Below are 55,326 nucleotides of genomic sequence, written 5' to 3' on the forward strand. Positions count from 1 at the left end.
TCGTCGAGCTGCTGCGCGAGTGCGTCGACGTCGACGACGCGCCGACGGTGCTGCGGCTGCCCAAGGGCTCCCCGCCGGTCGCCGACCTCGAGGCCGTCGACCGTGTCGGCACGATCGACGTGCTGGTGCGCGACGGTGCCCGCGACGTGCTGATCGTGGCGGTCGGGTCGATGGCCGCGGTCGGGGTCGACGTCGCGGCCCGGCTCGCCGACCAGGGCATCGGCGTCACCGTGGTCGACCCGCGCTGGGTCAAGCCCTGGGACCCCGCCGTGGTCGGGCTGGCGCGTGACCACCGGCTGGTGGTCTGCGTTGAGGACAACGGCATGGTCGGTGGCGTCGGTGCGTCGCTGCTCCAGCTGCTCAACACCGAGCGGGTGGCCACGCCGTTCCTGCACCGTGGCATCCCCCAGGAGTTCTACGACCATGCCGAGCGAGACGCGATCCTCGAGCGCATCGGGCTCACCGCCCAGTCGCTCGCGCGCGGCATCGTCGAGGAGGTCACGGCCCTCGACGGGCAGGTCGAGCGTGACCTCGAGGCCCCGGTCGACCGCCCGATGCACGACTGAGCGCCGTACGCCGCACCGGGCGGCCTCGGCGCTCGTCCTGCTGCTGGTGCTGCTGCTCGGCGCGGGGTGCCTCGACGGCGTCACGACCGCGCCGCGGGAGGCCGACGCCGGGGCTGCGCCCAGCGCCCCCGACCTGCGGGCGCAGGTGCAGCGGCTCCTCGACCGCCGGGCGCGGGCCGTGCGCGAGGGCGACGCGCGCGCCTTCGTGCGCCAGCTCGGCCGCGGCGACGGGCTGCGCGTGCGGCAGCTGCGCTGGTTCCGCAGCGTCACCCAGCTGCCGTGGCAGCGCTTCGACTACGAGGTGCTCGGCACCGACTGGGACACCCGTCCGGCCGCCCGCTGGGGGCGCACGGTGCTGGTCCCGACGGTCGTCCACCGCACCCGGCTGCGCGGCTTCGACCGCCTGGTCGTCGAGCGCGACGTCGGCTTCGCCGTCTCCTTCGACGGCGACCGGCCCCGCATCGTCTCCGACCAGGACGCCGACGGACGCGCGATGCTGCGCGGCACACCGGCGCCGTGGGACCTCGCCGCGGTGCAGGTGCGCCGCGCCCCCGGCGTCCTCGGCGTCTTCGACGACCGCACCGTGGCGGCCGCCCCGCGCCTGATGGCGGCGGTCTCCGACGGCATCGCCGTGCTGCGACGCTCGCTGCTCTTCCGGTGGCCGGGCCGCGTGGTGGTCTACCACGTGCGCGACCCCCGGGTGCTCGACACCGTCACCGACGTGCCGGGCGGCTCGATCGACCTGCTCGGCGCGCTGACGGTGCCGACCTACTCCCGGCCCGAGATCTCGCCCGTCGCGTCGGTGCGGATGCTCGTGATGCCGGTCTCGGTCGAGGCGGGCGAGCCCTTCCTCGGGCGCCTGGTGCGCCACGAGCTCGCCCACGTCGCGCTCGGCGCCCGCGACGACGGGGCGCCGACCTGGCTCTCCGAGGGCCTGGCGGAGTACCTCGGCGCCAGTGCGCTGCCGCGGGCGCAGCGCCAGATCCCCACGGTCGCCGTACGCCGCGCGCAGCAGCCGCAGCGGGGGATGCCCTCCTCGGCGTCCTTCAACGGGCCCGACCAGGACTGGCACTACGCCGTGAGCTGGATGGCGCTCGACCACGTGGCGGCCACGGCGGGGGAGCCCGCGATCTGGTCGCTGCTGGAGGCCTTCGAGGCGCGCCCGGCCGGTCCCGACGACGAAGGGGTCGACCGGGTGCTCCGCGCCGAGCTCGGCTACGACGCCGCCGGGCTCGCCCGTCGCGCCGCGGCACGGATCCGGGATCTGTACGGCGCCGGCGGCTGACTAGGCTGGTCCGAGAGACGGGGAGCGGAGGAGGTCAGGTGAGCCAGGCACGAGTCGTGCACGTGGTCGACGAGGTCGCGGAGGAGCTCGCGGCGCAGGACGGACCGCCCGGCGGTCCGGTGCTGGTGGTAGCCCTCGCCGGCTTCCTCGACGCGGGCAGCGCCGCCGGGCTGGTCGTCGACCACCTGCTGACCGAGGACCCCGGCCGGGTGGTGGCCAGCTTCGAGGTCGACGAGCTCTACGACTACCGCGCCCGGCGCCCACCGATGTCCTTCCGCGAGGACCATTACGCCGACTACGAGGCGCCCCGGCTGGTCGTGCGCCGGATGGGCGACGCCGACGGACGCCCGTTCCTGCTGCTGCACGGCCCCGAGCCGGACATCCGCTGGGAGGCCTTCGCCCGTGGGGTGCGCGAGGTGGTGGAGCGCCTCGGCGTCCGCCTGACGATCTCGCTCGGCTCGGTGCCGATGGCGGTGCCCCACACTCGCCCGGTGCAGCTGACCCACCACGCCACCGCGTCGCACCTGCTCGTGCAGGACAACGTCTGGAAGGGCGAGATCCGGGTGCCGTCGAGCGCGCAGTCGCTGCTCGAGCTGCGGCTGGGGGAGTGGGAGCACGACGCGATGGGCTTCGTGGCCCACATCCCGCACTACGTCGCGCAGGTCGACTACCCGCAGGCGTCGGTCGCGCTGCTCGAGGGGCTCGGCCAGGTCGCCGACCTGCGCTTCGACGCCACCCCGCTCAAGGAGGCCGGCGAGGCGCGGCAGGTCGAGATCGCCACGCAGATCTCCGACTCCGAGGAGGTGCGCGAGGTCGTCGAGGGGCTCGAGCGGCAGTACGACGCCTTCCACACGGCCTCCGCCAGCCTCCTGGCGCAGGACGAGCCGCTGCCCAGCGGCGAGGAGCTCGGCGAGCAGTTCGAGCAGTTCCTCGCCCGCCTCGAGGACCCGGAGGACTAGCCGTGCCCCAGTCAGCGCAGGAGGTCGTCGACCTGCTCGACCTCGAGACGATCGAGGACAACCTCTTCCGCGGGCAGCAGCCCGACACCGAGCTGCAGCGGGTCTTCGGCGGGCAGGTCGCCGCGCAGGCGCTGACCGCCGCGACCCGGACCGTCCCCGAGCAGTACGTCGTGCACTCGCTGCACTCCTACTTCCTGCGACCGGGCGACACGGCGGTGCCGATCGTCTACGACGTCGACACGCTCCGAGAGGGCCGCAGCTTCGCCACGCGCCGCGTGCTCGCGAGGCAGCACGGACGCCCCATCTTCGCCCTCACCGTCGACTACCAGATCCCCGAGCCGGGCCTGGAGCACCAGGACGCGATGCCGGACGTCCCGGCCCCCGAGGAGTGCCCCACGCTCCTCGAGGCCACGCCGGGCTCGCAGCGGATCGCCGAGCACTGGAACCGCGAGTGGTCGGCGCTCGACATCCGGCTCGCCGGCCTGACGCGGCCGGGAGACGCCGCCCCGGGCGAGGTGCTGACGCGCTCGCGGCTCTGGATCCGGGTCAACGGCGAGGTGCCGGACGACCCCCGGCTGCAGGTCGCGGCCTTCACCTACGCCAGCGACCTCACGCTGCTCGCCGCGAGCCTGGTGCCGCACGACCTCTACATCGCCTCCCCGGGCATGCAGGCGGCCTCGCTCGACCACACCATCTGGTTCCACCGGCCCTTCCGCGCCGACCGCTGGTGGCTCTACGACCAAACCTCGCCCTCGGCGTCCGGGGGCCGTGGTCTGGCGCTCGCGAAGGTCTTCACCCGGGAGGGCGTGCTGGTCGCGACGGTGGCGCAGGAGGGCCTGATCCGGCATCGACCGGGCTGACGAACGACACCTGTGTAGTTCGGTCGCACTACACCCCAATTCGGACAGAGCGCTGACGACACGCCGTCGAGTGGGTTAGTTTCTGATCACTTCTGTGACTCCAGAGACGGGTGTGGTGTGCAATGACCGGCGGGCGATTCCTCTCCCGACGCGGATGGTGGGCCCCCGCGCTCGCAGTGACGCTGGCCCTCGGCGTGGGGGTCTCGGTCTCGGCCCCCGGTGCGGCCGACCGCCGGGTGAGCCCCGGGGGCCACCCCGACGGCCACAGCTACGACCTGAAGCCGGCGGACGCCGCCGAGCTGGCGAAGGCGCTGCACCTCACGGCGCCGCGCGGCGCCCGGCTCAGCGGCACCCAGGCTCGCGCCGCCCTGGCGAGCGCCTCGCGGGTCAGCGCCTCGCGGACCACGGGCCCCGACTTCGAGCTGCCCTTCCTGTGCGGCAGCCAGTGGTCGGGCACCACCCGCAGCGGCCACAGCCCCAGCTACTACTCCGTCGACTTCAACGCCCCCTCCGACCAGGGCAAGCCCGTCGTCGCCTCGGCGCCCGGCACGGTGACCCTGGTCCGGTCGCTGACCTACAGCTACGGCCGCTACGTCGTGGTCGACCACGGCGACGGCTACACCACGCTCTACGCCCACCTCGACTCGCTGGCGGCCACGGTCGGGCAGCGCGTCGACCAGGGCGACCTGATCGGCTACCTGGGCACCTCGGGCAACTCCACCGGCCCCCACCTGCACTTCGAGCAGCGCCGCAACGGCGGCTACTTCCAGCCGTGGTTCAACCGCACGTCGTGGAAGTTCGGCTCCACCGGCACCTCGCGCAACTGCGGCGACCGACCGGTCGCCGGCGACTGGGACGACGACGGCGTCGACGAGGTCGGCGTCTTCCGCCCGCGGGCGGTGCGCACGCAGTACCTCCTGGACCACGGCGCCGGCCAGGCGCTGCGCTGGGGGTACGCCGGCGACACGCCCCTGGTCGCGGACTACGACGGCGACGGCGTCGACCAGGTCGGCACCAAGCGGCGCGGCGACGCCGTCTGGCGGCTGCGCAGCGCCAACGGCGCGGCGGCGACGGTGACGGGCGTCGGCGGCCGGCACGACGTGCCGCTGGCCGGCGACTGGGACGGCAACGGCCGCGCGGAGCTGGGCTGGTACCGCTGGTCCAACCGCAGCTTCTACCTGCGCTGGCCCGACATGAAGGTCCGCACCGTGCGCTGGGGCAGCGCCGGCCAGATCCCCGTCGTCGGCGACTGGAACGGCGACGGTGTCGACGAGGTCGGCACCTTCGACCCCACCAATGGTCGCTGGGCGCTCCGGGTCACCTCGGGCGGCACCGCCACCACGCGCACGGTCGGCTACGGCCGCGCCGGTGACCTGCCGGTGGTCGTCGACCACAACGGCGACGGGGTCGACGAGGTGGCCATCTGGCGCCCACGCACGGCGAAGTTCCACCTGCGCACCCTGGCGGGCGCCCGGGCCACCAGCCAGGTCAAGACCTACGGCGCTCCGCGCGGCTAGCGCCGGCGCGCCCGGCCCAGCAGGTGCGGCTTGCCGCTGCGCGGGTCGGTGAGGGAGAAGTCGAGACCCTCCTCGACGGTGCGCGACCCGAAGGCCACCGTGCCGGGGAGGAAGACGGGCTTCTTGAACTGCACCTCGACCGTCGCGGCCTCACCCAGCCGGTTGGCGAAGGTGGCCACGCTGCGCGCCTTGGTCCACATGCCGTGGGCGATCTGCCGCTTGAAGCCGAAGGCACGGGCCGTCAGCGGGTAGAGGTGGATCGGGTTGTGATCGCCCGAGACGCTCGCGTAGCGACGTCCGAGGTCGCCGGGCAGCCGCCAGGTGAGCCCGGTGCCGGCCACGGTCTCGAAGTCCGGCGGTGCTGCCGCGGGCGCGTCGCCGCGCCCCACGCGCAGGTAGGTCGAGGTCGACTCCCACACGGTCTCGTCACCCGCGCGCACCGTGGTCACCAGGTCGAAGGCGGTGCCCTTGGGGTGGGGTCGCAGGTCCCGGGCGGTCGCGCTGACGTCGAGCCGCTCGGTGACCGCGAGCGCGCGGTGCTGCGTGATGGCGTTGGCCAGGTGCACCGTGCCGATGGCGGGGTAGGGGAAGGACCGGTCGGTCATCAGCTCCATGTGGAGCCCGAAGGCCAGCATGTGGGGGTAGGTCAGCGGGAGCGCCTCGGTCGGCTCGAAGCCGCAGACCTCGGCGTACGCCGCCACGTGCGCCGGGTCGACGACGACGTCGGCACGGTGGAGGGTCAGGTCGGGCAGCCTGCCCTTCGCGGCGCCGTCCTTGGCCAGGCCCGGCACCAGCTGCACTCCCGGCAGCACGGGCAGTGCGGCGCGGAGCATGGTGCGGAGCCCGCCGGGCTCGCCCGTGACGGTGCGGTCGACCATCGGCTCAGGCGCCCAGCATCATCTGGCCGCAGACCCGCACCACGTTGCCGTTGACGGCGGTGGAGCCGGGGTCGAGGTACCAGGCGATCGCCTCGGCGACGTCGACCGGCAGCCCGCCCTGGGCCATGGCGTTCATCCGCTGACCCACCTCGCGGGTCGCGAAGGGCACGGCTGCCGTCATCTGGGTGACGATGAAGCCGGGCGCCACGGCGTTGACGGTGATGCCGCCGCCGAGCTCGGGGGCGAGGGCGTCGACGAGGCCGATCACGCCGGCCTTGGAGGCGGCGTAGTTGGTCTGGCCGAGGTTGCCCGCGATGCCGGCGATGGAGGAGACGCCGACGATGCGGCCGTTGGGCGCCACCAGCTCCTGGGCGAGCAGCTCGCGGGTGATCCGCTCCGGGGCGGTGAGGTTGACCGCGATCACCGAGCTCCAGCGGTCCTCGGCCATGTTGGCGAGCTTCTTGTCGCGCGTGATGCCGGCGTTGTGCACCACGCCGTGCACCTGGCCGTGCTTGTCCTTCACGTGCTGGGCGATGCGCTGCGGTGCGTCCTTGGTGGTGATGTCGAGGACGAGGTGGTCGCCGCCGATCTCGCGCATCACGCCCTGCAGCTCGCTGGCCGCCTGCGGCACGTCGACGCCGAGCACGGTCGCGCCGTCGCGGTGCAGCACCCGGGCGATCTGCTCGCCGATGCCGCGCGAGGCGCCGGTCACGACGACGACCTTGCCGTCGAGCGGTCGCGTGCGGTCGGCCACGGGCTCGGCCTCGGTGGCGCCCACGGCGCCGACCCGCACGACCTGGCCGGAGACGTACGCCGACTTGGGGGAGAGGTAGAAGGCGAGGGTGGAGTCGAGCGACTCCTCGGCACCGGGGGCGACGTACACCAGGTTGACGGTGCTGCCGCGGCCGATCTCCTTGCCCAGCGACCGGGTGAAGCCCTCGAGCGCGCGCTGCGCGACCCGCTCGCTGCCCTCGACCTGCTCGGGCGGGGTGCCGAGCACCAGCACCCGGGAGCACGGCTGCAGGCTGCGCATCAGCGGGGTGAAGAACTGCTGCAGCGCCACCAGGTCAGCGGCGGTGCCCAGACCGGTCGCGTCGAGCACGAGGCCCTTGTACTTCGCACCCGGCTCGGTGGCGCTCACCGCGGCGATGCCGAGGCCGTCGAGAGAGGCGGTCACGGCCTTGGCGAGCCGGCCGTCGCCACCGACGACGACGGTGCCGTCGACGAGCGGGGCGCCGTCGGTCCAGCGGTCGAGCCGCACCGGGTCGGGGAGCCCGAGGTTCTTGACCAGGAACTTGCCGACGGGGGTGGAGGTGAAGAACTGGTACCGGTCGCTCATGGCTTCCTCTACAGTGGCTACGGCTGGGCTACTCGAGAGTACGACGCCACGGTAACTGTGGGTGTAACTCGCCGTCCACTTTTCGTGACCTGGCCCTCACGTCGTTCAATTCCACTGTTGCCGCAGGCACCATGGCCCATGAGGGCAGCGCTACCACGGGCGTGCCCGACCCACGAGGAGCTGACACAGATCATGCCGCAGGAGACCCGTCGCGTTGCCGTCCTCGGTGGCAACCGCATCCCCTTCGCCCGCAGCAACACCGTCTACGCCACGGCGTCCAACCAGGAGATGCTCACCGCCGCGATCGACGGCCTGGCGACGCGCTACGGGCTGCAGGGCGAGCGGATCGGCGAGGTCGCCGCCGGCGCCGTGCTCAAGCACAGCCGCGACTTCAACCTCACCCGCGAGGCGGTGCTCGGGTCGCGTCTGGCGCCCGAGACCGCGGCCGTCGACCTGCAGCAGGCCTGCGGCACCGGGCTGCAGGCCGCGATCTACGTCGCCAACAAGATCGCCCTCGGGCAGATGGACTCCGGCATCGCCGGCGGCTCCGACACCACCTCAGACGCGCCGATCGCGGTGGGGGAGAAGCTGCGCAAGATCCTGCTCGAGGCCAACCGCGCCAAGACCCTGCAGGGCCGGCTGGCGGCGCTCGCCAAGGTCCGCCCCGCGCACCTGGTGCCCGCGATCCCGAGCAACGGGGAGCCGCGCACCCGGCTCTCGATGGGCGAGCACGCGGCGCTCACGGCGCTCGAGTGGCAGATCAGCCGCGAGGCGCAGGACGAGCTCGCCGTGGCCTCCCACCAGCGGCTGGCGGCGTCGTACGAGCGTGGCTTCCAGGACGACCTCATCACGCCCTTCCACGGCCTCGAGCGCGACCAGAACCTCCGCCCCGACTCCTCGGTGGAGAAGCTCGCCAAGCTCAAGCCCGTCTTCGGCAAGGGCGAGGCCGCCACGATGACGGCCGCCAACTCCACCCCGCTCACCGACGGCGCCTCCACGGTGCTGCTCGCGAGCGAGGAGTGGGCCGAGGAGCACGGGCTGACGCCCCGCGCCTACTTCGTCGACGCCGAGACCGCCGCCGTCGACTTCGTGCACGGCGGCGAGGGCCTGCTGATGGCCCCGGCGTACGCCGCGGCGCGGCTGCTGCACCGCAACGGCCTGACGCTGCAGGACTTCGACTTCTACGAGATCCACGAGGCCTTCGCCTCGCAGGTCCTCTCCACCCTGGCCGCCTGGGAGGACCCGGTCTTCTGCAAGGAGCGCCTCGGCCTCGACGAGCCGCTGGGCGCGATCGACCGCACCAACCTCAACGTCAACGGCTCCTCGCTCGCCGCAGGCCACCCCTTCGCCGCCACCGGTGCCCGCATCGTCGCCAACCTGGCCAAGCTGCTCGAGGAGCGCGGCTCCGGCCGCGGCCTGATCTCGGTCTGCGCCGCCGGCGGCCAGGGCGTCGTCGCCATCCTGGAGCGCTGAGGGCGGCCTAGACCTCCGCGTCTCCACCCAGGACGCCGGGGCCGCGGAGGCCCTAGCGTCCGGGGATGCGCAGCGACCTGGGCGAGTGGGCGAGCGACCACCGCGTGCTCGCGATCGTCCTCGGACTGGTGGCCCTGCTCGTGGTCCTCGTGGTGGCGCTGCTCGTCTCGACGCTGCTCTGGGCCGTGGTGGGCCTGGTCTTCTTCGGCACCTGGTGGCGCGCCCTGCTGACGGTGGGCGCGGTGGTGGCCCTCGTGGCCACGGGGGTGGCCTCGCCGGCGGGGACGCTCGACTGGCTCAACGCCCGCTGGGCGGAGAGCCCGCTGTGGGCTCTCGGCGGTCTCGTGGTCGTCGCCGCCCCGGCCCTCTGGCTGCTCTCCGGCGGCGGAGGTGGCGGCGGCCGTCTCTCCGGCCGGGAGCAGCAGCGCGCCGAGGGCCAGCGCTGGACCGACGAGCAGACCGCCCGCGACTGGGACCGCCGCCGCCGCAGCTAGGCGGACCGCGGCGGGGCGGACGAGGCTCCCCGCACCTGATGGGTCTCGCTGGCCCCCGGGTGGTCGAGGAAGGACGGAGTCCTGTCCCGAGACCCCCGCGCCTGACGGGTCGCGCTGGTCCCCGGGTGGTCGAGGAAGGACGGAGTCCTGTCTCGAGACCCCCGCACCTGACGGATCGGGCTGGCCCCCGGGTGGTCGAGGAAGGACGGAGTCCTGTCTCGAGGACCCCCGTACCTGACGGGTCGCGCTGGTCCCCGGGTGGTCGAGGAAGGACGGAGTCCTGTCTCGAGACCCCCGCACCTGACGGGTCACGCTGGTCCCCGGGTGGTCGACGAAGGACGAAGTCCTGTCTCGAGACCTCCAGAGTTCTCCCTCGACGATGACGACCTCGAGGCCGCCATGGCGGACTTCGCTCCAGGCCAGCACTCTGCTGCGTCCTGGAGCCTGACGAGGCCCGGCCTGCTCGCCGCCGCCAGGTCTTCGTCCACCCGCGCCTCGCTGACGCCGCGGCTGACCTGCCCGGCACTCAGGTCGCCGTGCGGCTCGTGCTCGACCCCGGCACCCAGGCACGCGCGTGAGGGCCGAGCTGCCGCTCAGCCGCCGACGGCGAGCGCCTGTGCGGTGCGCACGACGTAGCGCTTGACGTCGGCCGACGAGACCGGCGCGATCGCGGGGACGCCGGGCGACTGCTCGCGCACGAGCATGCCCACGCGAGCGAGCTGCAGCGCGCCGAGGCTGCTGGCGTACATGTGGTTGGCGAGCAGCACCGGGTCATCGACATGGAAGTCGCCCGCCTCGTTGCCGGCGACCAGCACGTCGCGCACATGGGCCAGGCAGACCGACATGCCGCGGCCGAGGCGGAACATCGCGCTCTCGCTGATCTCGTCGAGCAGCTCGGGGCCGGGCCGTCGCATGATCGTCAGCGCGCAGTCGACGAAGGCGGGGTGGTCGAGACCGAAGTCGACGAAGGCCTCGGTCACCGCGGCCAACTTGGTCAGCGGCGTACGCCGGGCGCGGGCGGCCGCCTCGAGCGCCTCACCGAGGTCGTCGAGGTAGCTGACCAGCGTGAGCGCGAAGAGCTCCTCCTTGCCGGAGAAGTGGCGGTAGATGATGGCCCGGTTGACGCCCACCGCCTTGGCGATGTCGTCGATCTGGGCGTCGCGCACCCCGGTGCGGTCGAAGAGCTCGCGCGTCGCGGCCAGGATCTCCGCCTCCCGCGCGCGGCGTCGAGCCGCCGCCGGCTTGCGGGGTGCCGGTCGCTCTTCGGCGTCGACGGCACGAAGTCGTGTGGCCATGCCCTCGATGATAGTGCAACTCGCAGTTGCACACGTGTGACGCGAGGCGCAGGAGCGTGAGCAGGGCGCGCCGCGTCCAGGTCGTCAGGAGTCGTCGCGTCCTTCCCGGCGCGTGGACTCGCCCTGTCGCATCACCGTCGCGATCCCCACCATGGGCACAGCCGACGAGAGGACACCGATGGAGACCGCTTCGATCACCGCTTGGACCTTCCTGCAGGAGATCCCCGTCCCGCCCGACGTCACCGAGCTGCTGGTGCAAGGCGAAACCGCGGTCGCGGCGTTCAAGACCTTCCGCGACAGCGCGGTCTTCACCACCAAGCGCCTCATCGTGCGCGACGCGCAGGGCATGACGGGCAAGAAGGTGGAGATCTACTCGCTGCCCTACGCCTCCATCAACATGTGGTCCTCCGAGAACGCCGGGCGGCTCCTCGACACCAACGCTGAGCTGGAGATGTGGACGCGCGCCGGTCACATCAAGATCAAGGTGGGCAAGGGTGCCGACATCCGGCGGTTGGACTCCCTCATCGCCTGGGCCGTGCTGAGGTGAGGGGCGAGGCGTACTCAGCAACGTCGAAGAATTGTTCGAATGCGCGTCCATTGCTTGAGATATCAGCAGGTCAGACGCCGCTCGCTGTCGGTGGTCCCTGCTTGACTTGAGTCATGACCGAGACCGTGGCCGCGACGCCCGAGCTGGTGCTGACGCACCCGCTGGCGGTGCTGGCGCAGCGGCTCTCGGAGCGGCTCGACGAGGTGGTCGCGGGTCCGCCGGTGTGGTCGATGCCCCCGGCGGAGCAGGTCGCCACCCTTGCCACGCTGGCCAAGGTGGAGGCGCAGCTCGCCGCCCTGCGGCTCAGCGTCCTGGTCGAGGCCGAGCGCTCCGGCGCCGCGCTCGCCGAGGGGGCGTCGTCCGCGGCCGACTGGGCCCACGCGTCGACGCGACAGCGCCGCAGCACCGCGCGTGCGGACCTCAGGCTCGCCGACCTGCTGTGCCGCTACCGCCACCTCGAGGCCGGGATGCTCGCCGGCGACGTGTCGCTCGACCAGGCCAAGGTCATCAAGCGCGCGATCGAGCGGTTCCCGCAGGACGGTCCCCACGGCGTGACCTGTGACCAGGCCGAGGCAGCCGAGCGCCACCTCGTCGAGCTCGCCGCCTCGTTCGCGCCGGAGCAGCTGGAGGTGCTCGGCGAGAAGATCTACGAGGTGATCGCTCCCGAGGTCGCCGAGGCTGCGGAGGGCGAGCGGCTCGCCCGCCAGGAGGCCCGCGCCGAGCGCCGGACCTCCCTGCGGATGTGGCGCGACGGCGAGGGGGTCACCCACGGCAGGTTCGCGATCCCCGACCTCCACGGCGCGATGCTCACCAAGGCGCTGCAGGCGATCGCGAGCCCCGCCAGGGCCGTCACCGGCGTCCCCGACGGCTCCGGCGCAGGGACCGGCACCGGGACCAGCACCGGGACCAGCACCGAGATGACGGCGCGCGAGCCGGTGGAGACCCGTCGTGGGCGAGCCCTCTGCGAGCTGCTCGAGCGCATGGGCGCCCGTGACCTCCCGGTCGCTGGAGGCGGTGACGCGACCGTCGTCGTCAGGATCGACGCCGAGCTGCTCACGGACACGCTGCACCAGGCCGGCGTGGCCACGCTCGACACCGGACTCGCGATCTCCGCAGGCGAGGCCCGTCGGCTGGCGTGCGGTCACAGGCTGCTGCCCGCCGTGCTGGGCACCGGCCACCAGGCCCTCGACCTGGGCGACACCGCCCGGCTCTTCTCCAAGGCCCAGCGCGTCGCGCTGACCCTGCGCGACGGCGGCTGCACCGCCGAGCACTGCGACGTGCCCGCCAGCATGTGCCACGCCCACCACGACCGACCCTGGTCCCACGGCGGCACCACCGACCTCGCCAACGGCCGGCTCCTCTGCGGTCCGCACCACCGTCGGATCCACGACCCCGGCTTCGACCACGTGCTCACCCCCGACAACCAGGTCCGGTTCCACCGGCGGGAGTGAGGAGGGCAGGAGCCCCCTTAGGCTGCCGCGGTGGACCTGATGAGGGAGGCCGAGGCGGAGCGCGCCGAGCTGCTGGAGCTGCTGACCGGTCTGGAGCCGGCCCAGTGGGAGCAGGAGTCGCTCTGCGACGGCTGGTCGGTGCGTGACGTGGTCGCGCACCTGCTGAGCTACGAGGGCGTCGGCATGCGCGAGGTGCTGCCGTCGATGCTCCGGGCGCGGATGTCGCTGGGGCGGGTGAATGCCGGCTTCCTGTCCCGACAGCAGGGGCTGACCCCCGACCAGCTCGTCGACCGGCTGCGCACCCACCTGCGGCCCAGCGGACTCACCGCGGCGCGCGGCGGTGCCGTGGGCCTGGTCGACGCGCTCGTGCACCAGCAGGACATCAGGCGACCTCTTGGGAGCCGCCGCTCGATCCCTGGCGACCGGGTGCGCTACGCGCTCGGCTTCGCCGTCACCGCCCCGCCCCTGCGCGGCTTCTGGCACGTGCGCGGCACCCGGGTCGTGGCCACCGACCTCGACTGGGCGCACGGCCGGGGCCCCGAGGCGCGGGGGAGCGGCGAGGCGGTGCTGATGGTCCTCGGGGGTCGCGCGGGCGTGGCCCGGGAGCTCGAGGGTCCCGGCGCCACCGCGCTGCAGCGCCGGCTGGGCTAGGAGGCGCCCAGCTCGCGCACCCGCGCGAGCGTGTCGGCCTCGTGTGCCATCTTGTCTTGGCGGTAGCGCAGCACGCGGGCGAAGCGGAGGGCGACGCCGCCGGGGTAGCGGGTTGAGCGTTGCACGCCGTCGAAGGCGATCTCCACCACCTGCTCGGGTCGTACGTGGACGACGTGGCCGTCGCGGTGGGTCTCCAGGGCGAGGAAGCGTTCGGTCTGCCAGGCGAGGATCTCGTCGGTCATGCCCTTGAAGGTCTTGCCGAGCATCACGAAGCCGGTCTCGCTGGTCTCGTCGCGCGCGCCGAGGTGGATGTTGGAGAGCCAGCCCTGGCGGCGCCCGCTGCCCCACTCCACGGCGAGCACGACGAGGTCGAGGGTGTGGCGCGGCTTGACCTTGACCCACGCCGACCCGCGGCGGCCGGCGTCGTACGGCGCGTCGAGGCGCTTGACGATGACGCCCTCCTGGCCCGCGGCCACGGCGTCGTCGAAGAAGCGCTGGGCCTCCTCGGCGGAGTCGGTGACGAGCCGGGAGACGCGGTGGGGCTCGGGCACGACGGAGTCGAGCCGGGCGAGCCGCTCGTGGGTGGGCGACTCGATGAGGGAGTCGCCCTCGTGGAGCAGCACGTCGAAGAAGTACGGCGTGATGCCGGCCGCCCCGGAGCGGGTCGCCGTGGTCGACGCGGTCTCCTGGAAGGGCCGTGGCCGCCCGTCAGGGCCGATCGCGAGGGCCTCGCCGTCGAGCACCAGGTCGTGCGCGGGCAGCGACCGCACCACGTCGAGGACCTCGGGCAGCCGCTCGCCGATCTCGTCGAGGGACCGGGTGAAGACCGCGATCTCGTCGCCGTGCTTGTGCACCTGGATCCGGATGCCGTCGAGCTTGGTGTCGACCGCGACCGCGGTGCCCGCGCCGACCTTGTCGACACCCTCCGCGACGTCGGGGGCGGCGCCGGCGAGCATCGGCCGGACGGGGCGACCGACCAGCATGGAGAAGTCAGCCAGTCCGGCGGACCCACGGGTGAGCGCGGCGGCGGCGAGAGGGCCGGTGGGGGCGCTGAACATGGCGGCGCGGCGTACGTCGGCGACGGGCACCTCGGCCGCCTGGGCGATGGCGTCGAGCATCACCGAGTCGAGCGCGCCCTGGCGGACGTTGCCGGTCATGACGGCGCGCAGCCACTCCTGCTCGGGGAGGGTCAGCCGTCCGAAGAGGTCGGCCACGGCGTCGCGCCGGGAGGTCGCCGAGCCGGCTCCCGCCAGCGCGGCGAGCCGCTCGAGGGCGGCGTCGACCTCGGCGAGCGTCACCGAGGGCTCCTGCGCCGGCGGCGGGAGCGAGCCGAGCGAGCGGTGGCCGACGCCGGTGCGCCGCTGGCGCAGCGTGCCGGAGAGGTAGGTCGCCACGAGGTCGAGGTCGTCCTCGCCACCCGGCGCGGCCTCGCGGAGCAGCCCGGCGATGAGGTCGCGCTTGGCCAGCCGCTTGGAGGTGGCCGCGACCTGGCCGGAGACGTCGACGAGGCGGGCGAGGAGCATGCCGGACATGCTGGCACCGTGCCCCGACAGGGGCGCGGCATACGCTCTCCGGGTGGGGGCCAGCGAGCGGGTGTGGCGGCCGGCGTGGCCGTGCCCGGTGCTCGCCGTCCTCGCGACGCACCGGCGCGGCCCGGGTGACCCGACCTTCCGCTTCGGCGACGACGGCGCGATCTGGCGCGGCATCGGGACGCCCCAGGGCCCGGCCTCGCTGCGTCTCGTGAGCCGGCCCGACGCCGGCGAGGTGCACGCCACGGCGTGGGGCAGCGGGGCCGAGTGGGCGCTCGACTCCCTGCCGCGGATGCTTGGCGCCGACGACGACCCGAGCGGCTTCGTGCCGCCCGAGCCGCTGGCCGACGCCTGGCGGCGCCACCGGCACTGGCGGCTGGGCGCGACGGGCCTGGTCATGGAGGCGCTGCTGCCGGCGATCCTGGAGCAGAAGGTGACGGGGCAGGAGGCCTTCGCCGGCTTCCGCCGCCTGGTGCACCGCTTCGGCGAGCGGGCGCCCGGCCCGCCGAGCGACGCCGAGCCGCCGGTGCGGCTGTGGGTGCAGCCACCTGCCGAGGCGCTGCGGCGGGTGCCGTCCTGGGAGTGGCTGCGCTGCCACGTCGACGGTGCCCGCTCCCGTCCGGTGCAGCACGCGGCGCGGGTCGCCGCCTCGCTCGAGCGCGCGGGTGCCGAGCCGCCGGAGGTCTTCGACCGGCGGCTGCGCAGCCTGCCGGGCATCGGCGTGTGGACCAGCGCCGAGGTGCGCTCGCGGGCGCTCGGCGACGCCGACTCGGTGAGCTTCGGCGACTACCACGTGGCCGCCAACGTCACCTACGTCCTCACCGGCGAGGTCGGCGACGACGCGCAGATGGCCGAGCTGCTCGCGCCGTACGCCGGTCACCGGCACCGCGTGCAGCGACTGGTTGAGCTCGCCGGGCTGCAGCGCCCGCGGCGCGGCCCGCGGATGGCGCCGCGTCGGCACCTGCCGGCCCGCTGAGCCGCAGGCGCCGTCAGCGCCCGACGGCGTACCCCTGCATGCCACGCGGGTTGGCGCCGGCGGAGAGCACGCCCGTGGCGGGCTCGCGGCCGACGGCGCACATCCGGCCCAGCGACCAGGGCCCCTCCTCGACGACCTGGTGGCCGCGGCGGCGCAGGCCCTCGAGCAGCTCGGGCGCGACCCGCGACTCGGTGACCAGCGACCCGGGCTCCATGCCGCGCGGGTGGAAGGACCCCGGGAAGCTCGTGGTGTGGAACATCGGCGCGTCGATCGCCTGCTGCAGGGTGCGGCCCTGCGCCACGTGGCGCAGCAGGAAGAGCGACTGCCACTGGTCCTGCTGGTCGCCGCCGGGGGAGCCGCACGCGAGCACGGGCACGCCGTCGCGCAGCACCAGGGTGGGCGTGAGCGTCGTGCGCGGGCGCGCTCCGGGCTCGAGCGACGCGGGGAGCCCCTCGTCGAGCCAGAACATCTGCGACCGGCTGCCCAGGCAGAAGCCCAGGTCGGGGATCACGGGCGAGCTCTGCAGCCAGCCGCCGCTGGGCGTCGCCGAGAGGACGTTGCCCCACCGGTCGACCACGTCGAGGTGGCAGGTGTCGCCGCGGGTCTCGCCGTCGCGCTGCACGGTCGGCTCGCCCGTGGTGCCGTCGCTCGACGGCGCCACGCATTCGCCGGCGAGGAGGCGCAGGACGTGCTCGGAGAGCCGCGGCTCGCGACCGCCCGGGGAGCCCGGGCGCACGTCGAGGTCGGCGGTGTCGCCCACGAGGGCCGCGCGCCGGGCGAGGTACGCCGGGTCGAGCAGCTCGTGGACGCCGACGGGGGAGCGGTCGCCGAACCACGCCTCGCGATCGGCCATCGCGAGCTTCCAGCACTCCACGACCGCGTGCATCCCGCTCTCCGTGTCGGGGTCGAGCTCGCCGAGCTCCTCGAGCATCGCCAGGACCTGGAGCAGCGCCGGCCCCTGACCCCAGAGGTCGGTCTTGGCGACCTCGACGCCCTGCCAGGAGCGCACCACGGCCGGCTCCCAGGTCGCGGCGTAGTCGGCGAGGTCCTGGCCGGAGACCAGGCCGGGCAGCACCTCGCCCCCCGAGTGCCGCCACTCCTGCTCGCGGAAGGCGTCGACGGCCTCGGCGACGAAGCCCTCGCGCCACAGCCGGCGCGCCGACTCGGCGTCGCCCGCGTCGGCGAGCCGCTCCAGCACGGCGGCGTACGCCGGGTTGGTCACGAGCTCACCGGGCCGTGGCGGCCGCCCGCCGGGCAGCCACAGCGCCGCCGAGGGCTGCCAGTGCTCGGTGAAGAGGTCCTGGACCCGCGCGATGGTGTCGACCACGCGGCCCAGCACCGGGTGGCCGTCGCGGGCGTACGCCGTCGCGGGCTCGAGCACCGTGGCCAGCGGCAGGGACCCGTGGTCGCGCAGCAGCAGCAGCCAGGCGTCGACCGCGCCGGGCACGGCGGCGGCGACGACGCCGGACCCCGGCACGTGGTCGAGGCCCATGGCCGCGAAGGCCTCGCGGGAGGCGGCCGCCGGGGCGGGGCCCTGCCCGCACAGCACGCGCGGCGTGGGGTCGTCGGCGGTCGCGACGATCGCCGGCAGGTCGCCTCCCGGACCGTTGAGGTGCGGCTCCACGACGTGCAGCACGAAGCCTCCGGCGACGGCGGCGTCGAAGGCGTTGCCGCCGAGCTCGAGCATCCGCATCGCGGCCTGCGAGGCCAGCCAGTGGGTGGAGGAGACCATGCCGAAGGTGCCGGTCAGGGTGGGGCGCGTGGTGAAGTCCGAGAGCACCCGCCGAGCCTAGACAGGCGGTGGGACGCCAGGCAGGCTCCCCCCATGCGCAGCACGATGCAGGACGCCCAGCTCACCATCCGCGAGATCACCCGCCACGGCACCACCGTGCACCGCGACTCCGAGGTGGTCACGGCCACCGAGGACGGCACCCGGTCGCTGTCCTACGGCGAGCTCGGCGTGCGGGTCGCGCAGCTGGCCGGGGCGCTGCGGGGCCTCGGCGTCGAGGGCGACCAGCGCGTCGCGACCTTCATGTGGAACAACGCCGAGCACCTCACGGCCTACCTCGCGGTGCCCTCGATGGGCGCGGTGCTGCACACGCTCAACATCCGGCTGCCCGCCGACCAGCTCGTCTACATCGCCAACCACGCCGAGGACAAGGTGGTGCTGGTCGACGCCTCGCTGGTCGGCCTGCTGGTGCCGCACCTGGCGGCGATGGAGACCGTGGAGCACGTGGTCGTCGCGGGGCCGGAGGCGGCCGGCGCCGACCTCGCGCCGCTGCAGGGCCAGGGCGCCGAGGTGCACCGCTACGACGAGCTGCTCGACGCGCAGCCCGAGACCTTCGACTGGCCCGAGATCGACGAGCGCGACGCCGCCGCGATGTGCTACACCAGCGGCACCACCGGCAACCCCAAGGGCGTGGTCTACAGCCACCGCTCGGCCTACCTGCACTCCATGGCGATCTGGAGCGGCACCGTCGCGGCGCTCGACGCCCACTCCCGGGTGCTGCCGATCGTGCCGCAGTTCCACGCCAACGCCTGGGGTCTGGTGTACGCCGCCCTGATGAGCGGCGCGTCGCTGTGCATGCCCGACCGCTGGCTGCAGGCCGAGCCGCTGTGCCGCTTCATGGCCGCCTCGCGAGCCACCGTCTCCGGCGCCGTGCCGACGGTGTGGAACGACGTGCTGGGCCACCTCGAGCGGCACCCCGAGCAGAAGCCGGAGTCCCTGGGACTGATCCTGTGCGGCGGGTCGGCGGTGCCGCTCGCCCTGCAGCAGGCGCTGTGGCGCAAGCACGGCATCGAGGTCCGCCAGGCGTGGGGGATGACCGAGACCTCGCCGGTGGCCTCGGCGGGCCGGCCGCCGCTGGGCGTGGAGGAGGGCACCGACGAGGCCTGGCGCTACCGGGGCACCCAGGGACGCCTGCTCTGCGGGGTCGAGGGACGCATCGTGGGCGACGACGGCAGCGTGCTGGCCGACGACGGCGACGCGGTGGGCGAGCTGGAGGTGCGCGGGCCGTGGGTCACCGCGGAGTACTACCGCAGCGACGACCCCCAGGCGGCCGAGAAGTTCCACGACGGCTGGCTGCGCACCGGCGACGTCGGCAAGCTCGACGCCCTCGGCTACATCACGCTGACCGACCGCAGCAAGGACGTCATCAAGTCGGGCGGGGAGTGGATCTCCTCGGTCGACCTGGAGAACGCGCTGATGGCGCACGACGACGTGGTCGAGGCCGCGGTCGTGGCCATCCCCGACGAGAAGTGGGACGAGCGACCCCTGGCCACCGTGGTGGTGCGGGAGGGGGCGGACGTGACGGTCGAGCAGCTGCGCGAGTTCCTGGCCGCCGACTTCGCCAAGTGGCAGCTCCCCGACGCGTGGGCCTTCGTCGACCAGGTGCCGCGCACGAGCGTCGGCAAGTTCGACAAGAAGGTCATCCGCAAGCAGTACGCCGCGGGTGAGGTCGAGCTGCAGTGAGGGGCCGGGGGCACGCCCTAGCGGGTGCCCCAGGTGTAGACCTGCTTCTCCAGCTCGAGGTAGAGGAAGGTGTGCAGCGAGGTCACGCCCGGCAGCGGCTTGATGCGGGCGACGATCTCGAGCAGGTGGGCGTCGCTGTTGCCGATCACCTCGGCGATCAGCTCGAAGCCACCCGCGGTGAGCACGACGTAGACCACCTCGTGGATCTCGGCGAGCGCCGCGGCCACGGCCTTGACCTCGTCGTGCTCGACGCGGAGACCGACCATCGCCTGCCGGGCGAAGCCGAGCTGCAGCGGGTCGGTGACGGCGGTGATCTGGATGACGCCGGCCTCGGTGAGGCGGCGTACCCGCTCGACGACGTCCTCCTCGGGGAGCCCGACGACCTCCGCGATCTCGGAGTAGGGCCGGCGACCGTCGCGCTGGAGCAGCCCGATGATCGACTTGGTGGCGGGGTCGAGGACGGCCTGGGGAGGGCGGGTCGAGTGGCGCGGCACGCTGCGCCCCTCCGAGACCCGCTCACCCTTGATCACGCGCGTATCCTTCCATGCCGGACACGGCGTCAGCAGCGAATTCGGAGTGCCGGGTCGCTCAGCGCACGCCCCAGCTGTAGGTCTGCTTCGCGAGCTTGAGGTACATGAAGGTCTCCGTGGTGCGCACACCGGGCACGGCACGGATCCGGCCGGCCACGAGGTCGAGCAGCTCCTCGTCGCTGGCGCTGACCACCTCGCAGAGCACGTCGTAGCCCCCCGCGGTCATCACCACGTAGATGACCTCCTGGAGCGCGGCGAGCGCGTCGGCGACGGGCTGCACGGCGCCGTCGACGTGGATGCCGACCATCGCCTGGCGGCCGAAGCCGAGCTGCAGCGGGTCGGTGACGGCGACGATCTGCATCACGCCGGCCTCGGTGAGCCGCTGCACCCGCTGCCGCACGGCGGCCTCCGAGAGGCCCACCACCTTGCCGATGGCGGCGTACGAGCGACGACCGTCCTGCTGCAGCTGCTCGATGATCGACTTGGAGATCTCGTCGATGAGCCCGGTCGCTCGCCCTGCGCCCCGATCGCTCATGCCTCACATCGTGGCGCTGCGCCAGCCACCTTGGCAAGCGGTCTACTCCGCAATCCGCACCTGAAGGCCGTACTTTGTGACGGTTCCGTAGCGATCATGTGTCGTTGCCACGGAATCCCTTGCCACCAGTGGCTCTGTCGTGTTTTTCTCGGGCTCCCGAGCGAAGGAGGATCGGCGTGGCTGGCGAGTCCCCAGGACCCACCGCAGGATCCGGTGCAGGGCGTACGACGAGCCGGGCGCCCGGCGCCTCGCGGCGTACCTTCCTCAAGGGTGCGGGGATCGGTGCCTTCGCGCTGGGCAGCGCCGCCGTGCTGCCGCTCTTCGGCTCCGCGAGCGCCGTCCAGGACCCCGCGACCTGCCGGGCGACCGACGTGTCGCAGCGCGACAAGCGGCTCGTGGTCTCCAACTGGCCGGCCTACATCGACGTGGCGGAGGCCGGCGACGACCAGTACGTGACGACGCTGCAGGAGTTCGAGGAGCGCACCGGCATCAGCGTCAGCTACACCGACGACGTCAACGACAACGCGGAGTTCTTCGCCCGGGTGCGCAACCAGCTCGGTGCCTGCGAGCCCATCGACCGCGACATGATGATGCTGACCGACTGGATGGCCGCGCGCATGATCGGGCTGGGCTGGGTGCAGCCCATCTCGGCCGAGCGCGTGCCCAACCTGCACGCCAACCTGATCGAGCCGCTGCGCGGCCGGCAGTGGGACCCCGACCGCGAGTTCTCCGCTCCCTGGCAGAGCGGCCTGACCGGCATCGCCTACAACGCGAGCCTGACCGACGAGGTCGGCAGCTTCGAGGCGCTGATGACGCGCGACGACCTGCGCGGCCGGATCACGCTGCTCTCCGAGATGCGCGACACGATGGCCTTCATGCTCAAGGTCACCGGCGGTGACCCCGACGACTTCACCGATGACGACTGGTACAACGCGATCGACTACCTGCGCGGGCGGGTGCGGGCGGGCCAGGTGCGGGCCTTCACCGGCAACGAGTACATCCAGGACCTCACGGCGGGCAACATCGTGGCCTGCGAGGCGTGGTCCGGCGACGTCATCCAGGCGCAGTTCGACAACCCCGACATCAAGTTCGTGGTGCCGGAGGAGGGGCTGAACCTCTGGAGCGACAACATGCTCGTCCCCAACAAGGCCACGCACCTCGAGAACGCCGAGGCCTGGATCGACTACTACTACGAGCCCGCCGTGGCCGCGAAGCTCGCCGCGTGGGTCAACTACATCTGTCCGGTCGAGGGTGCCCGCGAGGAGATGGAGAAGATCGACCCCGACCTGGTCGACAACTTCCTGATCTTCCCCAGCGAGGACGACCTGGCCGACACCTTCGACTTCATGGCCCTCGACGAAGCGCAGAACCGGCAGTACGAAGGAGATTGGTCGGATGTCACAAGTGGCTGAGTCTGCCGAGACCGACGGCTCGACCGGGGCCGGCAGCGCGGGATCGGGCCTCCACCTGCGCAACCTGCGCAAGGAGTTCGCGGCCTTCACCGCGGTGCACGACCTCGACCTCGACGTCCCGAGCGGGTCCTTCTTCGCGCTCCTCGGCCCGTCGGGCTGCGGCAAGACGACCACGCTGCGCATGGTCGCCGGGCTCGAGACGCCGACCTCGGGCAGCATCGCCCTCGGCGAGCGCGACATCACCTGGGAGAAGCCCTACCGGCGGCCGGTCAACACCGTCTTCCAGAACTACGCGCTCTTCCCGCACCTCGACATCTACGAGAACGTCGCCTTCGGGCTGCGGCGCCGCAAGCGCAAGGACGTCGAGCGCGAGGTCGACGCCATGCTCGAGCTGGTGGAGCTGACCTCCCAGGCCCGCAAGAAGCCGGCGCAGCTCTCCGGTGGCCAGCAGCAGCGCGTGGCCCTGGCCCGCGCGATCATCAACCGCCCCGAGGTGCTGCTCCTCGACGAGCCGCTGGGAGCGCTCGACCTGAAGCTGCGGCGCTCCATGCAGATCGAGATCAAGCGGATCCAGACCGAGGTCGGGCTCACCTTCGTGCACGTCACGCACGACCAGGAGGAGGCCATGACCATGGCCGACACGGTCGCGGTGATGAACGCCGGGCACATCGAGCAGATGGGTGCGCCGGCCGAGCTGTACGAGAACCCCCAGACCACCTTCGTGGCCAACTTCCTGGGCCAGTCCAACCTGATCGAGGGCACCGTGCGCGGTCGCGACGGCGAGGACGTCAAGGTCGACATGCAGGGCACCGTCGTGACGATCCCCGGGCAGCGAGCCCACGTGGCGGGCAACGCCGGCGACCTCGGCTGGGTCGGGATCCGGCCGGAGAAGGTGCTGATCGCCGAGGAGGGGCAGGTCATCGACGCCCCGGGCAACAGCATCCCCGGCGGCGTCGTCACCGACGTCTCCTTCGTGGGCGTGAGCACGCAGTACCTCGTGCGGATGCCGTGGGGCCAGGAGCTGACGGTCTTCGAGCAGAACACCGGCCGCCGCCGGCTCTTCGCGAAGGGTGAGCGGGTCGACGTGTCGTGGCGCCCCGAGTACGCCTTCCTGCTCGACCACACGCAGGACCGCGCCGCCGGCCGTGACGAGGACGCCGACTGATGACCGAGGTCGCGACGCAGCCGCCGGAGGCGCGCGAGAGGCGCAAGCTCACCGGCTACTGGCTGCTCCTCCCCGGCGCCCTCTGGCTGCTGCTCTTCTTCCTGGTCCCCTTCTACTCGCTGATCGCGACGAGCCTCTACGACCCCGAGGGCTCGATCCTCACCGGCTACGACATGACGTGGGCCTTCGGCAACTACGTCACGGCGCTGCAGGACTACTGGCCGCCGCTCTTCCGGGCGCTCTGGTACGGCGCGGTGGCGACGCTGCTGTGCCTGGTCCTCGGCTACGTGCTGGCCTACGCGATCGCCTTCAAGGCGGGCCGCTGGAAGAACCTGATGCTGGTCCTGGTGATCGCGCCCTTCTTCACCAGCTTCCTGGTGCGCACGCTGTCGTGGAAGCTGCTGCTCGGCGACGAGGGGCTCATCGTCGACACGCTGCAGTTCCTCAACATCCTCGGCGACGACGGTCGGCTGCTGGCCACGCCCTTCGCCGTGATCGCGGGCCTGACCTACAACTTCCTGCCCTTCATGGTGCTGCCGCTCTTCGCCAGCCTCGACAAGATCGACCCGCGGCTCGTCGAGGCCTCCCGCGACCTCTACGCCCGTCCGATCGTGGGCTTCTTCAAGGTCACCTGGCCGCTGTCGCTGCCCGGCGTGGTCTCGGGCACGCTGCTCTGCTTCATCCCCGCGGTCGGCGACTACATCAACGCCCAGCTGCTCGGCAACACCCAGACCCGCGTCATCGGCGCCGTGATCCAGTCGTTGTTCACCGACGCCAACGACTTCGCGATCGCCGGCGCCCTGTCCATGATCCTGATGATCATGATCCTGGCGATGGTGCTGCTCTACGTGCGTCGCGCCGGGACGGAGGACCTGCTGTGAGCCCTGGGATGTCGCCGCTGCAGCGGATGGGCCGGTGGATCGGTCAGCACCTCGTGCTCGCCGGCGGGATCCTGGTGCTGATCTACATGTTCGTGCCGATCTTCGTGGTCGTGCTGATGAGCTTCAACGACCCGAAGAGCCGGCTGGTCTACCGCTTCGACGGCTTCACGCTGCAGAACTGGCTCAACCCCTGCGCCGACGCGGCCATGTGCAGCGCGGTGAGCCGCAGCATCCAGATCGGCCTGCTGGCCACGCTGATCGCGACCGTGCTCGGCACGATGATGGCCTTCGCGCTGGTGCGGCACCGCTTCCACGGTCGCTCGGTCGCCAACCTCGCGATCTTCCTGCCGATGGCGAGCCCCGAGATCGTGCTGGGCTCCTCGCTGCTCGCGCTCTTCGTCGCCGCGGGCTTCGCCGGGCAGCTCGGCTTCTGGACGATCCTGATCGCCCACATCATGTTCTGCCTGTCCTTCGTCGTCATCACCGTGCGGGCGCGCCTGGCGGGCCTCGACAACAACCTCGAGCAGGCGGCGATGGACCTCTACGCCAACGAGCGGCAGACCTTCCTGCGGGTCACCTTCCCGCTGGTCTTCCCGGGCATCCTGGGTGCGGCGCTGCTCGCCTTCTCGCTGTCCTTCGATGACTTCATCATCACCAACCTCAATGCCGGCAACACCACGACGTTCCCCATGTACGTGTGGGGCGTCGCGCAGCGCGGCGTGCCGATGCAGGTCAACGTCGTCGGCACGGTCATGTTCGTGATCTCCGTGGCCATCGTGGTGGGCGTCGAGCTCAACCGCCGACGGCAGGAGAAGGCGCTCGCACGATGAGCCGGGCCGAGCGGGCGCTGGCCGGCGCGTCGCCGTCGGTCTACTGGCTCGACGACCCCGACCGTCCGGAGCCGCTGCCGCCGCTCGGGGGTCCCGCGGCCGCCGACCTCGTCGTCGTGGGCGGCGGCTACCTCGGGCTCTGGACGGCGCTGCGCGCGGTCGAGCGCGACCCGGGCCTCGACGTGCTCGTGCTCGAGGCCGAGACCTGCGGCCACGCCGCCAGCGGGCGCAACGGCGGCTTCTGCGAGGCCAGTCTGACCCACGGCTTCGGCAACGGCCTGGCGCGCTGGCCCGACGAGATGCCACAGCTGCTCGAGCTCGGCCGCTCCAACCTCGACGGCATCGCCGCCACCGTGGCGGCGTACGAGATCGACTGCGACTTCGTGCGCACGGGCTCGCTGGCCGTCGCGACGCAGCCGCACCAGGTGGCCGAGCTGCGGTCGGCGTACGACGACATGGCGCGGCTGGGGGAGCACGTGACCTGTCTCGAGGGCGACGCCCTGCGGGCCAGGGTCGACTCGCCGGCGGCACTGGCCGCCTTCCACGACCCCGACTCCGCGCTGCTCGAGCCGGCGCGCCTGGCCTGGGGGCTTCGGGCGGCCTGCCTCTCGCGCGGCGTCCGCATCAGCGAGGGCAGCCGCGTCACCGGCCTGGGTCGGAGCGGGGCCGGCGTCACGCTGGGCGTCGACCACGGGGGACCGGTGGCGGCGCGCCACGTCGTCCTCGCCACCAACGCCTACCCGCCGCTGCTGCGCCGGCTGCGGCTGATGACGGTGCCGGTCTACGACTACGCCCTCATGACGGAGCCGCTGACGACCGAGCAGCGCGACGCCGTCGGGTGGTGGTGTGGGCGAGAGGGCTGGAGCGACGCCGGCAACCAGTTCATCTACGCGCGCACCACCCGCGACGGCCGCATCCTGTGGGGCGGGTACGACGCGATCTACCACTACGGCAGCCGGATCGCGCCGGCGTACGAGCAGCGTCGCGAGACCTCGCTGCTGCTCGCGGAGAAGTTCCTCGACACCTTCCCCCAGCTCGAGGACGTGCGCTTCTCCCACAGCTGGGGCGGAGTCATCGACACGTGCACCCGCTTCACCGCCTTCTACGGCACCGCCCTGGGCGGACGGGTCGGCTACGCCGCCGGCTTCACCGGGCTCGGCGTCGCAGCCACCCGCTTCGCCGCCGACGTGGTGCTCGACCTGCTCGGTGGCGAGGAGACCGAGCGCACGGCGCTGGAGATGGTGCGCACCAAGCCGCTGCCCTTCCCGCCCGAGCCGGCTCGCTACCTCGGCATCGAGGCGATGCGCCGCTCGCTGGCGGCCGCCGACGCCAACGGCGGCCGGCAGAACGCCTTCCTCAAGGCGATGGACAGGCTCGGCTTCGGGTTCGACTCGTGACCGGCAGCGACGGGTGGCTCACCGCGGTACGCCGCTCCAGCGCCCACGGCCTCGCGCTGGCACGGCTCAACGCGCTGCTGCCCGACGACGTCCCGACCGAGCTCCGGGCCGTGACCTACCGTCACGCCGACGACGGCTGGCAGGTCTTCTGGGTCGTCGAGGGTGCCCCCGGCCCCGCCCTGCGGTCGGTGCTCGAGCGGGCCCGCCGTCAGTGCGAGCAGGAGTGCGCCAGCGTCTCGCTCAGCGTGGTGCGCGTCCCTCCCGGTGCCGGGCGGATCCCGGTGGTGGGCATTCGACTGCTCTACTCCCGCTCCAGCGCCCGCCAGGCGTAGCGTCTGCGCCGTGAGCCACCGCGTCTTCACCACCTCCGTCGCGTCGGTCTACCCGCACTACGTCACCAAGGTCGAGCGCAAGGGCCGCACCCGCGCCGAGCTCGACGAGGTGATCACGTGGCTCACCGGCTACGACGAGCCGACGCTCCGCTCCCACCTCGACGCCGGCACCACCTTCGAGGACTTCTTCGCCGGCGCCGACCTCAACCCCCACGTCTCGCTGATCACCGGCTCGGTCTGCGGCGTGAGGGTGCAGGAGGTCGAGGACCCCCTGATGCGCCGCATCCGCTACCTCGACAAGCTCGTCGACGAGCTTGCCAAGGGCCGGCCGATGGAGAAGGTGCTGCGGTCGTAGGGACCGCACGCACGGGGGCGGCTCACGCGGGGGCGTCGAGCATCTCGAGGAGTCGCGTGACGGTGGCCCAGTTGCGCATCGTCTGGACGGGCTGCTGCGCCCCGCTCCCGCGCCGGCGACCCAGCTCGGCCGCGAGCACGCTGCGGCCCAGCCCGTCGGGAGTGCGCAGGTAGAGACATGCCCCCCGAGCGGTCGCCTCGTCGCGGCTGCCCTTCGCCGAGGCCCGCTCCTCGGCGGCGCGCACCGCGGCGACCTCGTCGGGTCCGATCGGGTCGCGGTGGAAGACCGCGTGCAGCCGCTTCGGGTCGGTCTCCTGCGGGTAGGGGTTGGAGGACACCACCGCCGCGAGCTCGTCGCGGGAGAGGACGACGACCCGGGTCCGCACATCCGTGCTCTCCTCGATCGCCGCCTCGAGCTCGAGGGCGAGCTCGAGTGCGCCTCGCCCAGGGCTGCCGAAGACGACGTTGCCGCTGCGGATGTACGTCGCGACGTCCCCGTAGCCGAGTCGCTCCGCGATGTCGCGCAGGTCGGACATCGCGAGCTGGTTGTGCTTGCCGACGTTGACGCCGCTGAGCAGGCCGACATGGGTGCGCATCGCCTCATCGTCCCCGTTCGAGGGGGCCGCCGCCACGCGGTCGCTCTCGCATCTCTACGTCCGCCGGTGGAAGGCGACCTTCCCGTCGGGCAGTCGGTGGGTCTCGTAGTCGGGGTCGTGGATGCGGCGGTGGTGGTGGGCGCAGAGAAGCCGTCCGTTGGCCAGGTCGGTCGGGCCGTCGGATGACCAGGGTCGGTCGTGGTGGGCGTGGCACATCGCGGGTGGGGCGTCGCAGTGCTCGGCGGTGCAGCCGCGCTGTTGCTGCGCCAGGGCGAGGCGCTGGGCCTTGGTGAAGAGTCGCTGGTGGTGCCGTGGTCGAGGACCTGGCTGGTGCCTCCGAGGACCATCGGGATGAGTTGGTGACGAGCGGCCAGGCGGCGGGCCTCGGCGGCAGGGATGCGGTGGCCGGTGTCGAGGGTGGCGACGCCGGCATCGGTCAGGCGGCCGAGGAGCTGCTCCAGGGTCATGGTGACCACCACGGTGGCGTCGCCCCCGCCGGCGGTCGGCAGGTCGCGAGCGGTGAGGCGCTCGACGAGCTCGGCGAACGCCTCGCCGCGGCGGGTCGCGTAGGGGCGTCGGGCGTGCGGGGGCGTGGTCTCGACAGGCTCGACCGACGAGGACGGGTCGACCGACGAGGACGGCTCGACCCGCGTCGAGTCGTGTCTGGGGCGAGCCGGAGACATCAGGGCCTGGAGGGCCTTGGTGAGCATGGCGCCGTGCAGCTTCGGGATCCGGAAGCGGCCGGGGCAGGTGCCGTCGGGGTGCTCGCGCATCTCGAAGGACATCAGCGCAGCGGCGCGGCGTTCCTCGGCCTCCAGGGCGCGGCCCTCGCGGGCCTCGGCCTGGTCGGGGGCGACGACCTCGTGGAGCCGCTTGCCCAGGATCGCGAGGTCGCGGGCGTCGTGGCGGGAGGCGTGGTCGATCAGAAACGCCTCGGCCGAGGCCCGCTGCTCGGCGGTGACGGCGTCGGGTCCGGCGGTGGGGAGCGCGTCGAGGGCGTGGGCGATGGTGCGGGCCTGGTCGGCATTGACCGCCCCCGCTGCGAGGGCTGCCTCGAGCCGATGGTGGCGCGCGTCGAGCGCGTGGGCGAGGTGGAGGTCGGCACGGGCGTGTTGGCGGCGCTGCCTGGTCTCGCGGGCGGCCCAGTCAGCAGCCGTGCGCTCGCCGGACTCGGTGCAGGCGCCGCGGCGCTCGGCCTCGGCGAGCACCTCCAGGCGCAGCGCGGCCAGCCGTGACTCCACGGTCGCGAGCCCGACCAGCGTCTCTCGCAGCTCCTCAGGGGTCATCGCCCATACCGGTCGGGAGGCGCTGCTGTGGAGGTGGTCGAGGCGGGCGTGGGCACGGCGGGTGAAGTCGGCGACCGGGTGGGTCGCGGTGTCCTCGGTTGCCGTGGCCATACCTGTATCCAAGCATCGAGGTCCGACAGAAACCGCAGGTCAGAGGCACTTTCGACCAGCATGTGGACGACCAGTTCCTGACGAGCCTCGAGGCGCGCGCGGCCCCTCCGCCGAGTCGCTCACCGGGTCTCGAGACAGGCGCTGCGCGCCTTCCTCGACCACCCGGGCCCAGGCGGTCGAGCCTGTCGAGACCCCACACCAACCGCCTCGAGACCCCGCAAGCCGCCCACTCACCAGGTCTCGAGACAGGCGCTGCGCGCCTTCCGCGGCACCTGGGTCCGGCCCGATGGAGCGGCCCAGCAGATCCACCTCGACCTCTACGTCGACGACGTGGCGCCGGCGCACGAGGAGGTCCTCGGCCTGGGGGCCACGGTGCTGCAGCAGCAGTACGCCGCGACCGACCCCGAGGGCTTCTGGGTCTACGCCGACCCGGCGGGCCACCCCTTCTGCCTGTGCTGGTAGCCCTCAGGTGCCGGCGCCGCGCAGGCGGTGCCGAGCGCCGAGCCAGGGCTTGACCCAGGTCATGTCCTCCGGGCGCAGCGGCTCCCCGCACGCGCTGCAGGTCTCGGCGCGGGTGGTCTCCTGCCCGCACGACTCGTGCACCAGTGCCATGTGGTCACCGTCGGGCGGCGTGGTGGTGTGCCGCTCGCCCCACAGGGCGAGCTGCTGCAGCACGGGCAGGAGATCGGCGCCGGCGTCGGTGGCGACGTAGCGCTGCCGGGTCCGGCCGGCGCGGGTGTAGTCGACGGTGCTCAGCAGTCCGGCCTCGCGCAGGGTGCGCAGGCGCCGGCTGAGGACGGCCTCGGAGATCCCCAGGTTGTCGCGCAGGGCGTCGAAGCGGCCGTTGCCGTGCAGCACGTCGCGCATGATCAGCAGCACCCAGGGATCGCCGAGCACGTCGAGCGAGCGGCGTACCGGACAGGGCTCGCCCGACCAGTCGGAGCGCAAGGGCATGGCACGACCTCCGGGCGGACCGCTAGCGTGACGCCGACATCATACTTCGTTGGAGAAAGTCAGGCGATGGTGACTCTCGCGAGCGACGGCCGCCGGCAGCGCGGCCGGCTCCACCCGGCGTGGGCGGTGGCGGCGGTGGCCTTCCTGGCCCTCGTGGGTGCGGCCGGCTTCCGGGCCGCGCCCGGGGCGCTGATCGTGCCGCTGCACGAGGAGTTCGGCTGGTCGACCAGCGTGATGTCGCTGGCCGTCAGCATCAACCTGCTGCTCTACGGCCTCACCGCGCCCTTCGCCGCCGCCCTGATGGACCGCTTCGGCGTACGCCGCGTGGTCGCGTCCGCGCTGTCGCTCGTCGCGCTCGGCGCGGGCGGCAGCGTGCTGATGACCGCGTCGTGGCAGCTGCTCGTGACCTGGGGCGTGCTGATCGGGCTGGGCACTGGCTCGATGGCGCTCGTCTTCGCGGCGACGATCGCCCAGCGCTGGTTCACCCGCCGCCGCGGCCTGGTGATGGGGGTGCTGACCGCCGGGTCGGCCACCGGGCAGCTGGTCTTCCTGCCGCCCGTGGCCTACCTCGCCGAGACCGCGGGCTGGCGCGTCGCCTCGCTCGTCGTCGCGGCCGGGGCGCTCGCCGTCGTCCCCGCGGTGTGGCTGGTCCTCCGCGACCACCCCGCCGACCGCGGGGTGCGGCCCTACGGCGCCGACGCGTCGTACGTCGCTCCGCCCGCCGTCAGCGGCAGTGCCGCGCGCCGGGCGCTGGAGGGGCTGGCCTTCGCCTCACGGCAGCGCTCCTTCTGGGCGCTGGCCCTCGCCTTCGCCATCTGCGGGGCCACCACCAACGGCTTGATCGGGATCCACTTCATCCCCTCCGCGCACGACCACGGCATGGCGACGACCACGGCCGCGGGGCTGCTCGCCGTCGTCGGGATCTTCGACATCGCCGGCACCGTGGCCTCCGGCTGGCTGACCGACAAGGTCGACCCGCGGCTGCTGCTGGTGCTCTACTACGCCTTCCGCGGGGTCGGCCTGCTCCTGCTGCCGCAGCTGCTCTCCGACTCCGTGCACCCGAGCATGGTTCTCTTCATCGTCATCTGCGGCCTCGACTGGGTCGCCACGGTCCCGCCGACGGCCGCGCTGTGCCACCAGGCCTTCGGTGAGCGCGGCACCATCGTCTTCGGCTGGGTCTTCGCCTCCCACCAGATCGGCGCCGGTGCCGCCGCCCTCGGAGCCGGGGTCGTGCGTGACACCTTCGGCAGCTACACCTACGCCTGGTGGGCCGGGGCGCTGCTCTGCGGGGTCGCGGCGCTGCTGTCGATGGGGGTGCGTGCCAGCTCGCCGACGGGCGTCCGCGACGATGGCGGGGCACCCGCCCCCTCGTCGAAGGAGACCTCCCCATGACCCACCTGCTCCGTGTCGGTGACCGTGTCCCGCAGGTCGACCCCGGGGCGTTCGTCGCTCCCGGCGCCGTCGTCGTCGGTGACGTGACGATCGCAGCGGGGGCGAGCGTCTGGTACGCCAGCGTCGTGCGCGCCGACACCGCGCCCGTCGTCATCGGGGAGGACTCCAACATCCAGGACGGCTCGGTGCTGCACGCCGACCCCGACCACCCGCTGACGGTCGGACGGCGGGTCACCGTGGGTCACCGGGTGGTGCTGCACGGCGCCACCGTCGAGGACGACGTGCTCGTCGGGATGGGCGCGGTCGTGATGAACGGCGCCCACGTCGGCGCCGGGTCCGTCATCGGCGCCGGCGCCGTCGTCACCCAGGGCACCCAGATCCCGCCCGGCTCGCTGGTGCTCGGCTCGCCCGCCAAGGTGGTGCGCGAGGTCCGCGACGCGGAGCGGGGCATGATCGAGCGCGGCGCGACCAACTACGTCACCCGTGCCCAGGAGCACCGCTCGGCCACGCCGGTCGACTGACCCTCAGCAGCAGCGGCCCTGCGTGCCCTGCTCGCGGTGGTCGTCGCGGTGCCGCTCGAACTGGCGCCGGGTCATCGGCGTACGGCCCTCGCGCGCGCAGCGCTCGAGGTAGTCGTCCCACTTCGACTCGCCGCTGAGCTGGCGGGCGTACCAGCGCACGCCCGCCAGGACCCGGCGTACGGGCGCGGTGGCGACGCCTGCGCCCGGGCTCACGAGCGGACCCTCTCGCGCTCCCACTCGGCGACGGCCGCCTTCTCCTCCTTGGTGGCGATGAAGTCCTTCGGGGCCACGATCTCCGACGGGGTGGCGTCGACCTCGGTGGTCGGCAGCACGCCCGCACGGGCGGCCCTGACCCAGATCACGGCAGCGTTGGCGACGATGACGAGGACCAGCAGCGCGAAGCTCGCCTGCAGGATGCCGTTGACCGTGCTGTTGGTGATCACGGTGCCCATCTGGTCGAGGTCGGTGGCCGGGGCCAGCACGTCGCCGGCCTCCCGCGCGGCGCGGTAGCGGTCGGCCTGGGCGAAGTAGCCGATGGCCGGGTTGTCGCTGAAGACCTTCTGGTAGCTCGCCGTCAGCGTGACCACGAGGTCCCAGGCGAGCGGCACCGCGGGCACCCAGACGTACTTCCACCAGCCGTGCTTGCAGAAGAGCGTGACGGCCAGGGTCAGCGCGATCGCGGCCAGCAGCTGGTTGGCGATGCCGAAGAGCGGGAAGAGCTGGTTGATGCCGCCGAGCGGGTCGGTGACGCCGACGTAGAGCATGTAGCCCCAGGCGCCGACGGTGATCGCGGAGGCGCCCCAGGCGGCGGGCTTCCACGAGGTGTCGCCGAACTTGGGCCACACGTTGCCGATCGTGTCCTGGAGCATGAAGCGGCCCACCCGGGTGCCGGCGTCGACGGCGGTGAGGATGAAGAGCGCCTCGAACATGATCGCGAAGTGGTACCAGAAGGCCGAGAGGCCGCCGCCGAAGGCCTCGCTGAAGATCAGCGAGATGCCGAAGGCGAGCGTCGGCGCGCCGCCCGTGCGCGAGACCAGCTCCTCCTCGACGCTGGCGGACGCCGCGGCCAGCTGGTCGGGCGTGATGGTGAAGCCGAGCGTGGAGACGAACTCCGAGGCGCCCTCGACGGTGCCGCCGGTGACGCCGGCGGGGGAGTTCATCGCGAAGTAGAGCCCCTGGTCGATGACGCAGGCGGCGATGAGGGCGGAGATGGCGACGAAGGACTCCATCAGCATGCCGCCGTAGCCGACCATGCGGACGTGGCTCTCCTTGGCCAGCATCTTCGGCGTGGTGCCCGAGGAGATCAGGGCGTGGAAGCCGGAGAGCGCGCCGCAGGCGATGGTGATGAAGAGGAAGGGGAAGAGCTTGCCGGCGAAGACCGGTCCGGTGCCCTCGACCGCGAAGTCGGTGACCGCCTGCGTCTGCAGCACCGGCGCGGCCAGGATCAGGCCCACCGCGAGCAGCACGATGACGCCGATCTTCATGAAGGTGGAGAGGTAGTCGCGCGGCGTGAGCAGCATCCACACCGGCAGGATCGAGGCGACGAAGCCGTAGACGACGAGCGCGATCGTGAGCGTCTCGGGGGAGAGCGTCAGCGGCTCGGCGAGGCCGGAGCCGTCGACCCAGCCGCCGCCGATGATGGCGAGCAGGAGCAGCACCACGCCGATGCCGGTGACCTCCATGACCCGGCCGGGACGCAGGTAGCGCAGGTAGAAGCCCATGAAGAGCGCGATGGGGATCGTCAGCCCGATCGAGAAGACGCTCCAGGGCGACTCGGCCATCGCGTTGACCACGACGAGGGCCAGCACCGCGAGCAGGATGATCATGATCGCGTAGACGGCGATCAGCGCCGCGATGCCGCCGACGGTGCCGATCTCCTCGCGGATCATCTGGCCCAGGCTCTTGGCGTCGCGGCGCATCGAGAAGAACATCACGACCATGTCCTGCACGGCCCCGGCGAAGATGACGCCGACGATGATCCAGATCGTGCCGGGCAGGTAGCCCATCTGCGCCGCCAGCACCGGACCGACGAGCGGGCCGGCGCCCGCGATCGCGGCGAAGTGGTGGCCGTAGAGCACCCGCCGGTCGGTGACCTCGAAGTCGGTGCCGTCGGCCAGCCGCTCGGCCGGCGTCGCACGGCGGTCGTCGAGCCGCAGCACCCGCCCGGCGATGAACTTGGAGTAGAAGCGGTAGGCGATGACGTACGACGCCAGCGCCGCGAAGAGGATCCACAGCGCGGAGACGTCCTCGCCGCGCGAGAGGGCGAGCATCGCCCACGAGATCGCGCCGACCACGGCGATGCCGCCCCAGACCGCCATCTGCAGGGGGGACATCCGCGTGCGGGGGGCGTCGGGGGACGCCCCTCCGGACGGTCGGGCCGAGGTGTCGGTCGTCATGGTGCGCCTCCCGCATCCGAGACTGTGGGCGTCGTCACACTAAGGCACGCGGACGCCCGCGCCCGTCGAGGCTCGCCTCAGGGAGCGGGTGGCGCCGCCTCTACAGCCGGCTCCAAGCCTCGGTGAGCACGCCGCGCAGCGTCGACTCGATGAAGTCGAAGTGCTGCTGCTCGAGCACCAGCGGGGGAGCGAGCTGGATGACCGGGTCGCCCCGGTCGTCGGCGCGGCAGTAGAGACCGGCCTCGAAGAGCGCGCCGGAGAGGAAGCCGCGCAGCAGCCGCTCGGACTCCTCGTCGGTGAAGGTCTCCTTGGTGGTCTTGTCCTTGACCAGCTCGATGCCGTAGAAGTACCCGTCGCCGCGGACGTCGCCGACGATCGGCAGGTCGGTCAGCTTCTCCAGCGTGGCGCGGAAGTCGCCCTCGGTGGCGCGCACGTGCTCGTTGAGCTGCTCGCGCTCGAAGATGTCGAGGTTGGCCATGGCGACGGCGGTGGAGACCGGGTGGCCGCCGAAGGTGTAGCCGTGGGCGAACATGTTGTCGCCCTTGGCGAAGGGCTCGAAGAGCCGGTCGGTGGCGATCATGGCGCCGAGCGGCGAGTAGCCGGACGTCAGCCCCTTGGCGCAGGTGATGATGTCGGGCTGGTAGCCGTAGCGCTCGGCGGCGAACATGTGGCCCAGCCGCCCGAAGGCGCAGATGACCTCGTCGGAGACGAGCAGCACGTCGTACTCGTCGCAGATCTCGCGGACGCGCTGGAAGTAGCCGGGCGGGGGCGGGAAGCAGCCGCCGGAGTTCTGCACCGGCTCGAGGAAGACGGCGGCCACGGTGTCGGGGCCCTCGAACTCGATCGCCTCGGCGATCCGGTTGGCGGCCCACTGGCCGAAGGCCTCGAGGTCGTCGCCGTGCTCGGTCGCCCGGTAGAAGTTGGTGTTGGGCACCCGGAAGGTCGAGGGCACCAGCGGCTCGAAGGGCGCCTTCATGCCGGGCAGGCCGGTGATCGACAGCGCACCCTGCGGCGTGCCGTGGTACGCGATGGCGCGGCTGATCACCTTGTGCTTGGTCGGCTTGCCGGTGAGCTTGAAGTACTGCTTGGCCAGCTTCCACGCCGACTCGACGGCCTCGCCGCCACCGGTGGTGAAGAAGACGCGGTTGAGGTCGCCGGGGGCGTACTCGGCGAGCCGGGCCGCGAGGTCGATCGCGCTGGGGTGGGCGTAGGACCACAGCGGGAAGAAGGCGAGCTCGGCCGCCTGCTTGGCGGCGGCCTCGGCCAGCTCGGTACGACCGTGGCCCGCCTGGACCACGAAGAGCCCGGCGAGCGCGTCGAGGTACTTGTTGCCGGCCTCGTCCCAGATGTAGGGGCCCTCACCGCGGACGATCGTCTGCACCGGGTGCGCGTCGTAGGTCGAGTGGCGCGTGAAGTGCATCCACAGGTGGTCCTTCGCCGCCTGCTGGCGCGCCTGGTCGGGCTGGTGCTGGGTCATGACCCCAGTGTGCCGTCCCTCCCCGGCGCCCGCAAACGATTCGGGGCCGAGTCGCGACGACTTCGACTGGATCCGCGATCAAACGGCGTTGAACCTACCGAATCCGTTGTCCCCTCACTATCCTCGGCGCCATGGCTGAGACCCACTTCCGCAACGTGATCGGTGGCGAGGCGGTCGACGCCGCCTCCGGCGAGACCTACGACGTGCTCGACCCGACGACCGGCGAGGTCTACGCCACGGCGCCGATGTCGGGTCGGGAGGACCTCGACCGTGCCTACGGCGCCGCGGAGGCCGCCTTCGACGACTGGGGACGGCGTACGCCGCGCGACCGCGCCAAGGCCCTGCTCGACATCGCCGGCGCGATCGACGACCACGTCGAGGAGATCAACGCCGTCGAGTGCCGCGACACCGGCAAGCCCCTCGGCATCACCATGTCGGAGGAGATGCCCTACGCCTCCGACCACTTCCGCTTCTTCGCCGGGGCGTCCCGGCTGCTCGAGGGCCGCTCCGCCGGGGAGTACATGGACGACCACACCTCCTACGTGCGGCGCGAGCCGATCGGCGTCGTGGGGCAGGTGACGCCGTGGAACTACCCGCTGATGATGATGATCTGGAAGGTCGCGCCGGCGCTCGCGGCCGGCAACACCGTCGTCCTCAAGCCCAGCGACACCACGCCGGCCTCCACGACGTACTTCGCGCAGCTGTGCCAGGAGTTCCTGCCGCCCGGCGTCTTCAACGTGGTCTGCGGCGACCGGGAGACCGGTCGGGCGCTGGTCGAGCACCCGACGCCCCAGATGGTCGCCATCACCGGGTCCGTGCGGGCGGGCATGGAGGTGGCGCGCTCGGCGGCGTCCGACCTGAAGAAGGTGCACCTCGAGCTCGGCGGCAAGGCGCCGGTGATCGTCTTCGACGACGCCGACGTCGAGAAGGCGGCCCAGGGCATCGCCGAGGCCGGCTACTTCAACGCGGGGCAGGACTGCACCGCCGCGACGCGCGTGCTCGCCGGCCCCCGCGTGCACGACGACTTCGTCGCCGCGCTCACCGAGGCCGCCCGCGCGACCCGCACCGGCATGCCCGACGACGAGGACGTGCTCTACGGACCGCTCAACAACGGCAACCAGCTGGCGCACGTCTCCGGCATGGTCGACCGGCTGCCAGAGCACGCGCGCGTCGAGACCGGGGGAGCGCGGCAGGGGGACCGCGGCTACTTCTACGAGCCCACGGTGCTCTCGGGCCTGCAGCAGCAGGACGAGCAGATCCAGACCGAGATCTTCGGGCCGGTGATCACGGTGCAGCGCTTCGGCGACGAGGCCGAGGCGCTGCGCCTGGCCAACGGCGTCCGCTACGCGCTGGCCTCCAGCGTCTGGACCAGGGACCACGGCACGGCGATGCGGATGGCGCGCTCGCTCGACTTCGGCTGCGTCTGGATCAACACGCACATCCCCTTCCTCTCCGAGATGCCGCACGGCGGCTTCAAGCACTCCGGCTACGGCAAGGACCTCTCGATGTACGGACTCGAGGACTACACGCGGCTCAAGCACGTCATGCACTACATCGGGGCGGAGGACGCCTGATGCGCATCCTGCTGGTGGGAGCCGGCGGCGTCGGCTCCGCCTTCACCGCGATCGCCGCGCGTCGTGACTTCTTCGAGCGCTGCGTGGTGGCCGACTACGACGCCGCGCGGGCCGAGCGCGCGGTCGCGGCCGTCGGCGACGAGCGCTTCGTCGCGGCGCAGGTCGACGCGTCCAGCGCCGAGGCCGTCGAGGCCCTGGTGCGCGAGCACGGCGCGACGCACGTGATGAACGCCGTCGACCCCGTGTTCAACATGAGCATCTTCGACGGTGCCTTCGCTGCGGGCGCCGACTACGTCGACATGGCCATGAGCCTGTCGCGCCCGCACCCGGAGCGGCCCTACGAGGAGTGCGGCATCAAGCTCGGCGACGAGCAGTTCGCGGTCGCCGACCGCTGGGAGCGGGCGGGGCGCCTCGCGCTCGTCGGGATCGGGGTCGAGCCGGGACTCTCCGACGTCTTCGCGCGCTACGCCGCGGACCACCTCTTCTCCGAGATCGACGAGCTCGGCACCCGCGACGGCGCCAACCTCGTGGTCACCGACGACGACGGCAACGAGATCTTCGCGCCGTCCTTCTCGATGTGGACCACGATCGAGGAGTGCCTCAACCCCCCGGTGATCTGGGAGGAGGGGCGCGGCTGGTTCACCACGCCGCCCTTCTCCGAGCCCGAGGTCTTCGACTTCCCCGAGGGCATCGGCCCGGTCGAGTGCGTCAACGTCGAGCACGAGGAGGTGCTGCTGATGCCGCGCTGGGTCGACGCCAAGCGCGTGACCTTCAAGTACGGCCTCGGCGACGAGTTCATCACCATCCTCAAGGTGCTCCACACCCTCGGCCTCGACCGCACCGAGAAGGTCCGGGTCAAGGGCGTGGACGTCTCCCCGCGCGACGTCGTCGCCGCGGTCCTGCCCGATCCGGCGAGCGTCGGGCCCCGCATGACCGGCAAGACCTGCGCCGGGCTCCACGTCACCGGCCGGGGCAAGGACGGCGAGCCGAGGTCGACGTACCTCTACCACGTGGTCGACAACGCCTGGTCGATGCAGGAGTACGGCCACCAGTGCGTGGTCTGGCAGACCGCGGTCAACCCGGTCGTCGCGCTCGAGCTGCTCGCGCGGGGCGAGTGGTCGGGCACGGGCGTGCTCGGCCCCGAGGCCTTCGACGCCGTGCCCTTCCTCGACCTGCTCACCGAGTACGGCAGCCCCTGGGGCCAGCGGGAGCAGTGAGCAGGAGCGGGCCCTGGCAGGGCTCAGGCGGCCAGGACCTGCTTGGCGCCCTGGGGAGCCTTGCTGCCGGTGAGGAGGGCCTGAGGGGCGCCGCACCAGCAGGTGAAGTGCATCTCGATGCCGTGGTCGGTGTTGACCAGCTCGTGGATCTGGCTGGTGCTCATGAGCTGACGGCGCTCGCAGGCGGTGCAGGTGTGGACGAACATCGGGGAACCTCCCTGGCTCTCTCTCGGTGACGGGCTGTCGACCTCCAGTCTGACGCTCCACCATCGATAGCGGTATCCTTCTCTTCCTGCATGACACGAAGGATCTGCCTATAGGGCCAGGTCACCGGGCCCGAGGCGTGAGGAGGCTGTGACCGTGCTCACCCTGCACCAGCTGCGCTGCTTCCTCGCGGCGTACGAGGAGGGCTCGCTGACCGCGGCCGCCGACCGGCTCGGGTATGCCCAGCCGTCGGTCTCGGAGCAGATCCGCAACCTGGAGGCCACCCTCGGCGCACCGCTCTTCCGGCGGGTCGGCCGAGGCGTGGTGGCGACCACCGTGGCCGACGAGTTCCGCCCCCACGCGGAGCGCACGCTCGCCGCCGCCGAGGAGGCGCGGGCCGCGGTCGCCAGCCAGGTGCGGCTGGAGACGGGCACGATCCGCTTCGGCATGTTCGGCATCGCGCGGCTCTACGCGGGCGCCGACCTGGTCGCCGACGTGCTCGCCCGCTACCCGGGGGTCCGGGTCGAGCTCATCGGCACCAACAGCACCGAGGTGCAGGAGGAGCTGCGACGCGGCCGGCTGGAGGCGGCCATGATCGCCGTGCCGCAGCTGGAGAGCGAGGGCTTCACCGTGACGCCCGTCGCCCGCGACGAGCTCGTCTACGTCAGTCGCGACCCCGCCCGGCTGGCGACGGCGGTGACCCCGCACCGGCTGTCGCTGGCGACCCTGGTGATGCCGGAGACGACCTTCCGGCAGGTCGACTCGGTGCGCATCCTGCTGCGCCAGATGCTCCACGAGACCGGGCGCAACCCGCAGACGCGCATCGAGGTCGAGGACGTGGAGACCGCGGTCGAGCTCGCCGGCATGGGGCTGGCCGACACGGTCATCACCAAGGGCGCGGCCGAGCAGCTGCTGCCACGGCTCGCGCCCGAGGCGGGCTGGGTGTCGCTGCGGCCCCGGCAGTACGACACCCTCGCCATCGTGCACCGCCGCGACGCGATCCTCTCGCCCGCGGCGCGGCTGATGATCGAGCTCGCCACGGCGCGGATCCAGGCCATCGCGGAGCCCGTCAACCCGCGCTGACGATCACCCCACGAAGAGGCAGAAAGGATGGCCCGCCGGGTCGGCCAGCACGTAGAGCGGCTCGTCGGGGTCGTCGCGGCGGTCGAGCAGCAGCGTGCCGCCCAGCTCCTCGGCGACGGCCCGGTGGCGCTCCAGCGCGGCCACGTCGGGCGCGACCATGTCGAGGTGCAGCTGCATCGGCACGTCGTGGCTCGGCCACGTCGTCGGGGTGAGCCGCTCGACCTGCTGGAAGGCCAGCGCAGAGCCGCCGTCGGGGCGGCGCAGCACCAGCCAGTCCTTCTCGGGCTCACCCTCGGCCGGAGGCTCGTCGCCCGGTCGGTAGACCAGGCCGAGCAGCCGGCGGTAGAACTCGGCGTCGCGGCGTACGTCGGTGGTGTCGAGCACGGTCTGCCCGAGCACGGGGTGGTCGCTCATGCTGCCTGCCTATCGCGAGCCACCGACAGCGCGGGCGCTCAGAGGCCGAGCGCGACCTCCTCGATCACGTCGAGGGCCTCGTCGAGCAGGTGGTCGGGCATCACGAGCGGGGGCAGGAAGCGCAGCACGTTGCCGTAGGTTCCGCAGGTCAGCGTCAGCACGCCACGCTCGTGGCAGCCCTTGCTGAGCGCCGACGCCGTCGCCGCGTCGGGGGTCGTGGTGCCGGGCTCGACGACCTCGACCGCGAGCATCGCGCCCCGGCCACGGATCTCACCGAGCGCGGGGAACTTCTCGGCCAGCGTGGAGAGCCGGTCGCGCATCGTCTGCTCGATCCGCCGGGCGGCGGCGTTGAGGTCGAGCTCCTCCATCGTGGCGATCGCGCCGAGCGCGGCCGCGCAGGCCACCGGGTTGCCGCCGTAGGTGCCGCCGAGGCCGCCGCCGTGGACGGCGTCCATCATCTCGGCGCGCCCCACCACCGCGGCCAGGGGCATGCCGCCGGCGACGCCCTTGGCCACCGTGACCAGGTCGGGGACGACGCCCTCGTGCTCGCAGGCGAACCACGCGCCCGTGCGGCACATGCCCGACTGGATCTCGTCGGCGACGAAGACGATGCCGTGCTGACGGCACCACTCGGCCAGGGTCGGGAGGAAGCCGGGCGCGGGCACCACGAAGCCGCCCTCGCCGAGCACCGGCTCGATCACCAGGCAGGCGAGGTTGTCGGCGCCGGCCTGCTTCTCCAGCACGTCGATGGCGCGGGCCGCCGCCTGCTCGCCGGTGATCTCGACCGGCTCGCGGAAGGGGTAGGACATCGGCGCGCGGTGGACGTCGCCCGCGAAGGGACCGAAGCCGTCCTTGTAGGGCATGTTCTTGGCCGTCATGGCCATCGTGAGGTTGGTGCGGCCGTGGTAGGCGTGGTCGACCACGGCGACGCCGGTGCGACCGGTGGCGTGCCGCGCGATCTTGACGGCGTTCTCGACAGCCTCGGCGCCGGAGTTGAAGAGCGCGGCCTTCTTGGCGTGGTCGCCCGGGGTCAGCTGCGCCAGGCGCTCGCAGACCTCGACGTAGCCCTCGTACGGCGCGACCATGAAGCAGGTGTGGGTGAAGGCCTGGACCTGCTCGGTCACGCGGCTCACCACCTCGGGGGCGCTGTTGCCCACGCTGGTCACGGCGATGCCGCTGGCCAGGTCGATCAGGGAGTTGCCGTCGACGTCGACGAGCACGCCGCCGCCCGCCGCGGCGACGTAGACCGGGAGCACGCTGCCCACCCCGCTCGCGACGGCCGCGAGGCGGCGCTCCTGGAGCTCGCGGGAGCGAGGCCCGGGCACCTCGGTGACGAGTCGGCGCTCCTGGGGGAGGTCTGGACCTCCGGTTTCAGTGGTCATGAGGCTCTCCTGCGACGGGATCGGTCGTGCACGGCGGCGTACCTCGCCAGTATTCGCTCGGGTGGGCTCCCGGGGCAACCGAGGATCAGAGCAGCGGGCGCAGCGGGGTCAGGATCGACTCGGTGAAGCGGGCGTAGACGTCGCGGGCCTGCCACTCGTCGAGGGTCAGCTGCAGGGAGTTGGTCAGGTCGGTGCGGAAGATCCGCTCCATCTCCTGGGCGAGCGACTCGTCGAAGAACTCCACGTTGATCTCGTAGTTGCCCGTCATCGAGAGCCGGTCGACGTTGGCGGTGCCGATGGTGGTCCAGCTGCCGTCGATGGTGGCGGTCTTGGCGTGCACCATCGCGTCGCGGAAGCGGTGGATCGCGATGCCGGCCTCGAGCATGCGGCGGAAGTAGCCGCGGCTGATCCAGTCGGCGACGATGTGGTTGGACTTGGCCGGCAGCAGCAGCCGCACGTCGACCCCGCGCCGCGCCGCCATCATCATGGCCTCGACGAAGCTCTCGTCGGGGATGAAGTAGGCGTGCGTCATCCAGATGTTCTTCTGCGCCCGGTTGATCGCCTCCAGGTACATCGACCGGATCGGGAACATCCACAGGCGCGGCACGTTGCGGTGCACCCGGATCCGCGGCTCCCACGACGGCGGCGTGGAGACCAGCATCGGCTGCTCGCTGCGGCGCAGCCGCTTCTCGCGGTGCAGGTTCCAGAAGTCGGCGAAGGCCCGCGTGAGGTCACCGACGCCCGGGCCGGTGATCCGGCAGTGGGTGTCGCGCCACTCGGTGGCGTACGCCGAGCCGAGGTTGTAGCCGCCGACGAAGCCCACCTCGTCGTCGACGACCAGGATCTTGCGGTGGTCGCGGCCGTAGCGCGAGAGGTCGAAGAAGCGCCACCCGGCGCCGTAAACCGGGTAGGCCAGCACCTTGACCCCGGAGGGGAAGCGCTTGAAGCCGGGACGCACCACCAGGTTGGCGAAGGAGTCGTAGATGACCCGGACCTCGACCCCGCGGTCGGCGGCCTCGACCAGCGCCTGCTTGAAGCTCTGCCCGACCGCGTCGGCCTTCCAGATGTAGGTCTCCAGCAGGACCTGCCGCTGGGCGCCCCGGATGGCGCGCAGCATGTCGTCGTAGAGGTCCTGGCCGAAGGTGTAGGTCGTCACGGTGCCCTCGCCGACCTGGGTGTCGGCGGCGGTGCGCGTCGGGAAGGGCTTGGGCTTCTTGCCGCGGCGACGGTAGGAGTCGACCAGGCTCATCGCGATCGCGACCAGCAGCGGGACGCCGAAGACGACGCCGACGGTGCGCTTGGCCCACGTGAACGCCGGGTGAGCGGTGTTGATCAGGGGAAGGTCGCGGCGCTGCACGCGGCCATGGTGTCAGAGCCGGGCTGTCGGACCCCGCCCGTAGGCTTGCGGCATGCGCCCCGTGACCGATCTCGAGCGCCGCGTGGCGCCGTTCGACGTGCAGTCGGACTACCAGCCGGCGGGCGACCAGCCGGCGGCGATCGCCGAGATCGCCAAGCGGCTCCGCGGCGGCGAGCAGGACGTCGTGCTCCTCGGCGCGACGGGCACCGGCAAGACCGCGACGGTCGCCTGGGTGGCCGAGCAGGTGCAGCGGCCCATCCTGGTGATGCAGCCCAACAAGACCCTCGCCGCGCAGTTCGCCAACGAGCTGCGTCAGCTCTTCCCCGACAACGCCGTCGAGTACTTCGTCTCCTACTACGACTACTACCAGCCCGAGGCCTACGTGCCTCAGACCGACACCTACATCGAGAAGGACTCCTCGATCAACGAGGAGGTCGAGCGGCTGCGCCACTCGGCGACCAACAGCCTGCTCACGAGGCGCGACGTCATCGTGGTCAGCACGGTCTCCTGCATCTACGGTCTCGGCACGCCGCAGGAGTACGTCGACCGGATGCTGCGGATGCGGGTGGGCGCGGAGATGGACCGCGACTCGGTGCTGCGCCGCCTGGTCGAGATCCAGTACACCCGCAATGACCTGTCCTTCACCCGCGGCACCTTCCGGGTGCGCGGCGACACCCTCGAGATCTTCCCGGTCTACGAGGAGCACGCGGTCCGGGTGGAGTTCTTCGGCGACGAGATCGAGCGGCTGCAGACGCTGCACGCGGTGACCGGCGAGATCCTGACCGAGGACCAGGAGATCTACGTCTTCCCGGCGACCCACTACGTCGCCGGCCCGGCCCGCATGGAGCGCGCCATCGCCGGGATCGAGGCCGAGCTGGAGGAGCAGGTCGCGCTCTTCGAGCGGCAGGGCAAGCTGCTGGAGGCGCAGCGGCTGCGCATGCGCACCTCCTACGACATCGAGATGATGCGGCAGGTCGGGTCGTGCTCGGGCATCGAGAACTACTCGATGCACATCGACGGCCGCGCCCGCGGCAGCGCCCCCAACTGCCTGCTCGACTACTTCCCCGAGGACTTCCTGCTCGTGGTCGACGAGTCGCACGTCGCCGTGCCGCAGATCGGCGGCATGTACGAGGGCGACATGTCGCGCAAGCGCAACCTGGTCGACCACGGCTTCCGGCTGCCGAGCGCGATGGACAACCGGCCGCTGCGCTGGGAGGAGTTCCTCGACCGGATCGGCCAGACGATCTACCTCTCGGCCACGCCCGGCGACTACGAGCTGGCCAAGGTCGGCGGCCTCGACCACGTCGTGGAGCAGATCATCCGCCCCACCGGCCTGATCGACCCCGAGGTGGTGGTCAAGCCCACCAAGGGCCAGATCGACGACCTGATGGAGGAGATCGGGCTCCGGGTCGAGCGCAACGAGCGCGTCCTGGTCACCACGCTGACCAAGAAGATGTCGGAGGACCTCACCGACTACCTGCTCGACAACGGCGTGCGCTGCCGCTACCTGCACTCCGAGGTCGACACCCTCAAGCGCATCGAGCTGCTGCGCGACCTGCGGCTGGGGGAGTACGACGTGCTCGTCGGCATCAACCTGCTGCGTGAGGGCCTCGACCTCCCCGAGGTGTCGCTGGTCGCCATCCTCGACGCCGACAAGGAGGGCTTCCTGCGCTCCGACAAGTCCCTGATCCAGACGATCGGCCGCGCGGCCCGCAACGTCTCGGGCCAGGTCGTGATGTACGCCGACCGCGTCACCCCCTCGATGGAGCTCGCGATCGACGAGACCAACCGTCGCCGGGAGAAGCAGGTCGCCTACAACACCGAGCGGGGCCTCGACCCGCAGCCGCTGCGCAAGAAGATCGCCGACATCACCGAGATGCTCGCCCGCGAGGACGAGACCACCCAGGAGCTGCTGGCCACCTGGCAGGGCACCGGCGCGCGGGGTGACAAGAGCCGCAAGGCGCCCGTCCCCGGCCTCTCCAAGCTCGACACCGCGAGCGCCCGGGCAGCGCGCGAGAAGGCGCCCGACGCCGAGCTGATGCCCGCGGGCGACCTCGCCGAGCTCGTCCAGCAGCTCACCGAGCAGATGCACACCGCCGCCGCCGAGCTGCAGTTCGAGCTCGCGGCCCGGCTGCGCGACGAGATCTCGGAGCTGAAGAAGGAGCTGCGTCAGATGATCGAGGCCACCCGCTGAGTGCGGGTCAGGCGCTCAGGTCGACGTCGCACTCGTCCTTGGCGTGCTTCTCGATGTTGTCGCCCGCCTCGGTGAACTTCTCGTCGCCCAGCGACTCCAGCTTGGGGCCGAGCTCGGCGAGCTTGGCCATGTCGACGCCCTCGGGGATGTCGCCGTTCTGCATCCCGGCTAGGTCCGACATCTCGATGCCGGCCTCCTCGAGGGCGTCCTCGACGGTGGTGATCGCGGTCTCGAGGGTCTCCCAGTCGCCCTCGACCGCCTCGGGGGCCTCGTCGGCCAGCTGGCGGAAGCGGTCGAAGGCCTGGTCGAGCTGGGCGGGGTCGGGGCTGCTGCTGTCGAAGTTCTCGAAGAGCGACTTGCTCTCGCGCAGCTGGTCGCAGTAGGCGCTGCTCTCGCTGCCGCCGCAGGCGGTCAGGGTGGCGGCGGCCAGTCCGAGGGCGGCCATACGGATCAGGGTGCGCATCGAGGGTCCTTCGCGGTCGGTGGTCCGGCCCGAGACCGGGCCGAGACGAGGGTGGCACGAAGCGTACGATCCGACCAGTGAATCGGACACGACGGCGCAGTGCCTGGCTGGTGTGGGGAGTCGGGCTCGCGGTCTACGTGCTCGCCGTCTTCCACCGCTCCTCGCTCGGCGTGGCCGGTCTCGTCGCCGCGGAGCGCTTCGACATCACCGCCGCCCAGCTGGCGACCTTCACCATGCTCCAGCTGCTGGTGTACGCCGCGATGCAGGTCCCGGTCGGGCTGCTCGTCGACCGCTTCGGCTCCCGCAGCGTGATGACCGGGGGACTGGCGCTGCTGACCCTGGGGCAGCTCGGCTTCGCGCTCGCCACGTCGTACGCCGCCGGCCTGGCGGCGCGCGGGCTCGTGGGCATCGGCGACGCGATGACCTTCATCTGCCTGCTGCGGCTGGTGTCGAGCTGGTTCCCGGCCCGGAGGGTGCCGCTGGTCACCCAGCTGACCGCCGTGACCGGCCAGACCGGCGCGCTGGCTGCCGCGGTGCCGATGACCTGGGCGCTGGCCCACCTCGGGTGGACCCGCTCCTACCTGCTGGCCGCCGCCGTCGGGCTGGTCCTGGCGGCCGTTCTGCTCGTCGTCCTCCACGACACCCCCGACGGCCGCAACCTGCGCGGTGCCCGCCTCACGCTGCGCACGGTGCGCGAGAGCCTGGCCGCGTCGTGGGCCCACCCGGGCACCCGGCTCGGCTTCTGGATGCACTTCGTGACCCAGTTCAGCTCCACCACGATGGCGCTGCTGTGGGGCTACCCCTTCCTGGTGCGCGGCGAGGGCCAGAGCCCGACCTCCGCGGGGGTGCTGCTCTCGCTCATGGTGGTCGCCGTCATGGTCGCCGGACCCGTCCTCGGGCTCCTGGTGGGCGCGCACCCCTGGCACCGGTCGACGCTGGTCCTGGGGATCACCGGGGCGATCGTCACGGTCTGGAGCGTCGTGCTCGCGTGGCCGGGGGAGGCGCCGTACCCGCTGCTGGTGCTGCTCGTCGTGGTCACCGGGGTCGGCGGACCGGCCTCGGCCATCGGCTTCGACCTCGGGCGCACCTCCAACCCTGCGCACCGGCTGGCCAGCGCGACCGGGATCATCAACCAGGGCGGCTTCTACGCCAGCCTGGTGCTCGTGGTGCTGATCGGCCTGGTGCTCGACTGGCGCACCCCGGCCGGCGCGGCGACGTACCCGTCGGGGGCCTTCGTGTGGGCGATGGCCACGCAGTACCCGCTGTGGGCGCTCGGGCTGGTGCAGGTCTGGCGCTACCGGCGGCGCACCCGCACCCGGATCCTCGGCGACCCCGAGGCGATGGCCGCGCTGGGGCTGCCCGGCTGAGTCGCTGCGGACACGCGCTGTCCGCCCTCGGGGCCAGACTGGGGCATGACGACACGAGAGATCCAGGTGACCTTCGACTGCGGCGACCCGGCCGCGCTCGCTGCCTTCTGGTGCGAGGTGCTGGGCTACGCCGTGGAGGCGCCGCCGGAGGGCTTCGCGACCTGGCCGGCCTTCCTCGAGAGTGTCGGGGTGCCCGAGCCGGAGTGGAGCTCCCGCTCGGCCGCCCGTCCGCTCGAGGGCCACGGGCCGCGGCTGTTCTTCCAGCGGGTGCCGGAGGGCAAGACCGCGAAGAACAGGGTGCACCTCGACGTGCGCGCCGCCCCCGGCCTCAAGGGCGCCGAGCGGCTGGCCGCCCTCGACGCGGAGGCCGCGCGGCTGGTGGCGCTCGGCGCCAGCGTCGTGCTGCGCCAGGAGCCCGACGGTCTCGACGAGGCGTGCATCTGGATGAACGACCCGGAGGGCAACGACTTCTGCCTCGACTAGCGCTCGCGGGGGTGTCGCACCGTCATCGCGACCAGGCGCGAGATCACCATGGCGACGTAGAGCACCCCGGCGACCTGCTCCAGGATCACGACCGAGCGGGCGTGGTCGCCGACCGGCAGCACGTCGGAGAGGCCGACGCTGGTGAGGTTGGTGAAGGAGAAGAAGAGCAGGTCGAAGAAGCGGTCGGCGCCGGCCTCGCCGAGCGGCTCGATCGACCCCGGCACGGCGACCGCGACGACGACGTAGACGTGCGCGAAGGCCCACGCCACCACCGTGAAGGCCGCCCCGATGGCCCACAGCTCGTCGGTGGAGACCCGGTCGTCGTGGAAGAGGTAGCGGATCAGGCTGATCGAGACGTAGAAGTAGAAGACGGCGTGCAGCGCTCCGCTCGCGATCGCCACGGCGTCGTTGTCGGGCCAGAGCGCCTCGCAGACCGTCAGCACCACGGCGGGCAGGCCGACGGCGAAGGCGACCACCGAGAGCGACGGGGTGTAGCGCACCACCGCGACCGCGAGGCCGACGGCCACCATCGAGAGCACGCCGAGCAGGGTCGAGCCGACGGTGCCGTCCTGCAGGAAGGGGTAGGCGACCACCGCGGCGAGCTGGGCGAGCAGGAGCAGCGCGCTGGGCTTGTGCAGCCCCATGCGCTGCAGACCCGTCTCGTCGCGCTCCCGAGTGCTCATCCTGCGGGAGTCTAGTGACGCGTGCCACTAGGCTTCCCGCGTGCCAACCGACGACCTCCCGGGACAGGCCGCCGCACGTCGTTGGGTGGTCGTCGACGCAGTGCTGGTGCTGCTGGCGCTCGTCCTGGCCGTGGCGCTGGTGCTGGCCTGGACGCGCGACGCGCCGGCAGCCGCCGGCGACGACCGGGCGCAGCGCACCGCTGCGCTCTACCGCGAGGTCACCGCGGCGGCGACCGAGCAGGCCGAGGCCTTCCTGGAGGTCGACCACCGCGACATGGACGCGGTCACCGAGCGGGTCCTCGCGGGTGCGACCGGTGACTTCGCCGAGCAGTACGCCGCCTCGCGCGAGCGGCTCGTGACGCGCGTGGAGCGCGCCCGCGCGGTGGTGACGAGCGCGGCGCGCGTCGTCGGCGTCGCCGAGCTCGACGCGGACCGCGCCGTGGTGCTGGTGGCGGCCGACAGCGCCGTCCGCGACCGTGACACCGGCGACGACGAGGAGCTGCGCAAGCACCGGATGCGCCTGGTGCTGGAGCGGCAGGACGGCGCCTGGCTGGTCTCCGAGCTCGGGTTCACCCGATGAGCCCGGGGGAGGGGAGCCGCGCGCTGCCGCGCGGCCTGCGGTGGGCAGGGCCGGGGGCGACCCTCGTCCTGGTCCTGCTCTGCCTGGCGCTGACCGCCGGGCTGTCGGTCGCGGTGTGGTGGGACCAGCGGCCGGGCAGCACCCGGCCGAGCCCGGCGCAGCCGGTCACCTCCGTCGAGGCCCGCCAGGCGGTGCTCGAGGGGGCGGGCCCGGTCGTCGAGCGGGTGCTCTCCTACGACTGGCAGGGCTTCGACGCGGTGGTCGCCGAGACCCGCGAGGAGCTGCTCTCGGCCCGCTTCGCCGAGGAGTACGCCGGCCTCATGGAGCGGCTGCGCCCCGCCGTCGAGCGCGACCGGGTCACCGTGCGCGCCACAGCCACCGACGTCGGGGTGGTCTCCGCCGGCCCTGACCGTGCCGTGGCGCTGGTCTACCTCGACCAGGTCAGCACGACCGAGGGCTCGCCGGGACGCCGCACCGACGAGGTCCGGGTGCTGGTCACGCTGCGCGCCGATGCGGGAGAGTGGCGCGTCTCACGGATGGATGCCTTCTGATGACCTCGACCAGCCCCCCGCAGGAGATCGACACCGACCTGCTCGTCGTCGGTGCCGGTCCCACCGGCCTCTTCGGCGCCTACTACGCCGGCTTCCGCGGCATGCGCGTCACCGTCGTCGACTCGCTGCCCGAGCTGGGCGGACAGGTCTCGGCGATGTATCCCGAGAAGTCGATCCTCGACGTCGCCGGCTTCCCCTCGATCAAGGGCCGCGAGCTGGTCGAGCGGCTGGTCGAGCAGGCGGCGAGCGCGCGGCCGACGTACCTGCTCGGGCGCACCGCCTCGACCCTGGAGACCTCCGACGAGGAGCCTGAGGGCCGGGCCGTGCTGCGGCTCGACGACGGCACCACCATCACCGCCCGGGCCGTGGTCGTCACGGCGGGCATGGGCAAGTTCACCCCGCGGCCGCTGCCCGCGGGCGAGGGCTGGGACGACCGTGGGCTCGTCTTCTTCGTGCCCTCCTTCGCCGAGTACGCCGGCCGCGACGTGGTGATCGTCGGCGGTGGCGACAGCGCCTTCGACTGGGCGCACCACCTGGAGCCGATCGCGGCCTCGGTCACGCTGGTGCACCGTCGCGACCAGTTCCGCGCCCACCGGGCCACGGTCGACGCCGTGCTGGCCGGTCGCACCGAGGTGATCACGCGCGCCCAGGTCACCCGCCTGGTGGGGGAGCACCACGTCGCGTCGGTCGAGATCACCACCGCCGACGGCGAGGTGCTCACGCGTCCCGCGCAGGCCGTGGTCGCGGCGCTCGGCTTCGTCGCCGACCTCGGCGCGATGCAGGAGTGGGGCTTGGAGTTCGACCACCGGCACCTGCGCGTCGACACCCACATGCGCACCAACCTGCCGCGGGTCTTCGCCGCCGGCGACATCACGGAGTATCCCGGCAAGGTGCGGCTGATCGCGGTGGGCTTCGGTGAGGTGGCGACGGCCGTCAACAACGCGGCCGTGATCGTCGACCCCTCGGCCCACGTCTTCCCGGGCCACTCGAGTGACGGTAGTTGACACTCGTTCAGTTACTGTCGCCCCGTGCGCGTCGCCCTCTTGTCCTACCGGAGCAAGCCGCACTGCGGGGGCCAGGGCGTCTACGTCCGGCACCTCTCGCGGGCCCTGGTCGCGCTGGGTCACGAGGTCGAGGTGCTCTCCGGTGCGCCCTACCCCGACCTCGACCCCGAGGTCCGGCTGACCAAGGTGCCGAGCCTCGACCTCTACCGCGAGCCCGACCCCTTCCGCACCCCCCGCCTCTCCGAGCTGCGCGACCTGGTCGACGTCAGCGAGGTGCTGGAGATGTGGACCGGCGGCTTCCCCGAGCCGCGCACCTTCAGCCGCCGGGTGGCCCGGATCCTGGCGCGGCGCCGTGACGACTTCGACGTGGTGCACGACAACCAGACCCTCGGCTGGGGGCTGCGTGACGTCGAGGCGATGCTGCCCACCGTCACCACCATCCACCACCCGATCACGGTCGACCGCCGCACCGACCTGGCCGCCGCGCCCACCCTGCGCAAGCGCCTCGGCGTACGGCGCTGGTACGGCTTCACCCGGATGCAGGCGCGGGTGGCGCGCGCCGCCGGGCACGTGCTCACGGTCTCCGAGTCGAGCCGGCGCGACATCGTGCGCGACTTCCGCGTCGACCCGGCTCGCGTGCAGGTCGTGCCGCTGGGCGTCGACGAGGCCTTCCGGCCGCCCCCCGAGCCCCGCGTGCCGGGCCGCCTGCTGGCCATGGCGAGCGCCGACGCCCCGATGAAAGGGGTCGCCACGCTCCTGGAGGCCGTGGCCAAGCTGCGCACCGAGCGCGACGTGCACCTGGTCCTGGTGAGCCGGCCGACGCCGGGAGGCCGCACCGAGCGGCTGGTCGACGAGCTGGGGCTGCACGACGCCGTGAGCTTCGTGCACGGCCTCGACGACGACGAGCTGGTCGCCCTGATGGGGTCGGCCGAGGTGGCCTGCGTGCCCTCGCTCTACGAGGGCTTCTCGCTGCCCACCGCCGAGCTCATGGCGTGCGCCACCCCGCTGGTGGTCAGCCGTGCGGGTGCCATCCCCGAGGTGGTCGGACCCGACGGCGAGTGCGCCGACCTCGTGGAGCCCGGCGACGTGGGTCAGCTCGAGCACGCGCTCGCCGCGCTCCTCGACGACCCCGAGCGCCGTGCGCGCATGGGCCGGGCCGGTCGCGCCCGGGTGCTCGAGCGCTTCAGCTGGCGTGCCGTGGCCGAGGCCACCGTGGCGGCGTACGACGAGGTGGTGGCGGGCAGGTCTGCTGCCCGCCCCGTGGAGGAGGAGAGCACGTGCTGACCGTCGACTTCGACCGGCTGGGGCTGCGTCCCGGCGACCGCGTCATCGACATGGGCTGCGGCGCCGGGCGCCACGCCTTCGAGATGTACCGGCGGGGCGCCGACGTCATCGCCCTGGACGCCGACGCCGACGAGCTGCACGGCGTCTCCGAGCTCTTCGCCGCGATGCGCGAGGCCGGCGAGGTGCCCGACGGCGCGGAGGCCGACGTCAAGCAGGGCGACGCGCTGTCGCTGCCCTTCGCCGACGGCGAGTTCGACCGCGTCGTGGCCGCCGAGGTGCTCGAGCACATCCCCGACGACGCCGGCGCCATCGCCGAGCTGGTGCGCGTGCTGCGGCCAGGCGGCACCATCGCGGTCACCGTGCCGCGCTACGGCCCCGAGCGGGTCTGCTGGGCGCTGTCGACGGCGTACCACGAGGTCGAGGGCGGGCACGTGCGGATCTACCGCGGCTCCGAGCTCGTCGCGCAGCTCGAGCGCGCCGGACTGGTGCTCGAGGGTCGCGACCACGTGCACGGGCTGCACGCGCCCTACTGGTGGATCAAGTGCGCCGTCGGCGTGACCAACGACCGGCACCCGCTCGTGCGCGCCTACCACCAGCTGCTGGTCTGGGACATCATGCGCACGCGTGGGATCTCCCGGCTGACCCGTGGCGCGGAGCGGCTGCTGGACCCGGTCATCGGCAAGAGCCTGGTGCTCTACCTGCGCAAGTCCGCATGACCGTCCCCGAGCTGACGGGCCTCCTCGACGCCGCGCAGGTCGGCGCCACGGTCCGCACCATCGTGCGCAGCCAGGAGCCGGACGGGGCGATCCCGTGGAGCCCGCTCGACCGGGTCGACGTGTGGAACCACGTCGAGGCGGCGATGGCGCTCTCGGTCGGCGGCGAGCGCGAGGCCGCCGAGGCGGCGTACGACTGGGTCGCGCGCACCCAGCGGCCCGACGGCTCGTGGCCGATGCGCTTCCACCTCGGCGCGGTCGACGACCCCGGCACCGAGTCCAACATGTGCGCCTACCCGGCCGTCGGCGTGTGGCACCACTGGCTCCTGACCGGCGACCGCGGCTTCGTGGAGCGGATGTGGCCCCACGTGCGCCGTGGCCTCGACCACGTCGTCGGTCTCCAGCTGCCGCACGGCGGGATCGCGTGGGCGCAGGGATGGCGCGACGGTGGGCCGGGGGAGGCCTACGACGAGGCGCTGCTGTCGGGCTCCTCGAGCATCTACCAGGCGTTGCGGGCCGGCGTCGCCCTCGCGGCCCTGCTCGACGAGCCCCAGCCCGAGTGGGAGCTGGCCGGGGGCCGGCTCGGTCACGGGCTGCGGGCTCACCGCGACCGCTTCCTGGCCAAGCCGACCTTCGCGATGGACTGGTACTACCCCGTGCTCGGCGGCGCCGTGCGCGGTGCCGACGGCCGCGCGCTGATCGCGCAGCGCTGGGACGACTTCGTGGTGCCGGGCCTGGGCATCCGCTGCGTCGACACCAACCCGTGGGTGACCGGCGCCGAGACCTGCGAGCTGGTGCTGGCGCTCGACGCGCTCGGCGACCGCGCCGCCGCGACGCGGCTGCTCACCGACGTGCAGCACCTGCGCAACGACGAGGGCGGCTACTGGACCGGCTACGTCTACGCCGACGACGCGATCTGGCCGCGCGAGGAGACGACGTACACGGCGGCCGCGGTGGTGCTGGCGGTCGACGCGCTCTCGCGGACCACCCCGGGCTCGGGGATCATGCGCGGCGAGACGCTGGCGCACGACTTCCCCGAGATCGGGCTGGAGTGCGGCTGCGCGTCGGTGCCCTCAGACTTCCTCGCCGGCTGAGCCGCGGGTGCGGGTGAGCACCCGCATCGACCCCACGGTCTCGGTGGGCTCGAAGGCGCCGCTCGCGACGGCCCGCTGCCAGACGTGGTATGGCGCCTGCCCGCCCTCGGCGGGGTCCTCGAAGACGTCGTGCACGACGAGCGCGCCTCCCGGCCGCACCCACCGGGCGAAGCCCGTGTAGTCGCCCTGCGCGTGCTCCTCGGCGTGGCCCCCGTCGATGAAGAGCAGCGCCACGGGCGTGCGCCAGTGGCGAGCGACGGTCCTGCTGCGCCCCACCACCGCCACCACGACGTCCTCGAGCCCCGCGTCGTGCAGGGTGTCGCGGAAGACCGGCAGCGTGTCCATCAGCCCGGTCCGGCGGTCGACGAGCGAGGCGTCGTGGTGCTCCCACCCCGCCTGGTTCTCCTCCGACCCGCGGTGGTGGTCGAGGGTGAAGACGACGCTGCCGACCTCGCGCGCGGCGGCCCCGAGGTAGATCGCGGACTTCCCGCAGTAGGTCCCCACCTCCAGAGCCGGCCCCTCCCCGAGGTGGGCTACCGCCGTCCGGTGCAGCAGCGCGCCCTCGTCGTCCGGCATGAACCCCTTCGCCGCACGGGCGTGGCTGAGCAGGTCCGCTGGCATCGTCACGCCGGCGACGGTACGGGGGTCTCGAGACGGTTGCTGCGCAACCTCCTTGACCACCCGGAACCGCGGGTGGTCGAGGAAGGTGTGCAGCGGTTGCTGCGCAACCTCCTCGACCACCCGGACCGGGGGTGGTCGAGGAAGGCGCGCTGCGCCTGTCTCGAGACCCGGTGAGCGGGCTCAGCCGGTCGGGTTGCGGGTCTCGTCGATGAACTGCGCGTAGCGGGTGCGGGGGAGCTCCTTGTCGTCGGCGGCACCGACGTCGACCATGCGGAGGACGGTCAGGCCTTCGTAGCCCCACTGCTCGAAGGCGTCCTCGATGTTGTCCCAGCCGTTGTCGGAGTAGAGACCGCCGTTGAGGGCGTTCTCGCCCTTGAGCGGGGTGCCGACGCGGGCGGCGTAGTCGCCGATCCAGGTGACCAGGGTCTTGGCCAGGGAGTAGGGGAACATGCCCTGGAACTCCTCGCCCGGGTCGTTGTCGTTCATCTCCAGCGCGGTGAAGTGCATGACGACGTCACGCTTGGTCGGGACGCGGCCGGCGAGCTTGATGATGCGGGCGTAGCCGTGGCCGGTGCGCCAGTCCTGCTCGCGCACGCTGGTTTGGATCAGGCCGGTGGTCACCTCGGTCGCCCGGGGGTAGGGCGACCCCTCGCTCATCTGCCAGTGGATGCCGGGCACCTTGTAGCCAATGTCGGCGTAGCGGAAGCTCCGACCGAGGGCGCGGGTGACGGTCGTCAGCATCCGCTTGCCGTGGGCCACGAGCGAGCCGTTGTACCAGTCGACGAAGTCGCGGCCGTAGCGCGTGTCGCTGTAGGCGCCGCTCTCGAAGAAGCGGTCGACCCGCTTGGGCGGCAGCACCTGCGCCCACGAGGTGTGGCTGCGGCCCCAAGCCCGGTTGAGCCGCGGCAGGGTCTTGTACTCGCGCTTGGCCCAGCGCCGGAAGTCGACCTTGGCCAGCGGCGAGTAGGCCTGCAGCGCACCGCGGGTGGGGTAGCCCGAGCCGGTGTCGTGGCTGTTGTACGACGGGTACCGCAGCTCGCCGGAGGGGCCGAGCGAGACGTTGAGCTCGACGATGCGGCGTCCGAACCTGGCGTCGTAGCGCTTGGCGAAGGCGCGGGTGAAGTCGCGGTACTCGTTGGCCACGGCGCTGTCGCCCCAGCCGGAGACCGTCTCCTTCGACCAGTTGCCCTGCTCGCTGCGGTGCTGCAGCCCGCGGGCGCCGATCCGGGTGCCGTCGACCTTGGTGCCGCGGTACTTCTGCCACAGCCAGTCGGGCAGCAGGCTGGTGTAGTCGTCGCCGACGTTGCCGCCGCACTGGTGGAAGGACAGGATCGGCGCCAGGTCGAGGCCGGCGCGGGTGATCTCGGCGAAGATGCGGTCGTAGTAGGCCCAGCTGAAGCGGTTGTCGCGCCTCTCCACGTCGCCCCACCAGACGTCGACGCTGACGGCGTCGACGCCGTAGTCCTCGACCGCGCGGAGGTCGGCGCGGAAGCTCGCCCACTCCTCCTCGGTCTCGATCTTCAGCGGCGCCATGACGTTGGCGGCGAAGTCGGGGTTGCCGGCGGCGAGGTTGCCCGGTGGGCGCGGGTCGTCGGCG

At 72.4% G+C, this 55,326-nt stretch carries 54 protein-coding genes and 1 pseudogene (2 of these 55 cut by a window edge); 34 read left to right on the top strand and 21 right to left on the bottom strand.

The annotated features are described in order from the left end of the window. From dxs to IG63_RS21705, 5 genes are all read left to right on the top strand, one after another. A protein-coding gene (gene dxs / locus IG63_RS0116055) for a 1-deoxy-D-xylulose-5-phosphate synthase (RefSeq protein WP_030485366.1) crosses the window boundary here: on the top strand, positions 1-566 show its end. The gene continues 1,369 nt to the left of window position 1, outside the view; 566 of the gene's 1,935 nt are visible here — the last part of the coding sequence; its start codon lies off the left edge, out of view; its stop codon occupies positions 564-566. Next, the gene (locus IG63_RS0116060; RefSeq protein ID WP_030485367.1) at positions 526-1,851 is read left to right on the top strand and encodes a gluzincin family metallopeptidase; all 1,326 of its coding nucleotides are present in this window, start codon (positions 526-528) and stop codon (positions 1,849-1,851) included. The genes dxs and IG63_RS0116060 overlap by 41 nt, the downstream gene beginning before the upstream one ends. A 38-nt stretch (positions 1,852-1,889) precedes the next feature. After that, positions 1,890-2,810 carry a proteasome assembly chaperone family protein gene (locus tag IG63_RS0116065; RefSeq protein ID WP_030485368.1) on the top strand — a complete coding sequence of 307 codons (921 nt, stop codon included), beginning with the start codon at positions 1,890-1,892 and terminating at the stop codon, positions 2,808-2,810. Positions 2,811-2,812: 2 nt separating this feature from the next. Continuing rightward, positions 2,813-3,670, top strand: coding sequence for an acyl-CoA thioesterase (locus tag IG63_RS0116070; protein WP_030485369.1), 858 nt, complete (start codon positions 2,813-2,815; stop codon positions 3,668-3,670). 176 nt (positions 3,671-3,846) lie between these two features. Then, positions 3,847-5,187 (top strand): M23 family metallopeptidase, encoded by a 1,341-nt coding sequence (locus IG63_RS21705; protein ID WP_051707007.1) that lies wholly within the window; start codon positions 3,847-3,849, stop codon positions 5,185-5,187. Here the strand turns inward: IG63_RS21705 and IG63_RS0116080 are convergent. Both IG63_RS0116080 and IG63_RS0116085 read right to left on the bottom strand, forming a co-directional pair. Continuing rightward, positions 5,184-6,065 (bottom strand): MaoC/PaaZ C-terminal domain-containing protein, encoded by an 882-nt coding sequence (locus IG63_RS0116080; RefSeq protein ID WP_030485371.1) that lies wholly within the window; start codon positions 6,063-6,065, stop codon positions 5,184-5,186. The two genes, IG63_RS21705 and IG63_RS0116080, sit on opposite strands and share 4 nt — an antisense overlap. A gap of 4 nt (positions 6,066-6,069) precedes the next feature. Continuing rightward, complete coding sequence (locus tag IG63_RS0116085) at positions 6,070-7,404, bottom strand: 3-oxoacyl-ACP reductase (RefSeq protein WP_030485372.1); 1,335 nt, start codon at positions 7,402-7,404, stop codon at positions 6,070-6,072. A 192-nt stretch (positions 7,405-7,596) separates the two neighbouring features. Between IG63_RS0116085 and IG63_RS0116090 the strand changes: the two genes are divergently transcribed. Continuing rightward, a complete protein-coding gene (locus IG63_RS0116090) occupies positions 7,597-8,877 on the top strand; it encodes an acetyl-CoA C-acetyltransferase (RefSeq protein ID WP_030485373.1) in 1,281 nt (426 codons plus the stop codon). A 65-nt stretch (positions 8,878-8,942) separates the two neighbouring features. Further along, positions 8,943-9,371, top strand: a complete 429-nt coding sequence (locus tag IG63_RS0116095) for a hypothetical protein (protein WP_030485374.1) — start codon at positions 8,943-8,945, stop codon at positions 9,369-9,371. Between the two features lie 593 nt (positions 9,372-9,964). On the opposite strand, the gene IG63_RS0116100 is transcribed toward IG63_RS0116095, so the two are convergent. Continuing rightward, positions 9,965-10,666 (bottom strand): TetR/AcrR family transcriptional regulator, encoded by a 702-nt coding sequence (locus IG63_RS0116100; protein WP_051707009.1) that lies wholly within the window; start codon positions 10,664-10,666, stop codon positions 9,965-9,967. A gap of 178 nt (positions 10,667-10,844) precedes the next feature. Between IG63_RS0116100 and IG63_RS0116105 the strand changes: the two genes are divergently transcribed. The 3 genes from IG63_RS0116105 (at position 10,845) to IG63_RS0116115 (ending at position 13,315) form a co-directional block, all read left to right on the top strand. Continuing rightward, a complete protein-coding gene (locus IG63_RS0116105; protein WP_030485376.1) occupies positions 10,845-11,213 on the top strand; it encodes a PH domain-containing protein in 369 nt (122 codons plus the stop codon). A 113-nt stretch (positions 11,214-11,326) separates the two neighbouring features. Then, entirely contained in the window at positions 11,327-12,664 is a 1,338-nt protein-coding gene (locus IG63_RS21710; RefSeq protein WP_030485377.1) for an HNH endonuclease signature motif containing protein, read from the top strand. Between the two features lie 39 nt (positions 12,665-12,703). Then, positions 12,704-13,315: a maleylpyruvate isomerase family mycothiol-dependent enzyme gene (locus IG63_RS0116115; RefSeq protein ID WP_157210238.1), complete on the top strand. Its 612-nt coding sequence runs from the start codon at positions 12,704-12,706 to the stop codon at positions 13,313-13,315. On the opposite strand, the gene IG63_RS0116120 is transcribed toward IG63_RS0116115, so the two are convergent. After that, the gene (locus IG63_RS0116120) at positions 13,312-14,847 is read right to left on the bottom strand and encodes an ATP-dependent DNA ligase (RefSeq protein ID WP_342665969.1); all 1,536 of its coding nucleotides are present in this window, start codon (positions 14,845-14,847) and stop codon (positions 13,312-13,314) included. The two genes, IG63_RS0116115 and IG63_RS0116120, sit on opposite strands and share 4 nt — an antisense overlap. A gap of 43 nt (positions 14,848-14,890) precedes the next feature. Between IG63_RS0116120 and IG63_RS0116125 the strand changes: the two genes are divergently transcribed. Next, positions 14,891-15,820 (top strand): DNA-3-methyladenine glycosylase family protein, encoded by a 930-nt coding sequence (locus IG63_RS0116125; RefSeq protein ID WP_030485380.1) that lies wholly within the window; start codon positions 14,891-14,893, stop codon positions 15,818-15,820. Positions 15,821-15,833: 13 nt separating this feature from the next. On the opposite strand, the gene IG63_RS0116130 is transcribed toward IG63_RS0116125, so the two are convergent. Next, positions 15,834-17,600: a gamma-glutamyltransferase gene (locus IG63_RS0116130; RefSeq protein ID WP_030485381.1), complete on the bottom strand. Its 1,767-nt coding sequence runs from the start codon at positions 17,598-17,600 to the stop codon at positions 15,834-15,836. Between the two features lie 45 nt (positions 17,601-17,645). On the opposite strand from IG63_RS0116130, the gene IG63_RS0116135 reads away from it, so the two are divergent. After that, positions 17,646-19,292, top strand: coding sequence for a fatty acid--CoA ligase (locus tag IG63_RS0116135; RefSeq protein WP_030485382.1), 1,647 nt, complete (start codon positions 17,646-17,648; stop codon positions 19,290-19,292). Between the two features lie 17 nt (positions 19,293-19,309). On the opposite strand, the gene IG63_RS0116140 is transcribed toward IG63_RS0116135, so the two are convergent. After that, on the bottom strand, positions 19,310-19,822 hold the full coding sequence (locus IG63_RS0116140) for an Lrp/AsnC family transcriptional regulator (RefSeq protein WP_051707011.1): 513 nt from the start codon (positions 19,820-19,822) through the stop codon (positions 19,310-19,312). A 58-nt stretch (positions 19,823-19,880) separates the two neighbouring features. Then, positions 19,881-20,357, bottom strand: a complete 477-nt coding sequence (locus IG63_RS0116145) for an Lrp/AsnC family transcriptional regulator (RefSeq protein ID WP_030485384.1) — start codon at positions 20,355-20,357, stop codon at positions 19,881-19,883. A gap of 176 nt (positions 20,358-20,533) precedes the next feature. On the opposite strand from IG63_RS0116145, the gene IG63_RS0116150 reads away from it, so the two are divergent. From IG63_RS0116150 to IG63_RS0116180, 7 genes are read left to right on the top strand one after another with little or no spacing between them, the layout of a single operon-like run. Continuing rightward, the gene (locus tag IG63_RS0116150) at positions 20,534-21,769 is read left to right on the top strand and encodes an ABC transporter substrate-binding protein (protein ID WP_084597254.1); all 1,236 of its coding nucleotides are present in this window, start codon (positions 20,534-20,536) and stop codon (positions 21,767-21,769) included. Then, positions 21,753-22,934, top strand: coding sequence for an ABC transporter ATP-binding protein (locus IG63_RS0116155; protein WP_051707012.1), 1,182 nt, complete (start codon positions 21,753-21,755; stop codon positions 22,932-22,934). The genes IG63_RS0116150 and IG63_RS0116155 overlap by 17 nt, the downstream gene beginning before the upstream one ends. Continuing rightward, positions 22,934-23,815, top strand: a complete 882-nt coding sequence (locus IG63_RS0116160) for an ABC transporter permease (RefSeq protein ID WP_030485387.1) — start codon at positions 22,934-22,936, stop codon at positions 23,813-23,815. The genes IG63_RS0116155 and IG63_RS0116160 overlap by 1 nt, the downstream gene beginning before the upstream one ends. Then, entirely contained in the window at positions 23,812-24,645 is an 834-nt protein-coding gene (locus tag IG63_RS0116165; protein ID WP_245604467.1) for an ABC transporter permease, read from the top strand. The genes IG63_RS0116160 and IG63_RS0116165 overlap by 4 nt, the downstream gene beginning before the upstream one ends. Next, positions 24,642-26,042: an NAD(P)/FAD-dependent oxidoreductase gene (locus IG63_RS0116170; protein WP_030485389.1), complete on the top strand. Its 1,401-nt coding sequence runs from the start codon at positions 24,642-24,644 to the stop codon at positions 26,040-26,042. The genes IG63_RS0116165 and IG63_RS0116170 overlap by 4 nt, the downstream gene beginning before the upstream one ends. After that, positions 26,039-26,374 (top strand): arginine repressor, encoded by a 336-nt coding sequence (locus IG63_RS0116175; protein ID WP_030485390.1) that lies wholly within the window; start codon positions 26,039-26,041, stop codon positions 26,372-26,374. The genes IG63_RS0116170 and IG63_RS0116175 overlap by 4 nt, the downstream gene beginning before the upstream one ends. A 10-nt stretch (positions 26,375-26,384) precedes the next feature. Next, positions 26,385-26,729: a DUF2200 domain-containing protein gene (locus IG63_RS0116180; protein ID WP_030485391.1), complete on the top strand. Its 345-nt coding sequence runs from the start codon at positions 26,385-26,387 to the stop codon at positions 26,727-26,729. Positions 26,730-26,751: 22 nt separating this feature from the next. On the opposite strand, the gene IG63_RS0116185 is transcribed toward IG63_RS0116180, so the two are convergent. Both IG63_RS0116185 and IG63_RS23990 read right to left on the bottom strand, forming a co-directional pair. Further along, complete coding sequence (locus IG63_RS0116185) at positions 26,752-27,324, bottom strand: DUF1697 domain-containing protein (RefSeq protein WP_030485392.1); 573 nt, start codon at positions 27,322-27,324, stop codon at positions 26,752-26,754. Positions 27,325-27,701: 377 nt separating this feature from the next. After that, positions 27,702-28,721: pseudogene (locus tag IG63_RS23990) on the bottom strand (DUF222 domain-containing protein); the annotation flags it as partial. A gap of 141 nt (positions 28,722-28,862) precedes the next feature. Between IG63_RS23990 and IG63_RS23105 the strand changes: the two are divergent. After that, the gene (locus tag IG63_RS23105) at positions 28,863-29,183 is read left to right on the top strand and encodes a VOC family protein (RefSeq protein WP_169741809.1); all 321 of its coding nucleotides are present in this window, start codon (positions 28,863-28,865) and stop codon (positions 29,181-29,183) included. 3 nt (positions 29,184-29,186) lie between these two features. On the opposite strand, the gene IG63_RS0116205 is transcribed toward IG63_RS23105, so the two are convergent. Then, positions 29,187-29,675 (bottom strand): winged helix-turn-helix transcriptional regulator, encoded by a 489-nt coding sequence (locus tag IG63_RS0116205; protein WP_030485395.1) that lies wholly within the window; start codon positions 29,673-29,675, stop codon positions 29,187-29,189. A 66-nt stretch (positions 29,676-29,741) separates the two neighbouring features. Between IG63_RS0116205 and IG63_RS0116210 the strand changes: the two genes are divergently transcribed. Both IG63_RS0116210 and IG63_RS0116215 read left to right on the top strand, forming a co-directional pair. Next, entirely contained in the window at positions 29,742-31,067 is a 1,326-nt protein-coding gene (locus IG63_RS0116210; RefSeq protein ID WP_084597255.1) for an MFS transporter, read from the top strand. Next, positions 31,064-31,588, top strand: coding sequence for a gamma carbonic anhydrase family protein (locus tag IG63_RS0116215; protein WP_030485397.1), 525 nt, complete (start codon positions 31,064-31,066; stop codon positions 31,586-31,588). Before IG63_RS0116210 ends, IG63_RS0116215 begins: the two co-directional genes overlap by 4 nt. Before the next feature lie 3 nt (positions 31,589-31,591). On the opposite strand, the gene IG63_RS0116220 is transcribed toward IG63_RS0116215, so the two are convergent. The 3 genes from IG63_RS0116220 to IG63_RS0116230 all read right to left on the bottom strand — a co-directional run bounded on the left by IG63_RS0116220 (position 31,592) and on the right by IG63_RS0116230 (position 35,461). After that, positions 31,592-31,801 carry a YbdD/YjiX family protein gene (locus IG63_RS0116220; protein WP_030485398.1) on the bottom strand — a complete coding sequence of 70 codons (210 nt, stop codon included), beginning with the start codon at positions 31,799-31,801 and terminating at the stop codon, positions 31,592-31,594. Further along, complete coding sequence (locus IG63_RS0116225) at positions 31,798-33,984, bottom strand: carbon starvation CstA family protein (protein ID WP_211249356.1); 2,187 nt, start codon at positions 33,982-33,984, stop codon at positions 31,798-31,800. Before IG63_RS0116225 ends, IG63_RS0116220 begins: the two co-directional genes overlap by 4 nt. Before the next feature lie 100 nt (positions 33,985-34,084). Continuing rightward, positions 34,085-35,461, bottom strand: coding sequence for an aspartate aminotransferase family protein (locus IG63_RS0116230; protein WP_030485400.1), 1,377 nt, complete (start codon positions 35,459-35,461; stop codon positions 34,085-34,087). A 131-nt stretch (positions 35,462-35,592) separates the two neighbouring features. Here IG63_RS0116230 and IG63_RS0116235 point away from each other — a divergent pair, with 131 nt between their 5' ends. Further along, entirely contained in the window at positions 35,593-37,035 is a 1,443-nt protein-coding gene (locus IG63_RS0116235; RefSeq protein ID WP_030485401.1) for a gamma-aminobutyraldehyde dehydrogenase, read from the top strand. After that, the gene (locus IG63_RS0116240) at positions 37,035-38,252 is read left to right on the top strand and encodes a saccharopine dehydrogenase C-terminal domain-containing protein (RefSeq protein ID WP_030485402.1); all 1,218 of its coding nucleotides are present in this window, start codon (positions 37,035-37,037) and stop codon (positions 38,250-38,252) included. The genes IG63_RS0116235 and IG63_RS0116240 overlap by 1 nt, the downstream gene beginning before the upstream one ends. 23 nt (positions 38,253-38,275) lie before the next feature. Here IG63_RS0116240 and IG63_RS0116245 read toward each other — a convergent pair whose 3' ends face one another. Continuing rightward, complete coding sequence (locus IG63_RS0116245; RefSeq protein ID WP_030485403.1) at positions 38,276-38,458, bottom strand: hypothetical protein; 183 nt, start codon at positions 38,456-38,458, stop codon at positions 38,276-38,278. A gap of 148 nt (positions 38,459-38,606) precedes the next feature. On the opposite strand from IG63_RS0116245, the gene IG63_RS0116250 reads away from it, so the two are divergent. Next, positions 38,607-39,539: a LysR family transcriptional regulator gene (locus IG63_RS0116250; RefSeq protein ID WP_245604468.1), complete on the top strand. Its 933-nt coding sequence runs from the start codon at positions 38,607-38,609 to the stop codon at positions 39,537-39,539. Positions 39,540-39,542: 3 nt separating this feature from the next. Here IG63_RS0116250 and IG63_RS0116255 read toward each other — a convergent pair whose 3' ends face one another. The 3 genes from IG63_RS0116255 to IG63_RS0116265 all read right to left on the bottom strand — a co-directional run bounded on the left by IG63_RS0116255 (position 39,543) and on the right by IG63_RS0116265 (position 42,584). Further along, positions 39,543-39,953: a VOC family protein gene (locus IG63_RS0116255; protein WP_030485405.1), complete on the bottom strand. Its 411-nt coding sequence runs from the start codon at positions 39,951-39,953 to the stop codon at positions 39,543-39,545. Between the two features lie 38 nt (positions 39,954-39,991). Beyond that, positions 39,992-41,335, bottom strand: a complete 1,344-nt coding sequence (gene gabT, locus IG63_RS0116260; protein ID WP_030485406.1) for a 4-aminobutyrate--2-oxoglutarate transaminase — start codon at positions 41,333-41,335, stop codon at positions 39,992-39,994. A gap of 85 nt (positions 41,336-41,420) precedes the next feature. Beyond that, entirely contained in the window at positions 41,421-42,584 is a 1,164-nt protein-coding gene (locus tag IG63_RS0116265) for a phospholipase D-like domain-containing protein (protein WP_084597259.1), read from the bottom strand. A gap of 160 nt (positions 42,585-42,744) precedes the next feature. Here IG63_RS0116265 and uvrB point away from each other — a divergent pair, with 160 nt between their 5' ends. After that, entirely contained in the window at positions 42,745-44,886 is a 2,142-nt protein-coding gene (gene uvrB / locus IG63_RS0116270; protein ID WP_030485408.1) for an excinuclease ABC subunit UvrB, read from the top strand. A 7-nt stretch (positions 44,887-44,893) separates the two neighbouring features. Here the strand turns inward: uvrB and IG63_RS0116275 are convergent, their stop codons facing one another. Further along, positions 44,894-45,349 (bottom strand): hypothetical protein, encoded by a 456-nt coding sequence (locus tag IG63_RS0116275; protein ID WP_030485409.1) that lies wholly within the window; start codon positions 45,347-45,349, stop codon positions 44,894-44,896. A 77-nt stretch (positions 45,350-45,426) separates the two neighbouring features. Between IG63_RS0116275 and IG63_RS0116280 the strand changes: the two genes are divergently transcribed. Together IG63_RS0116280 and IG63_RS0116285 are read left to right on the top strand one after the other, a co-directional pair. Next, complete coding sequence (locus IG63_RS0116280) at positions 45,427-46,716, top strand: MFS transporter (RefSeq protein WP_036195903.1); 1,290 nt, start codon at positions 45,427-45,429, stop codon at positions 46,714-46,716. 45 nt (positions 46,717-46,761) lie between these two features. Continuing rightward, positions 46,762-47,199 carry a VOC family protein gene (locus IG63_RS0116285; RefSeq protein WP_030485411.1) on the top strand — a complete coding sequence of 146 codons (438 nt, stop codon included), beginning with the start codon at positions 46,762-46,764 and terminating at the stop codon, positions 47,197-47,199. Here the strand turns inward: IG63_RS0116285 and IG63_RS0116290 are convergent. Further along, positions 47,196-47,882 (bottom strand): potassium channel family protein, encoded by a 687-nt coding sequence (locus tag IG63_RS0116290; protein ID WP_030485412.1) that lies wholly within the window; start codon positions 47,880-47,882, stop codon positions 47,196-47,198. The two genes, IG63_RS0116285 and IG63_RS0116290, sit on opposite strands and share 4 nt — an antisense overlap. Positions 47,883-47,922: 40 nt before the next feature. Here IG63_RS0116290 and IG63_RS0116295 point away from each other — a divergent pair, with 40 nt between their 5' ends. The 6 genes from IG63_RS0116295 to IG63_RS0116320 are packed head-to-tail and all read left to right on the top strand — an operon-like array spanning position 47,923 to position 53,108. Further along, positions 47,923-48,462 carry a hypothetical protein gene (locus IG63_RS0116295; protein ID WP_157210235.1) on the top strand — a complete coding sequence of 180 codons (540 nt, stop codon included), beginning with the start codon at positions 47,923-47,925 and terminating at the stop codon, positions 48,460-48,462. Then, positions 48,459-49,013, top strand: a complete 555-nt coding sequence (locus tag IG63_RS0116300) for a hypothetical protein (protein ID WP_030485414.1) — start codon at positions 48,459-48,461, stop codon at positions 49,011-49,013. The genes IG63_RS0116295 and IG63_RS0116300 overlap by 4 nt, the downstream gene beginning before the upstream one ends. Next, entirely contained in the window at positions 49,013-50,017 is a 1,005-nt protein-coding gene (locus tag IG63_RS0116305) for an NAD(P)/FAD-dependent oxidoreductase (protein WP_030485415.1), read from the top strand. The genes IG63_RS0116300 and IG63_RS0116305 overlap by 1 nt, the downstream gene beginning before the upstream one ends. Positions 50,018-50,041: 24 nt before the next feature. After that, positions 50,042-51,301, top strand: a complete 1,260-nt coding sequence (locus IG63_RS0116310) for a glycosyltransferase family 4 protein (protein ID WP_030485416.1) — start codon at positions 50,042-50,044, stop codon at positions 51,299-51,301. Further along, on the top strand, positions 51,295-52,017 hold the full coding sequence (locus IG63_RS0116315) for a class I SAM-dependent methyltransferase (RefSeq protein WP_030485417.1): 723 nt from the start codon (positions 51,295-51,297) through the stop codon (positions 52,015-52,017). The genes IG63_RS0116310 and IG63_RS0116315 overlap by 7 nt, the downstream gene beginning before the upstream one ends. Next, positions 52,014-53,108, top strand: coding sequence for a prenyltransferase (locus IG63_RS0116320; protein ID WP_030485418.1), 1,095 nt, complete (start codon positions 52,014-52,016; stop codon positions 53,106-53,108). Before IG63_RS0116315 ends, IG63_RS0116320 begins: the two co-directional genes overlap by 4 nt. On the opposite strand, the gene IG63_RS0116325 is transcribed toward IG63_RS0116320, so the two are convergent. After that, positions 53,088-53,729, bottom strand: a complete 642-nt coding sequence (locus IG63_RS0116325; RefSeq protein ID WP_030485419.1) for a class I SAM-dependent methyltransferase — start codon at positions 53,727-53,729, stop codon at positions 53,088-53,090. The genes IG63_RS0116320 and IG63_RS0116325 overlap by 21 nt on opposite strands. Before the next feature lie 180 nt (positions 53,730-53,909). Further along, positions 53,910-55,326: the 3' portion of a family 14 glycosylhydrolase gene (locus IG63_RS0116330; protein ID WP_030485420.1), read on the bottom strand. Its footprint extends 86 nt past the window's final position; only the last 1,417 of its 1,503 coding nucleotides appear in the window; the start codon falls outside the window, past its right edge — the gene reads right to left on this strand; the stop codon is at positions 53,910-53,912.

Source organism: Nocardioides aequoreus (genome assembly GCF_000720335.1).
GTDB classification, from domain to species: domain Bacteria; phylum Actinomycetota; class Actinomycetes; order Propionibacteriales; family Nocardioidaceae; genus Marmoricola; species Marmoricola aequoreus.

Bases quoted from the DNA above. Each gene is read 5' to 3' on its own strand.
- IG63_RS0116215 (WP_030485397.1), top strand. From the start codon at position 31,064: ATGACCCACCTGCTCCGTGTCGGTGACCGTGTCCCGCAGGTCGACCCC.
- IG63_RS0116115 (WP_157210238.1), top strand. From the start codon at position 12,704: ATGAGGGAGGCCGAGGCGGAGCGCGCCGAGCTGCTGGAGCTGCTGACC.
- IG63_RS0116305 (WP_030485415.1), top strand. From the start codon at position 49,013: ATGACCTCGACCAGCCCCCCGCAGGAGATCGACACCGACCTGCTCGTC.
- IG63_RS0116155 (WP_051707012.1), top strand. From the start codon at position 21,753: ATGTCACAAGTGGCTGAGTCTGCCGAGACCGACGGCTCGACCGGGGCC.
- IG63_RS0116095 (WP_030485374.1), top strand. From the start codon at position 8,943: ATGCGCAGCGACCTGGGCGAGTGGGCGAGCGACCACCGCGTGCTCGCG.
- IG63_RS0116265 (WP_084597259.1), bottom strand. From the start codon at position 42,584: ATGAGCCTGGTCGACTCCTACCGTCGCCGCGGCAAGAAGCCCAAGCCC.
- IG63_RS0116290 (WP_030485412.1), bottom strand. From the start codon at position 47,882: ATGAGCACTCGGGAGCGCGACGAGACGGGTCTGCAGCGCATGGGGCTG.
- IG63_RS0116320 (WP_030485418.1), top strand. From the start codon at position 52,014: ATGACCGTCCCCGAGCTGACGGGCCTCCTCGACGCCGCGCAGGTCGGC.
- IG63_RS0116245 (WP_030485403.1), bottom strand. From the start codon at position 38,458: ATGTTCGTCCACACCTGCACCGCCTGCGAGCGCCGTCAGCTCATGAGC.
- IG63_RS0116235 (WP_030485401.1), top strand. From the start codon at position 35,593: ATGGCTGAGACCCACTTCCGCAACGTGATCGGTGGCGAGGCGGTCGAC.
- IG63_RS0116120 (WP_342665969.1), bottom strand. From the start codon at position 14,847: ATGTCCGGCATGCTCCTCGCCCGCCTCGTCGACGTCTCCGGCCAGGTC.
- IG63_RS0116100 (WP_051707009.1), bottom strand. From the start codon at position 10,666: ATGGCCACACGACTTCGTGCCGTCGACGCCGAAGAGCGACCGGCACCC.
- gabT (WP_030485406.1), bottom strand. From the start codon at position 41,335: ATGACCACTGAAACCGGAGGTCCAGACCTCCCCCAGGAGCGCCGACTC.
- IG63_RS0116225 (WP_211249356.1), bottom strand. From the start codon at position 33,984: ATGACGACCGACACCTCGGCCCGACCGTCCGGAGGGGCGTCCCCCGAC.
- IG63_RS0116240 (WP_030485402.1), top strand. From the start codon at position 37,035: ATGCGCATCCTGCTGGTGGGAGCCGGCGGCGTCGGCTCCGCCTTCACC.
- IG63_RS21710 (WP_030485377.1), top strand. From the start codon at position 11,327: ATGACCGAGACCGTGGCCGCGACGCCCGAGCTGGTGCTGACGCACCCG.
- IG63_RS0116170 (WP_030485389.1), top strand. From the start codon at position 24,642: ATGAGCCGGGCCGAGCGGGCGCTGGCCGGCGCGTCGCCGTCGGTCTAC.
- IG63_RS0116185 (WP_030485392.1), bottom strand. From the start codon at position 27,324: ATGCGCACCCATGTCGGCCTGCTCAGCGGCGTCAACGTCGGCAAGCAC.
- IG63_RS0116300 (WP_030485414.1), top strand. From the start codon at position 48,459: ATGAGCCCGGGGGAGGGGAGCCGCGCGCTGCCGCGCGGCCTGCGGTGG.
- IG63_RS0116325 (WP_030485419.1), bottom strand. From the start codon at position 53,729: ATGCCAGCGGACCTGCTCAGCCACGCCCGTGCGGCGAAGGGGTTCATG.
- IG63_RS0116160 (WP_030485387.1), top strand. From the start codon at position 22,934: ATGACCGAGGTCGCGACGCAGCCGCCGGAGGCGCGCGAGAGGCGCAAG.
- IG63_RS0116210 (WP_084597255.1), top strand. From the start codon at position 29,742: ATGGTGACTCTCGCGAGCGACGGCCGCCGGCAGCGCGGCCGGCTCCAC.
- IG63_RS0116085 (WP_030485372.1), bottom strand. From the start codon at position 7,404: ATGAGCGACCGGTACCAGTTCTTCACCTCCACCCCCGTCGGCAAGTTC.
- uvrB (WP_030485408.1), top strand. From the start codon at position 42,745: ATGCGCCCCGTGACCGATCTCGAGCGCCGCGTGGCGCCGTTCGACGTG.
- IG63_RS0116230 (WP_030485400.1), bottom strand. From the start codon at position 35,461: ATGACCCAGCACCAGCCCGACCAGGCGCGCCAGCAGGCGGCGAAGGAC.
- IG63_RS0116105 (WP_030485376.1), top strand. From the start codon at position 10,845: ATGGAGACCGCTTCGATCACCGCTTGGACCTTCCTGCAGGAGATCCCC.
- IG63_RS0116285 (WP_030485411.1), top strand. From the start codon at position 46,762: ATGACGACACGAGAGATCCAGGTGACCTTCGACTGCGGCGACCCGGCC.
- IG63_RS0116135 (WP_030485382.1), top strand. From the start codon at position 17,646: ATGCGCAGCACGATGCAGGACGCCCAGCTCACCATCCGCGAGATCACC.
- IG63_RS0116080 (WP_030485371.1), bottom strand. From the start codon at position 6,065: ATGGTCGACCGCACCGTCACGGGCGAGCCCGGCGGGCTCCGCACCATG.
- IG63_RS0116145 (WP_030485384.1), bottom strand. From the start codon at position 20,357: ATGAGCGATCGGGGCGCAGGGCGAGCGACCGGGCTCATCGACGAGATC.
- IG63_RS0116090 (WP_030485373.1), top strand. From the start codon at position 7,597: ATGCCGCAGGAGACCCGTCGCGTTGCCGTCCTCGGTGGCAACCGCATC.
- IG63_RS0116275 (WP_030485409.1), bottom strand. From the start codon at position 45,349: ATGCGCACCCTGATCCGTATGGCCGCCCTCGGACTGGCCGCCGCCACC.
- IG63_RS0116205 (WP_030485395.1), bottom strand. From the start codon at position 29,675: ATGCCCTTGCGCTCCGACTGGTCGGGCGAGCCCTGTCCGGTACGCCGC.
- IG63_RS0116255 (WP_030485405.1), bottom strand. From the start codon at position 39,953: ATGAGCGACCACCCCGTGCTCGGGCAGACCGTGCTCGACACCACCGAC.